The organism is Okeania sp. SIO3I5, from assembly GCF_010672085.1.
GTDB lineage: Bacteria > Cyanobacteriota > Cyanobacteriia > Cyanobacteriales > Microcoleaceae > Trichodesmium.
On sequence record NZ_JAAHHT010000035.1, the window covers coordinates 1 to 57,671 of the forward strand.

42 protein-coding genes and 1 pseudogene (1 of these 43 running past the window's edge) are annotated in these 57,671 nt (G+C 37.7%); 7 read left to right on the top strand and 36 right to left on the bottom strand.

The window, feature by feature from the left end; genetic code table 11:
* Positions 1-3,237 (top strand): Ig-like domain-containing protein (locus F6K40_RS10825; protein ID WP_293135340.1); only part of this gene is annotated, 3,237 nt, incomplete at its 5' end.
* A 523-nt stretch (positions 3,238-3,760) separates the two neighbouring features.
* On the opposite strand, the gene F6K40_RS10830 is transcribed toward F6K40_RS10825, so the two are convergent.
* From F6K40_RS10830 to F6K40_RS10950, 25 genes are all read right to left on the bottom strand, one after another.
* Positions 3,761-4,282 carry a hypothetical protein gene (locus tag F6K40_RS10830; protein WP_293135343.1) on the bottom strand — a complete coding sequence of 174 codons (522 nt, stop codon included), beginning with the start codon at positions 4,280-4,282 and terminating at the stop codon, positions 3,761-3,763.
* A 623-nt stretch (positions 4,283-4,905) separates the two neighbouring features.
* A complete protein-coding gene (locus F6K40_RS10835) occupies positions 4,906-5,484 on the bottom strand; it encodes a PEP-CTERM sorting domain-containing protein (protein ID WP_293135346.1) in 579 nt (192 codons plus the stop codon).
* Positions 5,485-5,629: 145 nt separating this feature from the next.
* Positions 5,630-7,999 (bottom strand): putative Ig domain-containing protein, encoded by a 2,370-nt coding sequence (locus F6K40_RS10840; RefSeq protein ID WP_293135349.1) that lies wholly within the window; start codon positions 7,997-7,999, stop codon positions 5,630-5,632.
* Entirely contained in the window at positions 7,963-8,331 is a 369-nt protein-coding gene (locus tag F6K40_RS10845; RefSeq protein WP_293135352.1) for a DUF4347 domain-containing protein, read from the bottom strand. The genes F6K40_RS10840 and F6K40_RS10845 overlap by 37 nt, the downstream gene beginning before the upstream one ends.
* A gap of 908 nt (positions 8,332-9,239) precedes the next feature.
* Complete coding sequence (locus F6K40_RS10850) at positions 9,240-11,975, bottom strand: valine--tRNA ligase (protein ID WP_293135354.1); 2,736 nt, start codon at positions 11,973-11,975, stop codon at positions 9,240-9,242.
* Positions 11,976-12,145: 170 nt separating this feature from the next.
* Positions 12,146-15,676: an O-linked N-acetylglucosamine transferase, SPINDLY family protein gene (locus F6K40_RS10855; protein WP_293135357.1), complete on the bottom strand. Its 3,531-nt coding sequence runs from the start codon at positions 15,674-15,676 to the stop codon at positions 12,146-12,148.
* Positions 15,677-15,751: 75 nt separating this feature from the next.
* Positions 15,752-16,702, bottom strand: coding sequence for a class I SAM-dependent methyltransferase (locus F6K40_RS10860; RefSeq protein WP_293135360.1), 951 nt, complete (start codon positions 16,700-16,702; stop codon positions 15,752-15,754).
* Positions 16,703-16,738: 36 nt separating this feature from the next.
* Positions 16,739-17,800, bottom strand: a complete 1,062-nt coding sequence (locus F6K40_RS10865) for a PseG/SpsG family protein (RefSeq protein WP_293135363.1) — start codon at positions 17,798-17,800, stop codon at positions 16,739-16,741.
* Between the two features lie 8 nt (positions 17,801-17,808).
* Positions 17,809-18,543, bottom strand: a complete 735-nt coding sequence (locus F6K40_RS10870; RefSeq protein WP_293135366.1) for a cytidylyltransferase domain-containing protein — start codon at positions 18,541-18,543, stop codon at positions 17,809-17,811.
* Positions 18,525-19,577: an N-acetylneuraminate synthase family protein gene (locus F6K40_RS10875; RefSeq protein ID WP_293135369.1), complete on the bottom strand. Its 1,053-nt coding sequence runs from the start codon at positions 19,575-19,577 to the stop codon at positions 18,525-18,527. Before F6K40_RS10875 ends, F6K40_RS10870 begins: the two co-directional genes overlap by 19 nt.
* Positions 19,578-19,604: 27 nt before the next feature.
* A complete protein-coding gene (locus tag F6K40_RS10880) occupies positions 19,605-20,507 on the bottom strand; it encodes a class I SAM-dependent methyltransferase (RefSeq protein WP_293135372.1) in 903 nt (300 codons plus the stop codon).
* 24 nt (positions 20,508-20,531) lie between these two features.
* Complete coding sequence (locus F6K40_RS10885) at positions 20,532-21,935, bottom strand: MBL fold metallo-hydrolase (RefSeq protein WP_293135375.1); 1,404 nt, start codon at positions 21,933-21,935, stop codon at positions 20,532-20,534.
* Positions 21,936-22,061: 126 nt separating this feature from the next.
* The gene (locus tag F6K40_RS10890; protein ID WP_293135378.1) at positions 22,062-22,748 is read right to left on the bottom strand and encodes a PIG-L deacetylase family protein; all 687 of its coding nucleotides are present in this window, start codon (positions 22,746-22,748) and stop codon (positions 22,062-22,064) included.
* A complete protein-coding gene (locus F6K40_RS10895) occupies positions 22,745-23,455 on the bottom strand; it encodes a formyl transferase (RefSeq protein ID WP_293135381.1) in 711 nt (236 codons plus the stop codon). The genes F6K40_RS10890 and F6K40_RS10895 overlap by 4 nt, the downstream gene beginning before the upstream one ends.
* Before the next feature lie 144 nt (positions 23,456-23,599).
* Positions 23,600-24,304, bottom strand: coding sequence for a class I SAM-dependent methyltransferase (locus F6K40_RS10900; RefSeq protein WP_293135384.1), 705 nt, complete (start codon positions 24,302-24,304; stop codon positions 23,600-23,602).
* A gap of 38 nt (positions 24,305-24,342) precedes the next feature.
* A complete protein-coding gene (locus F6K40_RS10905) occupies positions 24,343-25,560 on the bottom strand; it encodes an ATP-grasp domain-containing protein (RefSeq protein WP_293135387.1) in 1,218 nt (405 codons plus the stop codon).
* Positions 25,561-25,577: 17 nt separating this feature from the next.
* Positions 25,578-26,744, bottom strand: coding sequence for a UDP-4-amino-4,6-dideoxy-N-acetyl-beta-L-altrosamine transaminase (gene pseC / locus F6K40_RS10910; RefSeq protein ID WP_293135389.1), 1,167 nt, complete (start codon positions 26,742-26,744; stop codon positions 25,578-25,580).
* Positions 26,744-27,730, bottom strand: a complete 987-nt coding sequence (pseB, locus tag F6K40_RS10915; RefSeq protein WP_293135392.1) for a UDP-N-acetylglucosamine 4,6-dehydratase (inverting) — start codon at positions 27,728-27,730, stop codon at positions 26,744-26,746. The genes pseC and pseB overlap by 1 nt, the downstream gene beginning before the upstream one ends.
* A gap of 261 nt (positions 27,731-27,991) precedes the next feature.
* A complete protein-coding gene (locus F6K40_RS10920) occupies positions 27,992-28,297 on the bottom strand; it encodes a type II toxin-antitoxin system VapC family toxin (protein WP_293135395.1) in 306 nt (101 codons plus the stop codon).
* A complete protein-coding gene (locus F6K40_RS10925) occupies positions 28,291-28,446 on the bottom strand; it encodes a hypothetical protein (protein WP_293135398.1) in 156 nt (51 codons plus the stop codon). Before F6K40_RS10925 ends, F6K40_RS10920 begins: the two co-directional genes overlap by 7 nt.
* A gap of 71 nt (positions 28,447-28,517) precedes the next feature.
* On the bottom strand, positions 28,518-28,706 hold the full coding sequence (locus F6K40_RS10930) for a hypothetical protein (RefSeq protein ID WP_293135401.1): 189 nt from the start codon (positions 28,704-28,706) through the stop codon (positions 28,518-28,520).
* 152 nt (positions 28,707-28,858) lie between these two features.
* Positions 28,859-29,257 carry a tetratricopeptide repeat protein gene (locus F6K40_RS10935; protein ID WP_293135404.1) on the bottom strand — a complete coding sequence of 133 codons (399 nt, stop codon included), beginning with the start codon at positions 29,255-29,257 and terminating at the stop codon, positions 28,859-28,861.
* Positions 29,258-30,228: 971 nt separating this feature from the next.
* Entirely contained in the window at positions 30,229-30,606 is a 378-nt protein-coding gene (locus F6K40_RS10940) for a hypothetical protein (RefSeq protein ID WP_293135407.1), read from the bottom strand.
* A gap of 436 nt (positions 30,607-31,042) precedes the next feature.
* On the bottom strand, positions 31,043-32,473 hold the full coding sequence (locus F6K40_RS10945) for an MlaD family protein (RefSeq protein ID WP_293135410.1): 1,431 nt from the start codon (positions 32,471-32,473) through the stop codon (positions 31,043-31,045).
* A 695-nt stretch (positions 32,474-33,168) separates the two neighbouring features.
* Complete coding sequence (locus tag F6K40_RS10950; protein WP_293135413.1) at positions 33,169-33,954, bottom strand: ABC transporter ATP-binding protein; 786 nt, start codon at positions 33,952-33,954, stop codon at positions 33,169-33,171.
* Positions 33,955-34,764: 810 nt separating this feature from the next.
* On the opposite strand from F6K40_RS10950, the gene F6K40_RS10955 reads away from it, so the two are divergent.
* The 3 genes from F6K40_RS10955 to F6K40_RS10965 all read left to right on the top strand — a co-directional run bounded on the left by F6K40_RS10955 (position 34,765) and on the right by F6K40_RS10965 (position 37,633).
* Positions 34,765-36,141: a gluconeogenesis factor YvcK family protein gene (locus F6K40_RS10955; RefSeq protein ID WP_293135463.1), complete on the top strand. Its 1,377-nt coding sequence runs from the start codon at positions 34,765-34,767 to the stop codon at positions 36,139-36,141.
* A 24-nt stretch (positions 36,142-36,165) separates the two neighbouring features.
* Positions 36,166-36,366, top strand: a complete 201-nt coding sequence (locus F6K40_RS10960; RefSeq protein WP_293135416.1) for a hypothetical protein — start codon at positions 36,166-36,168, stop codon at positions 36,364-36,366.
* 184 nt (positions 36,367-36,550) lie between these two features.
* A complete protein-coding gene (locus F6K40_RS10965; RefSeq protein ID WP_293135419.1) occupies positions 36,551-37,633 on the top strand; it encodes an RNA-guided endonuclease InsQ/TnpB family protein in 1,083 nt (360 codons plus the stop codon).
* Positions 37,634-37,695: 62 nt separating this feature from the next.
* On the opposite strand, the gene F6K40_RS10970 is transcribed toward F6K40_RS10965, so the two are convergent.
* Positions 37,696-38,754 (bottom strand): choice-of-anchor K domain-containing protein, encoded by a 1,059-nt coding sequence (locus F6K40_RS10970; protein ID WP_293135422.1) that lies wholly within the window; start codon positions 38,752-38,754, stop codon positions 37,696-37,698.
* Between the two features lie 1,269 nt (positions 38,755-40,023).
* On the opposite strand from F6K40_RS10970, the gene tsaE reads away from it, so the two are divergent.
* Complete coding sequence (tsaE, locus tag F6K40_RS10975; protein WP_293135425.1) at positions 40,024-40,524, top strand: tRNA (adenosine(37)-N6)-threonylcarbamoyltransferase complex ATPase subunit type 1 TsaE; 501 nt, start codon at positions 40,024-40,026, stop codon at positions 40,522-40,524.
* 603 nt (positions 40,525-41,127) lie between these two features.
* Here the strand turns inward: tsaE and F6K40_RS10980 are convergent.
* From F6K40_RS10980 to F6K40_RS10995, 4 genes are all read right to left on the bottom strand, one after another.
* Complete coding sequence (locus F6K40_RS10980; RefSeq protein WP_293135428.1) at positions 41,128-42,348, bottom strand: DUF790 family protein; 1,221 nt, start codon at positions 42,346-42,348, stop codon at positions 41,128-41,130.
* A gap of 136 nt (positions 42,349-42,484) precedes the next feature.
* Positions 42,485-42,943 (bottom strand): hypothetical protein, encoded by a 459-nt coding sequence (locus tag F6K40_RS10985; protein WP_293135431.1) that lies wholly within the window; start codon positions 42,941-42,943, stop codon positions 42,485-42,487.
* A 1,450-nt stretch (positions 42,944-44,393) separates the two neighbouring features.
* Positions 44,394-46,121, bottom strand: coding sequence for a succinate dehydrogenase/fumarate reductase flavoprotein subunit (locus F6K40_RS10990; RefSeq protein ID WP_293135434.1), 1,728 nt, complete (start codon positions 46,119-46,121; stop codon positions 44,394-44,396).
* Between the two features lie 558 nt (positions 46,122-46,679).
* Positions 46,680-46,988 (bottom strand): hypothetical protein, encoded by a 309-nt coding sequence (locus F6K40_RS10995; protein ID WP_293135466.1) that lies wholly within the window; start codon positions 46,986-46,988, stop codon positions 46,680-46,682.
* A gap of 533 nt (positions 46,989-47,521) precedes the next feature.
* Between F6K40_RS10995 and F6K40_RS11000 the strand changes: the two genes are divergently transcribed.
* The gene (locus F6K40_RS11000) at positions 47,522-49,426 is read left to right on the top strand and encodes a globin domain-containing protein (RefSeq protein WP_293135437.1); all 1,905 of its coding nucleotides are present in this window, start codon (positions 47,522-47,524) and stop codon (positions 49,424-49,426) included.
* A 615-nt stretch (positions 49,427-50,041) separates the two neighbouring features.
* Positions 50,042-50,359: a hypothetical protein gene (locus tag F6K40_RS11005; RefSeq protein ID WP_293135440.1), complete on the top strand. Its 318-nt coding sequence runs from the start codon at positions 50,042-50,044 to the stop codon at positions 50,357-50,359.
* A 59-nt stretch (positions 50,360-50,418) separates the two neighbouring features.
* On the opposite strand, the gene F6K40_RS40775 is transcribed toward F6K40_RS11005, so the two are convergent.
* The 6 genes and pseudogenes from F6K40_RS40775 to F6K40_RS11035 all read right to left on the bottom strand — a co-directional run.
* Complete coding sequence (locus F6K40_RS40775; protein WP_483143766.1) at positions 50,419-50,859, bottom strand: pentapeptide repeat-containing protein; 441 nt, start codon at positions 50,857-50,859, stop codon at positions 50,419-50,421.
* 3 nt (positions 50,860-50,862) lie between these two features.
* Positions 50,863-50,955 (bottom strand): annotated as a pseudogene (locus F6K40_RS41580) (pentapeptide repeat-containing protein); the annotation flags it as partial.
* 95 nt (positions 50,956-51,050) lie between these two features.
* Positions 51,051-52,895 carry a group II intron reverse transcriptase/maturase gene (gene ltrA, locus F6K40_RS11020; protein ID WP_293135443.1) on the bottom strand — a complete coding sequence of 615 codons (1,845 nt, stop codon included), beginning with the start codon at positions 52,893-52,895 and terminating at the stop codon, positions 51,051-51,053.
* Positions 52,896-53,467: 572 nt separating this feature from the next.
* A complete protein-coding gene (locus F6K40_RS11025; RefSeq protein WP_293135445.1) occupies positions 53,468-53,656 on the bottom strand; it encodes a pentapeptide repeat-containing protein in 189 nt (62 codons plus the stop codon).
* 351 nt (positions 53,657-54,007) lie between these two features.
* Complete coding sequence (locus F6K40_RS11030; protein ID WP_293135448.1) at positions 54,008-56,599, bottom strand: adenylate/guanylate cyclase domain-containing protein; 2,592 nt, start codon at positions 56,597-56,599, stop codon at positions 54,008-54,010.
* 927 nt (positions 56,600-57,526) lie between these two features.
* Positions 57,527-57,671, bottom strand: partial view of a glycosyltransferase family 4 protein gene (locus tag F6K40_RS11035; RefSeq protein ID WP_293135451.1) — the 3' portion only. It continues 989 nt past the right edge of the window; 145 of the gene's 1,134 nt are visible here — the last part of the coding sequence; its start codon lies off the right edge, out of view — the gene reads right to left on this strand; it ends in the stop codon at positions 57,527-57,529.

The following is a 57,671-nucleotide window of genomic DNA, read 5'->3' on the forward strand; positions in this document are numbered from 1 at the left end:
ACTGTCGCACCGACACCAGAATTAACAGATGACACAGAAACAACCCCACCCAACACCCCAGTTACATTTAGCATCATAGACAACGATGAAAACATCGACCCGGCAACTATCGACCTAGACCCAGAAACCGAAGGAATACAGACAACAATCACAGTCCCAGGAGAAGGAACATTTACCGTAGATGATGAAGGGAACGTCACCTTCACCCCAGAAGAAGGGTTTGAAGGAGAAGCAACCATTCCTTATGCTGCCGATGACAACGATGGCAACCCCTTAGAACCAGCTGATATTTCTGTGACTGTCGCACCGACACCAGAATTAATAGATGACACAGAAACCACCCCAATCAACACCCCAGTCACATTCAGCATTGTTGAGAACGATGAAAGTATCGACCCCACGACTATTGACCTAGACCCAGAAATAGACGGGATACAGAATACCATAGTCCGCCGTCAAGGTACATTTAGCGTAGATGATGAAGGCAATGTCACCTTTACCCCAGTGGACGGTTTTGATGGCACAGTTTCCATTCCTTATGTTGCTAATGACACGGACGGCAACCTTTTGGAAGCTGCTGACATTTCTGTCAGTATAACAGGTTCTTCAACCGATGACACAGAAACCACCCCCTTCAATACCCCAGTCACATTCAATATCACCGAAAATGATGCTCTCATCGACCCTACTACCATTGACCTTGATCCAGAAACACAAGGAATACAGAATACCATCACCGTACCAGACCAAGGTACATTTAGCGTAGATGATGAAGGCAATGTCACCTTTACACCAGTGGACGGTTTTGTGGGTGAGGCATCTATTCCTTATGTTGGTAATGATACCAACGGCAACCCCTTGTCAGCAGCCAACATTTCTGTAAATGTGGCTCCCACACCTGTATTAACAGATGACACAGTAACCACCACCCCCAACACCCCAGTTACATTCAGCATTATTGGCAACGATGTAGGTATTGATGCTACTAGCATCGACCTGAACACCAGCACACCAGAAATACAGAACAACATCACAGTCCCTGGTGAAGGCGCGTTTACTGTAGACAATGAAGGCAACGTCACCTTTACCCCAGTGGACGGTTTTGAGGGCACAGTTTCAATTCCTTATGTTGCTAATGACACCGACGGCAACCCCTTAGAACCAGCTGAGATTTCTGTAGAAGTAGCTCCCACACCTGTATTAACAGATGACACAGCAACTACCACCCCTAACACCCCAGTTACATTCAGCATCATCGGCAACGATGTAGGTATTGATGCTACTACCATCGACCTGAACACCAGCACACCAGAAATACAGAACAACATTACAGTCCCTGGTGAAGGCGCGTTTAGCGTAGACGACGAAGGCAATGTCACCTTTACCCCAGTGGACGGTTTTGAGGGCACAGTTTCCATTCCTTATGTTGCTAATGACACCGACGGCAATGCCTTAGAACCAGCTGAGATTTCTGTAGAAGTAGCTTCTAACCAAACTCCAGCACCAAATCCAGCACCAAATCCAGCACCAAATCCAGCGCCAGATCCAGCGCCAGATCCAGCGCCAACTCCAGCTCCAACTCCAGATTCAGGAATTATAGAAGACTCTCAAATAGATGATCACCTTTCTTGTCCTCCACCTCCAACCATAGAACTTGTAGATTTACCTGTTGTACCTTCTATAGTTCTTAATACTCGGTTTGACGAGCTTTTATTTGGTACACAAGAGAGCGAAATTATTCAAAGTAGTAGCTTCATTCGACAAGCATCTCAAATAGCTGAAGTAGCGGTAGGTGAAGTAGCAATTGATGGATTGGGAGGTAACGATTTTATAGAAGGTTCTCAAAATACTGACATCATGTTTGGTGGTCTGGGTGAAGACACAATAGAGGGTAATGGTAATAATGACTTTATTAATGGTAAAGAACAAAATGACAATATCAGAGCTGGATCAGGTCGCGATATAGCTCGTGGAGGTAAGGATGACGATGAAATGTATGGTGACCTCGGCAGCGATATTCTATTAGGCGATCAAGGTAACGATATCTTATTTGGTGGTACTGAGGGCAATGACCTAGATATCACAGGCAGTGATACGATAAACGGTAGCAGGGGTAACGACACCCTATATGGGAACCGCCACCATGACATGCTTCTGGGCGGTAAGGATGAGGATATAATCTATGCAGGTAAAGGTGATGATATTGTCTTCGGACAACAAGGCGACGATATGATCTTCGGAGAAGATGGGGATGACGAAATTGTTGGCGACCCTAATTCAAGTGCATCAGAAGAGGAAATTGGAGCAGATACTGTTCATGGTGGTCTCGGTAACGATATTATAGAAGGTAGTCGTGGAGACGATATACTGAACGGAGGTGAAGAAAACGATTTCATCTTAGGTGGTAAGGATAATGATTTAATCCTTGGTGACGAAGGAGACGATACTCTTTTAGGTCAAGAGGGAGATGACAGTATTTTTGGTGGCAACAATAGTGTTATTGATCCTGATGTATTCGGAGAAGACTTCATTGAAGGTGGTGCCGGAAATGACTTCCTCAGTGGTAATCATGCTAATGACACTATTATTGGTGGTGAAGGCGATGATACTGAACGAGGTGGTAAAGATGATGACTTAATGTATGGTCGGTTAGGAGACGACCTGATGTTTGGGGATCAAGGCAATGATACCCTATGTGGTTGTGAAGGTAATGATACAATGTATGGTGACAACCCCGAACTTGTGGCACCATTGGGAACAGAAGAGCACCGAGACGTGTTATATGGTGGTATAGGAGACGACCTAATGTTTGGTAACCAAGGTCAGGATACATTGTATGGAGAGGAAGGTAATGATACTTTGTCTGGAGGTGAGGATAATGATACCTTGTTTGGTTTCTTAGGAAATGACTCTCTCATTGGAGACGGAGGTGACGACTTCTTGTATGGAGGGGAAGGTGATGATACTTTGTCTGGAGGTAGTGGTAGCGATCGCTTCTTCCTTGAACTTGAGGAAGGAGACGAAGGAGCGGATATTATTACTGACTTCGATATTAATGAAGACTTCCTGGTATCGGGTAATGGACTACCTATCAATCCACAAAGTTTGACTATTGAGACTGTTGATAGCAATATTTCAATCTTCTGGAATGACCAACTTTTAGTCACTTTAGAAAATATATCTGCAACCTCAGAGCAAATAGCAAGTCGGTTCACTACTCTTAGTGATTCCATCTAATTAGGGAATAGGGAATAGGGAATAGGGAATAGGTTTTTTCATCCTATTCCCTAAAGTGTTATGAGAAACCGGGTTTGTGGGAGATAGATGTTAGTATGATGGGGAATTAAAACAAACCCGGTTTCTACGCTTTTTTATGAGGAAATATCTACTATATTTAAGGTTTTTCCTTCTCCCTTTTTCCTTCTCCCTTTTTCCTTCCCCCTTCTTCTTTCTGCCTGTAATTTGACTTTAGCTGAAGAATCCCTATTTTTCCCGTAAGGGCAACGTCGGGAGTATGTCAAAACAGTCTGCTTTTGCTAACTTGGGCAGTAATATCATGTTCGGATAATCACTTATAAAAAAATCTTTTCCCTTTCAACCTTTCTTTTCCTTCTGCCTTCTGCCTTCTGCCTTCTGCCTTCCTTCCTCCTAAGTGTAAGTATTCAACCGAACATGATATAATTGGAGTTTTTTAGCAATTACTAAAAACTAAAATTTGTAAGGTGCGCAACGCGCACCTTACTTCATTATTGATTTGCCCCTACATTGATTGTTTCTTTTTCACGATCCATCCCCAGAAAGGAAGAGAAAACAAACCAATTAACATTCCCGGTTCTGGCACTTTTTTCTTAACTTCGTTCTCTGAAATTTCCCGAAACTCGCGACTGAGAATTTCCCCAGACCAACCAACATTTTTAGCCTCAGCTCCGGGAAGGACTGCCTGCAAGACTTCCTCGCTTTCCCAATAGGAATTAGAAAAGGCGATCGCTTCTCCAGCTAAAACTCCATTAACTCCGTCTTCGTTGGCTGCCCAAAACCAGAAGTCTTCTCCCAAAATATCCCAGTCTAAAAAGGAACCGTCGGTCACTTCATAGCGCGTCCAATCTTCATCGACTATCCCAGAAGTATCGTCGTAACTAAAAAAACCGGTGCTGGTTTCACCGCTTTCCAATCGATAGTCCAAATCGTATCTCATCGTAGCGGCATTGGCAGCATTTGTTATGCAAAAAAGTAGGGCGTAACTGGTAGTAAAAGCTCCTATTTTTGCGATGGTTGTTTTCATGTTTTTTGTCCTTAATAAAATTATTGGATTTGAGAAACCCGGTTTTTCCAAAAAACCGGATTTCTTGTTTTTCCAAAATCTTTCCGTTGTCCGCAGCGAGGCGGTTGGATTTTGCAGTTAAGTTTTTGGGAAAAGCGTTGAACCAGCCGAAGCAATCTCATAGCTCTTAATGCTTACAGCGCTTTTCAAATCAATGACCTCACGTCACAAGTATAACCCTACGCGCTAGGGAACACTTAACACCAGGACTTACGCAAATTCTTAAACAATACGCTATCTGTAGAGGGCGAATGCCATTCGCCCCTACTAGATATGGTGGTTCTGCGTAAGTCCTGACACTTAACACTTAACAGCAGACTTTTAAAGGCTTTTCCTAGGTCATGCGGAGCAAACAGGATTTAGAAATGTCCGCGCCCTTATAGCAGTTTTCATGCAGGATAGACCACAGTTGTAATCATCGGGGGGCAGTCCGGGAAGATTTGTATTCATTATTAACTAGCCTTTGACTCCTTACTCCTAACTCATTACTCCTTACTCCTAACTCATTACTCCTTGGGGGGGCATAATGACTCAACCAATAATTTAACTCTTACCCACCCCCCCTCGCAATGACAAGATTAGATTTACTTCTTGGATTTAACTTTTTTCAACAACAAACTGCCGCCCAAAATTCCCAATCCAATAATAGTATTAGGTTCTGGAGTTGACTTGTGATTATCATCGTCGCCACCAGCAACGGGATCGCGCCGAGAATAATTAAATTCTCCGGTACCTTCTACATCGCCGATATTGTAGGAGAAAAAGGATTCTTCTACCTCAAAGAAACCGGGGTTAAAAGAAAAGGTATCGTTTGCCAAACTCAACCCTAAAAATTCGCCGTCGAATAACAGGACTTCTGGGAATAAATCGTCATGGGTTTCGGAGGTGTATTTGGTTCCCAAAAAGTCAAATTCAAAGTCATCGAGTTCGATATATTCTTCGCCGACTCCGGTGACTTTCGAGTCTTTATAACTGAAGGAACCGTCAAAGGTTTGATCCAATAAAGGACCGGCGTCGATAGTTAAATCGAAATCGTAATTTGTGGTAGTAGGTTCTTGAACGTCTAACCGGAATTGGGCTTGGGCTTTATTAACATTAATTACACCGCAAGCAAGGGCAAAAGTAGCAGCGCAAATTCCGAGTTTTTGCAATTTGTTAGTCATGTTTTTTTTGTTGTGCTGAATGAATTGTGTCGATCCCCCCCGGCCCCCCTTGAAAAGGGGGGAGGAAGAGGGGGAATGGATCTCCGTACTGTGGAACAGGCATCTTGCCTGTTACCTGTTCCACAGTTATACAGTTAGTTATTGCTTAAAATCCGAAATTGCTGGGGTCGTTCAATGCTTCTTCGGAAACGCCTTCCACGGCGATAAAGGTGCGGGCACGACCGCTGCCATCGGGACCGTCGGGGTCGATGGAAATGGTGGTGGTTCCACCCCGGGAGGCGAATTTGATGTACTCGTCGGCGAGCGCGTTGTCTCCTTCGTAACCGATGGCATCCAGCAGTTCGGTAAGGATAATTTGATCGCTGCCGGGATCGAAGTCGGTTATCCGATCGCCCGCATCTAACAAACTGTTGTAAACGAAGCGATCGCTACCTTCGCCCCCAGTCAAAATATCCCGACCTTGCAAACCGGTAATCGTATCGTCCCCATCGGTGCCGGTCAAAGTATCCCGACGGCGAGTGCCTTCTATCTCTTCCCCGGGGGTGACTTCGATATCCTCACCGATACCGGATTCGATCTGGTCGTCTAAAGCAGAACCGGTGTTTTCGGCGACGACTTGTTCTATCTCTTTTGTGCCTGCGGTAAGTTCCTCCAGGTCGTCGCTGGTTTCGCCCATGGTGATAGTTTGGACTTTGGCAACTTCTTTGCTGATGTCGGCACCGACGTTGCTGGATGCGGCATTGTCGATGCGGTCGTTGCTTTCGGCTACGACATCGGCTACTTCAGCGGCTACGTCGGATACTAAGTTAACCTTAATTTCCGGGTCGATCGCTTTCGCTGCATTGGTTGCATCGTTAATTAACCCTTCTATGGGTTCGGGTGCGGATAAATTCAGGTTGCCCCCTTCTTTGACTTGGTTGGCAATGGCTTTTATTGCTGCCCCAGAGAGTTCGTCGATATCCGCAGAAGATGCTCCATCAAGCAAGTGAGCGATTTGGGTGACGGTGTTTTGCACCTGAATCATGCTGCTGAAGACTTCGGTAGCCCCTGGTTCGTTGGCCTCGGTGGCAGCAACGGGGTCGAGGGTGGCGAGGTCAACTTCCGATGGCAGGGAAAAGGCGTTTTTGACTCGGTTTTGCGCCTGTTGCACCGTGAGTCCTTGTTCCACCAAGTCCGCTGCCACGCTAGTTAACATGGTGACGACCGTGGAATCTGGGGTGGAATAGATGGGGGTTTCCAGGGGCAAACCGGTGGCAGTGTCGGTACCACCGATGATGACGATGCGACCTTCTTCGGGGTCGAATTGGCCATTTTCGTTGGTGTCGAAGATTTCGTAGTCGATATCAAGCTCGAACTCGCCTTTTTCGTTGGTGGTGTCCGATGGCTCGCCGTCGTCGAGTATGCCGTTTTTATTGGCGTCGAAGAATGCGGTGCCGCCTTCGATGTAGTTGTCGATGCCGATGCCGTGACGGTTCTTGTAGATGTGGAACTTGCCACTAACACTCGCCCCAAACCTGTCAGTTGCCGTCACTTTAATCCAGTTGTCCCCAGTCAGCGAGGGATCGATAGTAAAAGTACGAGTGTTGGGGTTGAACTTAATTGTGTTCACTAAAGCTGTGGGTACACCGCGAGAACCACCACGCAACGACTCGGCTTTATAAGTCAGGACGTCGCCCGGATCTGGATCGGTAAAGGTATTCTTATCAAAGGTAAACTTCAAAGTTCGGCGCAACGCAGGGTTTGCAGTCCAGTTACGTCCTTGAGTGTACAGGTGAGTCCCAGTATATTGTGGCGGACGGTTAATACGGTTAATTAAGTTGCCACGCTCTAGCTGGAAAGTGTCTTTAACAGTCTCGCCAAACAGATCCCGTGCTTCTACTTGGAGATTTAATTTGAACCAGTTAGGGTCATTTCCTTTGACATCAAAAGTACGGCTTGCTGGATCGAAAGTAAGCCAGGCTGGTAGTTTTCCGGCTGGAACCGCACGCTTGACATTGTTCCGCTGACTCTCCCCATTCAACACTTTTACCGAGTAAGTCAGGCTATCGCCCGGGTCTGGGTCAGTGAAAGTGTTCTGAGCAAAAGTAAAATCGGAAAAGTTCTTTGCCGAAGTATTACGCTGTCGCCTCAGAGGACTTGTCACCACTGGAGGACGATTCAAGATGCCTCGCTCTAGCTCAAAAGTATCTGTCACTGTTTCGCCAAACTCATCCTCTGCTTTCACTTCGAGATTTAATTTGAACCAGTTCGGCTTATTTCCTTTGACATCAAAAGTACGCTTTTCCGGATCGAAAGTCAGCCAAGCTGGTAGGTTTCCGCGAGGAACCGCACGCTGCGCACCTTCCTGTTGAGTCCGCCCATTCAACACCCTTACCGAGTAAGTCAGCCGATCGCCCGGGTCTGGGTCAGTGAAAGTATTCTTAGCAAAAGTAAAATCGGAAAAATTCCGTGCCGAAGAATCAGGGATGGGATTGCTAACTACTGGAGCTTCGTTAACATCAATCTCTTGAGCCAACGCCAGCATATTAACCCGCTTGAAGTTGTCTCCGGTATTAGTAACATTATCATCCTCACGGTCCCACCTAAAGAGATACTTCCGGGAACGCCGTGACCGACTAGATGCAAGCTAGAAATCTTACTCTTGACTATAGCCTCGGTAATTTGAGCGATGCTATCTCGTTGCGGATTGAGAACTAGCACCTTTGCGCCGGCACGAACTCCCACCTCTAATGTAGATATTGCTTCGACATCGGGAGCGATCGCCACTAACATACCCTCTCCCGTAGCTTTTGGGAGGCGATCGTCGAGTTTTAAGGAACTACTCAATCGGCCATCTTGGTTTTTCATTTTGAAGACTCCGTTGGGATGAATATTGAATAATTTCATAACTAAATTATGTCCGGTTGAATAGTAAATAACCGATCTCGCTCCCTGGAAGGGAAGTCAGGAGTCAACCCACCCCTAACCCCTCCCTGGAGGAGATAATTATCCGGACTTTATATAAGACTTACGCAGAACCACTATATAGCAGAACCACTATATATAGTAAGGGCGAATGCCATTCGCCCCTACAAGTGGTGTATAATTTCGTATTTTGCGTAAGTCCTGTATAAGACTTACGCAAATTCTGAAATAATACCCTATCTCCAGAGGGAAAATGCTACTTTTCCCTGCGAAATAGGATAGTTCTGCGAAAGTTATGTAAATCAAAGAATTGTTCTTTTCTTTGTCATTTTTAATCATAGGGTAGGAATAGAGAAAAATGTTGTCGAAGATCGACAACTTTTATTGACAAGGCTGAAAAGCACTCATAGCAATATATTCAGCTTCAATTTTCCTGGCATCGACAAAACAACTTTTTCACATTGTCGATCTTCGACAAATTTAATTATCGGGATGGTGTAAGATTGAGTGCCATTATATAAATTATGATCGCTATGGGGATCGTTAGGTTTACCTCATCAATATGTAATATTGTCAATAGTAGAATCTTAAAAAAAAAGTATTTTTCCACTTTGTCGATCTTCAACAACTTTACAGCGGTTTTCATTTGGGTAGACCACACTGTAGGGGCGAATCGCGATTCGCCCCTACAGGGTTTTTGTTATGACGATGTGGTTTATTAATAATTATTTAATTGTTTAATTGTTTAATTGTTTCGGTAAGTCTAGACAATTTATTTAGTTCTCTTTTTTAAACCCAGAAACCCGGTTTCTCGTAGAAACCGGGTTTCTTTGCGTAAGTCCTATATGTTTTTAATTAGACTTTAAATTATTCAGGCGATCGCGCAAAATTTCTGCCTGCTTTTCTGCCTCTGCCAAATTATTTCTAGTTTCCTCAACAAATTTAGGGTCTGCCTTCTCCACAAAACCAGGTTTACTTAACCTTTTAGAAGTAGATAAAATTTCTTTTTCCAACTTCCCTAATTTCTTCTCTAGTCGAGCTGATAAAGCTTCAATATCTACTACTCCTGATAATGAAATTAAAACTTGTACAGTCCCAGTAACACCAGCAATAGTTTGACCGATTTTTTCATCAAGTTTAGAAGTAATATCCAACTTTTCAATCTTAACTAAATCCTGAATATAATTCTCTCCTTTTTTCAAAATTTCCCGTTCTTTTTCATTCTCACTCTGCAAAATTGCCGTAATTTTTACCTTTGGTTTAATATCAACCTCTGAACGTAAATTTCTCAGTGTCCGAATTACTCCAATTAATAACTCAAACTCCCCTTCTAAATCGGAATTAATTAAAGACTTATCCAACTTTGGATAAGACTCCAAAGCCAAACATTTTTCTTCTCCAACCTGATTCAAAGTATGCCAAATCTCCTCAGTAATATGAGGCATAAAAGGATGTAATAATCTCAAAATTCCATCCAAAACATAAGCCAAAGTTTGCTGTGCTACTAACTTAGAATTTTCATCCTCACCCTGCAAACGAGACTTAACTAATTCCAGATACCAATCACAAAAATCTCCCCAAATAAATTCATAAATACCCTTTGCAGCTTCTCCCAAACCATAACTATCTAAATAATCGCAAGTTTGCTGCACAGTCCGATAGAAACGAGACAAAATCCAACGGTCAACTAACTCTAATTTATCCGCCTCTGGTTCACCTAATTCTTGAGGAGTTTTACCCTCTAATTTCATCATTACAAATCGGGCAGCATTCCAAATTTTATTAGTAAAATTTCGAGAAGCTTCTACCGATGCCGACTCATCAGTTTCCCGATTATAATCCATCCTCACATCTTGTCCTGCTCCAGCAGTTTCTCGCATCAAAGTATAACGCAAAGCATCAGTTCCATACTTTTCAATTAACAACAAAGGGTTAATACCATTACCAGTAGATTTAGATTGCTTTTTACCATTTTCATCTAACATTAAACCGTGAATATAAACAGTTTCAAACGGCATTTTTCCAGTCAAATGTACTCCCATCATTGTCATTCTAGCAACCCAGAAAAAGATGATATCAAAACCAGTAGAAAGAGTGCTAGTAGGATAATATTTTGCTAAGTCGGGAGTATTTTCCGGCCAACCCAATGTGGAAAACGGCCATAAACCAGATGAAAACCAAGTATCAAGCACATCTGGATCTTGTTGAATTTTCACATCATCGCCAAATTTTGCCTTTGCTTGCTCCAATGCTTCCGCCTCCGAGCGAGCAACAACAAAAGGAGTATTATCGACAATTTCTCCATTAGTTTCGCTGACAGCATACCACGCCGGAATTTGATGACCCCACCACAGTTGCCGAGAAATACACCAGTCTTGAATTTTTACCAACCAGTCGCGATAAACTTTCGTCCAACGTTCCGGAACAAATTTCGGTTCGTTGTGTTGATCCAATAATTCCAATGTTTTCTCTGCCAAAGGTTCAATTTTGACAAACCACTGAGTTGAAAGCAGAGGTTCAACAGGTACTTTGCCGCGATCGCTATAGGGAACACTATGACTATATTCTTCTATTTTGACTAAAACGCCCTCTTCTTTTAACCGTTTGACAACATTTTTCCGTGCCTCAAAACGATCTTGCCCGACAAACTCCCCAGCATTTTCATTCAAACTGCCATCCTTATTCATAATATTAATGAATGGCAAATTGTGACGCTTACCCATTTCAAAATCATTAGGATCGTGAGCAGGAGTCACTTTCACACAACCAGTACCAAACTCAGGATCAACCAACTCATCAGCAACAATAGGTATTTCCCGTTCCATTATTGGTAGAGTCAGAGTTTTGCCAATCAGATTTTTGTAGCGATCGTCATTGGGGTTAACAGCGACACCAGTATCCCCCAACATTGTTTCCGGGCGAGTAGTAGCAACTTCCACATAACCACTACCATCAGTGAGGGGATAACGAAAATGCCAGAGGTTGCCCTGAACTTCTTTTTTTTCTACTTCCACGTCAGAAACAGCAGACTGACTAGCAGGACACCAGTTAACCAAATAATTACCGCGATAGATGAGACCCTGTTCGTAGAGACGCATGAATGCTTCGATGACAGCTTTTGATAAACCTTCATCCAGGGTAAAACGTTCCCGTGTCCAGTCTGTAGAAACTCCCAGGCGACGCAGTTGATTAACAATAGTGCCACCAGACTCCGCTTTCCATTCCCAAGCACGTTCCAAGAATTTTTCCCGCCCAATATCGTAACGAGTTTTCCCCTCTTCTTTAAGTTTTCGTTCCAGAATAGTTTGAACAGCAATACTAGCATGATCAGTACCTGGCAGATACAGAGTGTTGTCGCCACGCATCCGATGGTAACGGATTAGGGTATCAATGAGAGAATTATTGAAAGCGTGGCCTGCATGGAGACTACCTGTAACATTTGGCGGGGGAATGACGATACAGTAGGGGTTGCCTAATTGGTTAGGATCTGCTTTGAAAGTATTATTTTCTTCCCAATACTTTTGCCACTTAGCTTCCGTGGTAAAAGGGTCATATTTCGTTGGTAGTTCTGGTATAGTCGTTGTCATTTCACTTATCAGTTATTACTTATCAGTACCTCTGGCAGAAACCAGAGAAGGGTACTATTATAATACGAAAGGCGCATAAAGTAAAAGAGATTCCAGTGGTATTTGCACTTTTAATATCCCATCGGAATCTATGTGAGCTTTTAATTTATATACTTTGCCCAATTAACCTGCTATTCTTTAGTCTGAGAACTATGGATTTTTTCTAGCAAGCGATCTAGTTCAATTACAGGAATATTTTCTACTTTGAGTTGAGTTATCACTTCCTCATTCTCATTATCCAATTTAATCCTACCCTGCAAGTGAGGCATTAAAGTTGACCACTGTATTTGACTCAACTCAGTAACTAAAACAATTTCTGGTCCCTCATCTACCTCTAATTCTTCCTCCATCATTAAATTCATTACCACGCTAGATATTGCCATATCTGCATCCTCCTCATCTATATTATTAATATCTATCAGCAAAGTCATTTGACTTTTATCGGGGTGATTTCCACTTGCTCTAATAACATTTGCTAAATCTTGGTAAAGTAAATCCTCTGACTGATTCCAATCTGGAAAAATAATCAGATTAATATCTCTCAACCGCAAACTTTTTCTCAGAGTATCTAATAAATGATTTTGAAAGAGTCTTTGAAATAGATGAGATATTTCCTCAGAGAAAGTACGAGAATCAATAAATCTATGTTTACTTCCCATTTTTTGCTGAATTTGAACACATTTTTCTTCTCTAAATTCCCGGTTTTTACCCAGATTAATAGCTAATTGAATATAATCCTCTTCATTATTAGTAATTAGATCGGTTATTTGAAGTTCTCGCAACAGAGAAGCTCCCTTCTGAGAACGAGAATATTCGCCTTCCAGTGCAACTATTGGTAAACCCACTTGCAATGGATCAATCAAAGAAGTCATACCAGAATAAGGATAAGAATCTAGATAAATATCAGCTATTTTTAAACGTTCTTGAACATCAGCTCGATTTGGTGCAGCTTCAAGAATTATTAATCTTTCTTCTCTAATATTATGTTTAGCAAAAGTGCTTGTTATTCGTCTCCTAAAAATATTAACTGGATAAGAGGGAGACCAATTTGGATTAAAAGGATAAAGCACCAATATAGAATTAGGAACATTAGCAATTATTTTCGCCCAAGTTGCTTCTACTTCTGGAATAATTTTGTAATAATTAGCACCTGAAATATAAACTACTGAATTTTCATCAATACCAAAATTTTCACGATTGATTTTAATTGTAGGTAAGATTTTTTCTTCAGTGCCAAAATCAAAACATTGAGGAGGGGAATCTAATTTAATTAGTGTTTCAGTATAATGTTGCTCGGCATTATTTTTTGGTTCCGATAACTTGCTAGATATGTAGTAATCAATATGACGCATTCCTGTTGTTACAGGAGAATTTGCATCTACTATTTGTATTCTGGCAAGTCGATGTAATGCTAGTAAAGTTACTGGATTAGTTGCTGCCGTTACATTAGTAGAAATGAATAAAATGTCTAGTTCAGCTTGCCGAATTTTTTCTACTTGTTCCGACAGATTATCTGGTAATTGAATCATGCCATCTGCATGACCTGCACAATACCGTTCTATGCGATGATTAATTGTTTCTAAACTGAAGAGAATTATCTGAAATTTATCTCTGTTCAGATATTTATATATAGGCAAAGTAGCAAAAGTTTCAGATTTTGGTGTAAAGTACCAAGCCAAAATTCCTACTCGAATTTTACTTTGCTTCGATCCTCCCATAGAAAATTCATAATCAATTTCTTGACCTCGACAATTTTTTAAATAAACTTCTATTATTTCAGCTCTTTTTTGGCAAAGTTCTTTAAGAGTTATACTTTGAAAATATAGAGGTATAAAGACTACCGATTTAGTAAATATTGTGGCAACTTTCTGCCATCTCTTAGCACCTGAATTGCTCGTTACATTACGATGAATATAACTAATCCAGTTTTGGAGATATTGGTAATATTTTTCTACATCTCCTATCTCTAGAAAACACTTAGGAATTTTGAGAATAAACTTGAGATAATCAGTTAGGAACCATTCAGGAATATGAGTAATATTGTATGGTAGAGGTAATTCGTGAGAATAACGGTACAACATTATAGCTAATATACATTTAATCCCCTTTATTCCTTCCCATTCTGTAGTAATTTCCGCGCTCAATTCATCTACAAAAATTTTTTCTGACTCTGTATTAGAGATATCTATAAAATTTGATTTTCGCAAAATTTTATATGCAGTAGCAAAATTACTTAAATATACATCTTCCAGTAATTCATCAGGAATATTCAGCAAAAAATCAACTATCTCTTTTCTCGCTTCACGCAATTTTGTTATAATATATTCCTCTGAATCTTCTCCCTTGTACTGCTCTAAAAAGTTGCATAATTGATTTGTAAACTGAGATTGATTGACAGAGATGTTTTCTAGTTGTTTTTGCAACTCAATCTCTCTACCTGAAAGCAAAACATACCGTTGACTATCATTAACTATTAACCCTGACTTATTATTATTAATAAAATTTGTAATTAGCTGCTCAGAATTTTGATGAAATTGTTGATCTATATCATTGTATTGTAAAGTTTCAAAATCTTTTTTTCTAGCTTTAGTAGCTGTTAGTGCTCTCAAATAATCACCAAAAGGTCTTCTTTTATGCAAAGGATGTCGCGAATATAAATATTTACTTGCTAGATTTTTTCCCAATCCAATAATCAACTCACAATCAGATAAATATGCAAGAGAAATACAGCCAGAAGAAGCAGGACTTATAACTTTATTTAATGATAAAAAAGGTACAAATAGTTCTATCAAAACTCTACTAAAAAAGTCAGGAACAAAAGTAGCATTACGACCTGCATTGTATAACTCCTTAACTAAAATATTTGACTGATTATGTCTTTGTCTAGGATGCCCCTTGATGAGAATATTTTCCTCGGGTTGAGTATGTTGAAGAATTAAGGATAAATAACACTCTATTTCATCATCTACTTTCCTCATAAATCCTGCTTCAGTTTCATAAGATGTTAAAGCAAAAGTTATAGAATTTTGTTCAGCAATTGTTGCACAATATTCACTAAGTCCCTTAATTTGTCTTGCTCCGTCATAAACTACCGAGCGATAAAATTCAGCATCAAACATTTTTACCTGACACTTACTAAAAGCATTTTCCACATTTATAGGTACTAAGAATAAATAAGCATCATCTACTTCTATAAACTGCCCAGAAGGATTAAATGGTCTGACACCATAATTGCTACTAAATTTGGTAGCACTTATATCTAATCTACCTAATTCTCCATAACAAGTTTTACGAGCATTAGGATATGTATAGAAAAATATTTCATTGATAAAATGCCAATTTCTCAGAGTATAGATTACATCAACATCCTGATGATTTACGATTTTTTTTAATAAATTAGCTGCATCATCAAAATCAAAGTTATTATCTAAGCAAAATTTTTCATAACCATGCAATATTATTCTGTTTGCAAAATCCCAAATTTGAGATATTTGCAAACAAACATTAGTCATTTGTTGGTTTTCTGTATATCCTCCCATCAATAAAATATCTTCGCAATTTTCTGGATATTCTCCCGATGCTTTTTGATAGCGAAGAACTGCTAAAACATCTAGTAATTGATTGGTGCCTTGGATAACGATTAATCTAACTGTTTTTGACATAAAAATTGAATTACGTAAATATTGACTTTACTCAATTAAATTTGCTTACTCTATATAATTAAGTATATTACAATTTTAGAGTTGTTCATTATTTTCAGTAATTTCCAGATATCTAGTAACCAGCAAAGCTTGATTTTTGAGCAAACAAGCTATATTTTGAACTACTGGAAATAACACCCCCATTTCTTGACAGTAAAATCCATCTTCCACATTTTTTAGTAAAAAATTGCTTGATGGATAAGCAAATTTAAAATCCGGAAAATCAGCGTCTTGAGTAGCGGTAGTAGTTGATTTTTTAGCTAGGATTAAAGCCGCAATATTTAATGGATTTGGGTTAAGATTTTTATCCCAAGGTTCATGGTTAAGTATTTTAAATCCAGTTCGTTCCAAAGCACCTGGTAAATCTTTAATGTAACCATGATGAACCATTCTTTCTCTTTGTTCATCACTACCAAACTCCCAAGATGGTTCTATCAGTAAAACATATTTTCTAGTTACTCTATAGAGTTCTTGACATATAACATCCTCCATCCCTCCATTGGGTTCAATAGCGTGGCGAGTCATAATTAAATCTACAGAGTTTTCTGCCAGGGATATTTGAGTTAAATCAGAGGTAAATAGATGAGGTATTGACAAGTTTTTACCTTCCAAAAACAATTTAGCATACAAAAGCCTGCTTATAGAAATATCAAAAGCAGCAAATTTTATATTTTTGTCTTTGGTGTTTAAAAGTACATCAGCCAAACTTGTTGCTTCTCCCGTACCAGCATCTAAAACTGTACTGGGCGATATTTCTTCTAAAAGCTTGGCGATTTTTTTTCCTGATTGACTATTTATTTCTCTAATAAACTGGGAATTGTTGTAACCTTTGGTATAAGAACCTGCTTGAATATCATAGGATAAGCAAATTTTATCTTGCCGACTTAAATAATCGCAATCTTTTCGATTATTCAGATATTCAATCAGATTAATATTTTGAGAATAAAGAGTTTTGAGTTTGCCTACCAAATTAGCTAGATTTTTCATTATTAATAGTTCATCTTTATTTCATTTTTCAACTCATCAATAAAACAGTTTTTGGGTTGATCGGGTTAAGCAATTTTTGTTGATAAATCGATTGATTTCAATAGCAATCCGATCGGCACCTCTACCATCTACTTTTTTCCATCCACTATAAGCTATCTTACACAACAAATCTTGACTTTCAGTCAGTTTAATTAGTTGATTTGCTGCATTGTCAATTATTCCTAAATTCGCTATAAGTTCGATTGAATCTAGTTTTTCTACATAATACTTCATTGAATCCCAAGTAATTGCTGCACAAGGTCTTCCCAAACACATCGCCTCGTATGAAGTTATTCCTCCAAGAGTAACGATTAAATCGCATTCTAACATAAACTGTGCCAAACAGCTAGGTGATTGAACTAAGTTGATCCATCCCTTGCGATCGCTGATGAGCCTCAATTCATCAATCTGTAATGGATTAAAAGCTGGTCCAATAACAACAGTCACAGAAAAAGATGGCTCTAGTTTTGCACGAGCCAGATTTTGGAGTAGCTTAATACTGAGATTTCCTGGATCTGACCCTCCAAGAGTAATCAGAACTTGCTCGACTTTATTCTTGCGCCAAGGTTGAGCAGGACGTAATCGCAAGACTGACTGACGAATAATTCGATAATCAGCACCAACTAATCCTACTCCCTCAAAAGACTCTGGCAAATCTTTTTCAGACTTAAAAGCATCTCCATCGACTACCATATCGGCAGCAAAACGACCTTTACCGCTGTCATTCAGATGAACAATAACTCGGTATCCTTGATTTTTTGCCTCCGCTATATCCTCAGATTGTAAATTTAAGAGATCGGTTACCAAAACAGAGATTCCTTGGGAGTCACAGAGACGCGATCGCTCTCTAATTGCAGAAGTCCCATCGGAAACTAAAACCACTTCACACTCAGAAGGGCGAAAATGAGCAGCTAATTCGGGACTTGCTTCCCACAGTAATACGACTCTATCCCAACAACCCGTATCAATCAAAGCACTTGCCAAAGTTGCAGTTCGAGATAAGTGACCCACTCCAATACTACCACCACCTGCTGCTTGAATTACTACTGAAAACTTCATTTTAGCCTCTAGTTAAAATTTTGCCATTCGGAATGTGCGTCAAGAACTGCCACAATATCCTTGACACTAGCATATTCTGCCATTTCACCAAGAGCTTCCGCAATTAAGCGAACTCGTTGCAATTCTTCAGCAGTATCTACACTCAGTTTCCAATGTTTGCGCGATAATTCTATCGGGGGAGCAAGGCGAGAAATTTTAAATTTTTCAGGAAATTTATCCACTGTTGGAGTAACGTGTTCTCGATCTTCATCGGTATTTCCCAATAAAAACATTCTTTTAAAAGCTTCGATGCTAAATACCTCTGCATTAAACCCGTTTGGATAGGCAGTTTCATAATACGGTTGACCTTGAATATTACTGTATTCTGCACCATCTTGACGGTTTAGCTCTACCACTGCATCTAGTAAAGCACCATCTACCAAAGGACAATCTCCAGTAACTCGTACAACTAGAAACGCTCCTGTTTTTTCTATCAACTGGTTGTAGCGGGAACGAACATCCTGAGAATATCCACGCACAACCCCAACTTTGCTCTCCACAGATGCTACCAGTGCATCATCTTCCGAATTAGTTGTAGTTAAAATCCAAACTTCATCTATTTTACTTGCTTTTTTGACCCGATCTATTACCCAGTGAATCAAAGGTTTGCTACAAATAGGCATCAAAGACTTGCCAGGAAGACGAGTGGAACCCATACGAGCTTGAATTCCCGCGACAACTTTCTTCATTTGAACATCTCCCATTGCAGCACTGTGTTTTCTGCCAGATCACTAGAGACTTTCATTCCTACAACTACATCCAAAAATTCTGGAGTAATTCCGCCACCAGGGCGGACAATTTTCAGGTCTTCAGGTTGCAACTGATGACCTGCTGTAACTGGATGGCGTAACACTAAAGAACGTACAGAGGTTTTCCGTTCGTGATTTTCGCAAGCAACTACCCGCTTGCGGGGATGTCCTAAAGCTACATAAGCTTCATTGACTCCATTAACTAAACCTTGCAGTTGTTCCATATTCAAACTAAACCAATGATCTGGTCCGAAATCGTCCTGATTTAAGGTAACGTGCTTTTCTATGACTCTCGCACCTAAAGCAACAGCAGCTATGGGTGCTGTAATTCCTAAACTATGATCGGAAAACCCGATTACACATTCAGGATAAAGTGTTGCTAAAGTTGGAATCACCCGCAAATTCATTTCTTCCATTGGCGAGGGATACTGGGAAATGCAGTGCATGATGCACAATTCTTGGCAGCCATTTTCAAATAAGGTGGTGATAGCAGTGTCTGCTTCTGAGAGTGTGCATTTCCCCAGGGATAGTAAAACTGGTTTTCCCGTTCGAGCAATATGACGTAGCATGGGTAAGTGATTGACATCAGAAGCAGCTACTTTGAAACAAGGAACGTCTAACGTCATCAAAAAATCTACCCCATCTTCGCTGAAAGGAGTTGAGAATACTTCTAAACCTAGTTCGCGAGCTAATTGAAATATATCAGCATGAGCTTCGCGGGGTAGAGTTAGACGTTTAAATACCTCTCCAATTCGCTCTTTTTGTTCTTTACCAGGCGGCCCCCAATTAATAAATCGTTGGGAATCGGCGACTAACTCTTCTGCTGTATAAGTTTGGAACTTAACAGCTTTTGCTCCAGTTGCTGCCACTTGACGGAGCATTAATTCTGCTTTTTTAACATCTCCATCGTGATTAGCACCAATTTCTGCAACTACTAAAGGTGCAGCATTATTGCCTACTGGAATTTTCCCAATTACAAAATCAGCCAATTTATCCTCCTTATTTAATAGTTAAACTCATGTACCAATAATCAGACCGAAGTTACGACCCATACCCACCCCTGCTAGAGATTTGCAGAAAGCATAATATTTATCCATACCTGCTTCTGCCATCATTAGTTCTAAGCGGATGCGGGCGCGATGAGCATCTTTTCCTCGTTCTCGGTTTTTATAGTAATTTGATTCTGGATGAAACAGAAATATATCTACTGGAAATGTAGAAAAAACATCTATAACTTTGAAACCCAAAGATTTGACAAATTCCTGACAATTTTCAATATTAAAATAGCTCAAATGAGCTGGCGGACTCCACCAAGTTTCCTCTTCTATTAAACCTAATTCTAAAGCTTTCATTTGTAGAGGACTGTAGTCATTGGGAACGATAAATAATATTGCGCCACCAGGTTTAATAATTTTTTTGATATTTTGCAAAAGTTGTTCCGGATCGATGACGTGTTCAAGTACATTCTGCATTACACAAAAATCGAATGATTTACCAGAACTGAATAGCTCTTCTAGGATTTTGTAAGCATCTCCAAAAGTAACGCGCTCGGCCATGTCTGGGTTAAACCTTGCGATCGCATAACTACTAAAATCAATGCCTTGGACATTCCAACCTCTTTCAGCAGCGCGTGAGAGTAAAAATCCTTCACCACAACCAACCTCTAGAAAGCTAACTTGGGATGGTATTAGATTAGGACAATAATTTTGAAGAGCATAGATAATCAAATCAGAATGTAAATTACGATAGGCAATTTCTTCTCTATCGTAGCTTTGTTCGTAACCCGTTTGCCTAAGAGACTCTTCGTCTTGATAGTATTGTTGCGAATAAAATAGTTGCAACTCTTCCTTAGTTGGCATAGGTTGTACTCGGATGTAACCTAAAGGAGTTTTTACCTTTTTAAAGACAAATTTGTGCATACTTATTTCCCTTGTGTTTATTAATTATTGCCTCTCTTGAACATTAGATGCAATTTTTTTCTTAAAAGATTTTTCATAACCATCAATACCTAAGTAACTTGGGAGAAAACTGTTAGAGAATACAGAAAGAAAATACCATAATGCTGCTTCTTGCTTTGTGTACCCACCTTGACGTTTAATTCTTAAGTAACCCGCCTTCAGATCGTCAAAAGTTAACCCCCCTTCTATCACTGCACCCAGATGTCTTGCTGCTACATCAAAAACTAGAGGTAAATTTACTATTTGTTCTTCTGTAAAAGTTTTTGATTCTATCTTGCAGGAAGAGTTGGGAAAATCAAGTTCTATCTCATACTGCCAACATTTGCTATCTTGTTTTGCTTGTATAACAACCTTGATTTCTCTTCCTTTTTTCAGATCGGGATCTGGAAAGATACTTCCAAAGCATTCTTTAACATATTTACAATAGGAGTCAAACAAATTCAAGAAATGTTCTGGTTGGAAGTAAAACTGATTTTCCCATTCTTGAATTTGTGCAATAATATTTTTAACATCTTCCCTTTGACGCAATTTATTTAATTTTTCTATCCATTCTTGACGTGAACTAACACTTGGCACAAATTCTTGAGAGACAACATCTAGGTCAATTACATCCCCAGGATTAGGAGTTAACACATCAAAATTGTCAGCTTTTCTAGTGGCAAACTCTTTAAACTCTATAGGAAGACAACCCGCAAATTTATCAGTTTCCGGCCATCGAAAATACACACAATCTCCCGCACAAGGAACGATCCGAGATACTTTCAAAAAACTTGCATAACGAGCAGTTCTTTCAAAAACAGATTGATTTCTTCTGACTGTCTCCTTTTGCTTAAGTTCTTCAGGTATATCAAAAAAAGTTGGATACATACTTGCGCTGGAAAAAAATAAAAGTCCCAAATCTATGTCAAAATTATTGCCTATCCATTTAGCATCTTGTTCGGAGAGCATACAATCATTTTGATGAAAAACTGTAGCTCGCTCATCAGAAATCACTAAAGCGCTGTCTGTAGTTGAGCGATTGCAAAACAAGGTAGCAGAAAAATCTTTTCCGAGGATAAAAGTTTGACCATGTTCTAATTCTATAATATGGGAATATCCAGACTTGATCAATAAAGGCTTAATAGGATTATTTTGTCCATATTTTCTGATGATGATAGGGATATTTCGAGCAAAATGGGACAAAGTTTTTAAACAGAAGTGGTCTGGATGTTCGTGAGAAATGTAAATAAAATCCTGGTTAATATACTCATTTAAGGGAATTGAACATTCGGGAAACTGCCATATGGCATTTGCGTAAATTGGATTGTACAACCAAGGATCTAGCAATAGGCGTTTACCGGAAGCACTAATAATTTGAAAAGATGCGTGGCTATAGTAACGTATTTTCATTAAAAGTTATTTATTTGATATAATATTGTTTTTAGTATAACTAACAGTTCTTCAGTTATCAAGGAAGTTAGTAAAGAGACTCTTTAAATCTCTTTCCTTCGCTGTGGCAGCCACGTTTGCTCGATCTTAATGCGTAATATTCCTGCCTAACATAAATGCTTCTGCCGCTTCTACTCCAATAGTTGCGCCCCGCCAATGAGCTAAATGTTCTAGAGCAATAATAGAACGAGCATGAGGCCATGGCCGCATTTCAGACTGGTAAGCTTCTAATGCTTTTAACTTCAGACTTATAGTATCTGAAACATCAACAAACCAGTTTGGTGCAAATATTGGTGCAGAATATGGTGTTTGCCATTCGGTGCTGGATGCAATCTCAAAAAACAATAAAGTTTTGACACTTCTGTTAGGTAAAGGTCTTGTGGCAGTAACTACTGCTTGATGAACGTAGCAATGATCGATATTAAGATCGCCTCTGTGATGAGTATAAATAATTTCTGGTTGATGTTTGTCAATAGCCTGCTCTACTACTTTAACAATATCTAACAAATTGCAACTATCAAGACGGTTATCTGGGAAATTATGCAGTTCCACAGATGCTGCGCCTAAAATTTTAGCTGCCTCACGAGGAACTTCTGCTAATGCTGATAACTCGTAGTTTCTCTTTTCCCGATCAGGTTGCAAGTCTCGGCTAGTTATGCCTTCTGCTAAAATTAGCACATGAACCACATCTCCACGAAGTGCGTGTTTAGCTATTGTCGCTCCACAACCTAACACTTCATCATCTGGATGAGCTGCAATAACTAAAACCTTCATAGCTCCTTATCCTCTTTAAGTGTAATTTTGACATCAGCAATAATTTGCCCCTCGTACAAAGCGGCTCTACTGAATTCAAAATGAAAGTCTTTGTAATTAATAAATGCTTTGGGATATCCTTGTGCATCTAGCATCCGAATAAAATCATGTAAATTTGAGAGCGATGCTAATTCTCTAATTTCACTTTCTTCTGGTTTGCGTCGCTTAAATATTACAACTTCTCCTTCTTGAGGCAAAGGCTGTGGTTCTTCTTCAACCATACGCTTAATCATCTTAGATGATAAGTTGGTACTGCGAATATAAATTTCTTCAGCATTACCCTCTAAAGAGAGAGGTTCCTTCAAATACACCGGACCTGCATCAAATTCTTCACTCATCCGTAAAGCAGTAAGCTTTGTTTCTCTATGACCGCGAACAATTAAGTTTTGCAGTGGAGTTCCTCCACGTCCATAAGGAACATCCGTCATGTGAAAGCAGACACATTCATGGTTTTCGATTAAGTCATTAGGCACTTTCCACGACCAATGAAGAAAGAAAATATAACGAGGATTAACTTCTTTTATTTCTTCTATGATTAATTGTGTTGGTGAATCAATAAACAACCAATTGCCCGGATATTTGACAAGTTTTGTATTGAAAATATGACGGTTCCAAGGTTTGCTACCACAGACAATGTAACTTTTTTGATTTTCTTCAACGTTAGTCATTTGTTTTTTAACTCCTATCATCAATGCTAGAAAAAACTTTTGACGAATTTATGATAATGGTTCCTTTTTAACATCTAAAAAATTGCCACAAGTCCCATACCTCCTTAGCATTGCAAACAACCATAATTTAACTTTTTGAATTATTTAATTAGGACGCTTGCACCCAACTATTAGCCAACTATGTTTTTCTTTCATATTATTTTTCCACCAATTATAAAGCTCTATATTTTCTAACTCAAAACCTGCCTTAGTAATAAGGTTCCGAACGACTGATTCATCTACAAATGTGTAGTGGCAACCAGCATAAACATCAGCTCTTTCATCTAACAAAAAATAGTCCTCATCTAACTGGGTTCCTAAACCATAAAACCAATTTTCTTTAGTGCGAAAGTTGACACAAAGCTGTCCACCTGGACGTAAAAGCTCAAATATATACTTTAAATCAGTCTGCATTTCTTCTAGAGAGCGCAAAAAAACAACCCCCCAGCAGATAACAACATCAAACTTGTTCGCTGGCAAATTTGTATTCCGAAAGTCGCCTATAAAAATATCGCCAAAAAGCTGACTATCTCCGTAAAACTGACGCACGCGATCGCACGCTTCTGGAACAAACTCTACCCCACTTGCTCTATAGCCAAAATCCATTAATAGCTTTAAGTGCTGTCCCGAACCAAACCCTATATCTAATCCCTCCAAATTCACTTTTTCTTCAGTCTTAATCTTTGACAAAAAACGAACTATATGCTCGTCAGGATATCGTAAAATATTCTTAGATAACTGCTTTGTAGCAAAATCTTTATTTTTTTCATTAATTGCTGTTAGTTTGCCCTGCTCTAAAGAACCACTCATTAATTTATTTCCTCAATCAATTATTTTCTACATTGAATTTAATCTACATTGAATTTAAGTTGACTAGCAGCATTATTCCATAGTTGTTCTGCTTCACTTCTAGTTTTTCCAGTAGTTAGTAAGTAACCTACACTATAACCAGTGCTGCTAGTTCGACGTTTTTCAACTATGTCTCCTGATTTTAAGAAACTTTCAACTGCAACAACTCCTGGCATTTGACTAACTTTTTTTAGCCCTTCTAGTTTCACAAAACTTCCTATAGGAGAAGAAAGCATTCGTAAAACTGCCCCTTGATTTTGGAGAATTTGAAAATTTGCCTTGCCACCTAAGTTCATTATTATTGTCTGCTCAAGCGCAGATATTCCAATTGCAGCAGGAAGCATCTTTGCACTTATATTAAAGCCAGAAGGTCGCCCAGAAATTTCTATAATAACTAATTTATCTGAGTTGATAATAATATCTGCGTGTACTAAGCAATTTTCTAAACCAATCGCTTTACAGGCAATTTCCATAATAGTATTAATCTTATTATGAAGTTCTTGAGAAAGCAAGCTAGGAGTAAGATAACCATAAGGTAATCGAAAAGGAAGTTCTGTTACTTCTTTATCGCGAATCAAGAGAGTGCTGTGCATCTCTTCGACTATGGCGCTATCCACCCCAATTTCATGTCCCGATACAAAGCTCTCAACTAAGGACTTTGTTGACTCTTTGCACTTTTGTCGTTGCTCTAAATGCCACGGTATCCAGGACTCAAATTCAGCTTTGTCTCTGGCGACAAATACTCCCTGACTACCACTACCATAACGAGGTTTGACAACTACTGGCCACCCAATTTGTTCTGCTGCTTTTAGAAGGGAGTTGCGATCGCTTCCTTCGGCAATTTCCGGTGTTGGAAGTCCTGCTTTTGCCAGAATTTGACGTGTCAGCAGTTTATCCGTACAAATTTGCGCAGCTTCCTCCGAAATTCCCCGCAATCCCAAAGCATCATTAACTGCTCCCACAGTTGTTAAAATAGCTCCTAAAGGAACCGGTAAAACACAGCGGACATCTGCTTCTTTTGCAAGTTGCACGACTTTAGCTGCATCTCGTATATCCATTGCAATGCCTCTATCTGCTGCTTCTAATCCCACTGCTGTTGGATTTCCATCTAAAGCAGTAACGTTCAATCCCATTTTCTGAGCTATTTTAATGACTGGCAACTGCTCAATTCCTGCGCCTACGCACAAAACATTAATATTTTTTGATAGTTTAGCCATAGCTTTTATAGAGAGGTTTATTTGAGCAAAGTTGCGATTTTATTCGCTACAAAATCTTGATTATTTTCAGTTAAACCATAGTACAAAGGAATACTAATTGCTTCTTGATAATACTGTTCTGCTTCATAAAAATCACCCCACTTAAAACCCAACTCCTGATAATAAGGTTGCGTATGCACGGGAATATAATGCAAATTCACCCCAATTTTTGCTTGACGTAATTCCTCAAAAACTTGCCGATGAGTTTTCTTAATTTTATCCAGTTTCAGCCTGATTACATAAAGATGCCAACTGGACTCCGTATCTGGATGTTGCCAAGGTAGCATCAATGGTAAACCTTGCAACAACTGATGATAACGCTCTGCCAAAAATCGACGTTGCTTGACAAATTCATCCAAACGTTGTATCTGACTTGCACCCAAAGCAGCTTGAATATCGGTCATCCGATAATGAAAGCCTAATTCCAATTGTTGATAATACCAAGGTCCGTGAGACTCTTCTTTCATTAACTCCACTTTGCGAGTAATGCCATGAGTCCTTAATCTAATCAACTTTTCATACAACTCCTCCTTATTAGTTAATATCATTCCACCTTCACCAGTAGTAATAATCTTGACTGGATGAAAGCTAAAAACTGCCATGTCTGAAAATTGACAGGAACCCACAGGTTTTCTTTGGTAGTAACCACCGATTCCGTGAGCAGCATCTTCTATTATTCTAAACCCATAACGTTCAGACAAAGCAGCAATTTTTGCCATTTCGCAAGATTGTCCGGCAAAATGTACTGGAATGACTACCTTTGGCAAACAACCTTGCTTTTCTGCTTCTATCAGTTTACCCTCTAATTGATCAACACTCAAATTATATGTATTGGGGTCAATATCCACAAAATCTACAGTAGCTCCACAATACAATCCACAATTTGCTGAAGCTACAAAAGTATTAGGGGAAGTCCAAAGAATATCTCCTTGACTCAAACCTGCTGCTAAACAAGCAATATGTAAACCTGCTGTTGCACTGGAGACTGCTACTGCATACTTAGCACCACAATAATCTGATACAATTTTCTCAAATCTTTCTATTGCCGGACCTTGAGTAATCCAGTCTGAGCGCAGCACCTCAACCACTGCATCAATATCCTCTTGACTAATATTTTGTCTTCCATAAGGGATAAATGAATTCATTATTTTAACATTTCTAATAGTTGAGTAGCAGTCAACCAGTCCGTGTTATTATCAGAACTGTATTGAAATCCATCGGGAACACTCACACCTTTTTCACCCAACTTATTATGAGTGTAATCTAAATTTTTTGAATATTCAATTGTTGGTCGAATTACATAGTGGTCAGGAAATTCTATGGTTAAATGGGCAGCTTCAACCGGACACATAACTTCATGGAGTTTTTCTCCTGGTCTAATTCCAATAATTTTATGAGAAACTCCTGGTGCTAGTGCTTCAGCTAAATCGATAATTGTCATGGAGGGAATTTTTGGCACAAATACTTCTCCACCTTGCATCCGCGCAAAACTTTTAAGCACTAATTCTATACCTTGTGGAAGAGTTATCCAGAACCTGGTCATCCGTGGATCTGTTATTGGTAATTCATTAGCTCCTTCCCGCATTAGTCTTTGAAAAAACGGAACTACTGAACCTCTAGAACCGACAACATTTCCATAGCGAACTACAGAAAAACTTGTCCTTAAACCTCCTGCAAGATTATTAGCAGCCATAAATAGTTTATCAGCAGCTAGTTTAGTTGCACCATAGAGATTAATTGGATTAACTGCTTTATCTGTTGAGAGGGCAATTACTTTTTCTACTTGTGATTCTAGAGCTACATCAATAACATTATTTGCACCATATATATTTGTTTTTATACATTCCATTGGGTTATATTCTGCTGCTGGAATTTGTTTGAGTGCTGCTGCATGAATCACGTAATCTACATCTCTCATTGCTAATTTCAAACGAGCAGCATCTCGCACATCTCCAATAAAATATCGCATAGCGGGTGAACTAAATTCTAGAGACATTTCATATTGTTTTAGTTCATCCCGGGAGTATACAATAATCTTTTGAGGTTCATGTTGACTCAGGAGAGTTTTCACGCATTGCTTACCAAATGAACCTGTGCCTCCTGTTATTAAAATAGATTTACCATTAAACATTTATTTTTTACTCTCAATAATTTATCATCGTTTCTTCATACAAGCTAATAGCTTTAGAATATTTTTTTTCCTTAAAATACTTTTTAGCTAACCCTTGTAATTTGACTACTTCACTTTTAGAAGGTATCAAATTCATAATTTAGCTTATTCTTTCCATCTATTACTTAATTTCCAACCTCACCTGTTCCAAACTTTATAATCCTCCTTCTGAGGATACAAACTCAACAACTTTTCCAGAGGAGCGATCGCCCCTTTTGTGAGCTAATTTTTTTCAGATATGAAAATATTAACTACATTAAATTTAGTAAATCCAGCTTGCTGAAAATGTCTATCATATGTCAAAGCTTCAGTAATACCTTCAAGCCTGATTACAACAAAACTAATACAATTTGTTAATCCCCAATCTTGATCAGAATACTGATGGTAAATTCCCCAACCCTCCTCTAATAAACTTTGTTCTAAAGGGATAATTTTAATAATATCTGGAACTTGTTTAATTCCATTAATATAGGCATAAATTTTTTGACGTAGATGAGTTTTGCATAAAGCATCAGCTACTTCTAACAATGTAGAAATTCTGTTGTTACTAAAATAACTTGTTGTTGGTTTAGTCTAACCAGAATTTGTTTAGCTTTAGCTGCTAAGTTATTACTACTATTAATCAAGGCTATCCAAGCTGATGTATCGACAAAAACTTTTTGGGAATTAATCATCATGCTTCAGTTTACCATACAAATAATAATCGTGTTAGTTTGCTAAATCGGTTATTCCTGTTTCCATCTGACAATTAATTTTCTATAACAGAGGATAATCTATCCCACTCAGTTTTATTTTTTTCTTCTGACAAACCTACAGTTTTAGAACTCGTAGGTACATCTAGGAAAGTAATAATAACTGGGCTATCTTCTGGATAAGAAACAGGTTCACTGAGATGAACCATACCGTCTTTAAAAATACCTTTTATTGACTGCATCATAAAACTACCTAACAATAAATACTAATTATTCCATAATCAGTAGCTTTTTCTAAACATGATGCAAAACATAACAAATCAGATTAGTCTTTTTTATAAATAATGAAATTATCCTAAAAATAACTGCCTAAATCTCAGAAAATTGAGATAATTAATTACTCTTCAACTTCCAACCTCACCTGCTCCAATACAACTTTATAATCCTCTCTCTCAGGATACAACCCCACCAACTTTTCCAGAGTAGCGATCGCCCCATGCTTATCCCCCATCTCCAACCTGACTTTAACCAACCCCTCTAAAGCAGTCATATTTTCAGGTTCCCGCTCCAACACACTTTCATATCCCCGCGCTGTTTTCTGCAACTGCTCCTCTACCGACACAACTGCTGCCGTTTCTACCTGTGGAGACTCCTGAACAGCACTTTTCAACATATTCCCTATCCCAAACAAGGCAGTACCTCCAAAAGATACACACCCAACTAAGGACATTATCTTTTTCAATGTCTTACTTCTCTGCTCTCGAGCTTGTATATATTCTTTCTCTGTTCCTTGCATTAGCTACTTTTCTCTTAATACCTACTTTTTCCAGTCTTCCCAGTTTAAGCCAAAAAGCGATCGCTAACCGCAAGTCAAAATTCAAAATTCAAAATTCAAAAATTAAAAGTAATCCCTGACTGAGTTTGAGCATTTATAAATGTCCTAACCTAAGCCCTACATTTAAGTCAAAAGTTCAAATAACAAAGTCGAAAGTCAAAAGTAACCCCTGATTGATTAGGACAATAAATTTTGGTTGTCAGGGAATAGGGAATAGAGAAATGTCCTAACGTATTTGTGTAGCACCATAATTAGTTAAGTCGTCGTGCAAAATTAATTTCCTAAGAATATTTCAATAATGGATAATGGATAATGGATAATTACCTCTTCCTAAAAGGGAGAGGATTGACCAATAAGGACAAAATTTATTTTTTTCCCCTTTACCCAGGAGGCTTTAAACCTGAATTATCTAATTGTTTAATTGTTTAATTGTTTCGGTAATTAATTTTGTTTATGCACTTACAAAACTTGACATATCCAACAAAAGAAAACCGATGATTCTTGTTATTCCCGAAGATATTTTGCAGGCTGCCCAAACTACGGAAGAGGAATTAAAAATAGAACTAGCTTTTCTGCTCTATAAATAGAACAAAATTAGTAGCGGCAAAGTTCGAGCTTGGTTGGGATTAAGCGTGTTAGAATTTCAAAACGAACTTGCTAAAAGAGATTTATATCTTAACTAGGATCTATTAGACATCTCCAAAAATCAAAAATAAAATCAATTCTTATCCATAACTCTTAATTACTTTTTCTATTGCTTATTGCCTATTCCCTCTTTTCTAAAACTCATAGTTTTGTACCTCATAAGTATGAGAATTTATATACACAGGAATAAGAATTAAATCAAGTCCAAAATTTTTTTTAAACTCAGATAATATGGAGTTTAGGCAATTTAACTTGTTTTGATAATAAAATCCTCGTTCCTTAGTTAATTAATCCATTTGGCCTTGATAACTACAGACAAAACGAACCATTTTTAAGGTTGCTTCCGACTGTGCTTCATATTCTCCATATCCTTTAGCTCTCCATTTATTACCGCCTCCAGCACAGATAGCAGTTGCTTCTATTTGTTCCTCACCAATTTTATAAGTAAAGTTTCTGTACTCACTAAAATTGCCATAAAAAGAACCAGAAATACTGGTAACTATTACAGATTCTCCGGTAGAAGCATAGCCCATAAATTCATCATTTTCAGGATTTGCTAGAGCAATACCCACATATAATAAAGGTTTTTTTGCCTCGAAATAAAAAGGTATGAAAGTTAAAAATGTTCCGGCAATAATAGTAACTACAAGCTTTCTGAAATTCATAAGTTTATATTTTATATATTTAAGGTATATGATTCTATAATCATAGTCAAGAAGGACAATTTTTTCAACAATCAACGCGGTTTAATTTCAAAAAAGCTCTTATCTAAAACTAAAAGCAAGAGCTGATAGCTGAATTTTTACTTCACCGAAAAATTAAGTCAGAAACCTCCTCTTTTAAGGCGATAAAAAAAAGAATATTCTGCATTTAAAGCCTCCTTATTCTATAGGTGTACTGATAACTAATAACTGATATAGCGTTTCTCAGCCTAATGAGGTACACCTATTTTTTTTTATTTGTTCCTATTCCCTATTCCCTATTCCCTATTTCCTATTCCCTATTCCCTGTTCCCTGTTCCCTGTTCCCTGTTCCCTGTTCCCTAAAACTAAGGAATTTTGTACCTCACCAGCATGGGAATTGCTATAACTTAAATGACACTTACTTATTACTTTCTGTCAATTTACTAATTTCTGAACTACTGCTCTCTTTCAACAAAATTTCAATATTTTTTGCCATCCGAGTTTGCTGTTCTAACTGCTTTGTTGAAGAGAATAAATCGCCTAATCCATTAATAATTTGTTTGAGACTTCTTCTAAATCTTTCATCCCCTGTTAGATCGTCTAAATCTGATGTCATTTTCTGTACATTTTCAAATGTTGCCCTCGCTGAATCTAATGTTTGTTGCAACATAATTATGTTTGTCTGACTGTTTAGATCGCTAGAAATATCTCGTAAATTTGCAGAAGTTTCTACTGCATTTGCCGATAATATTTCTAAATTACTAATAAATTCTCCTCTTTCTACTTCACTAATAATCGGACTTAAACTTTCCACTAGCACTGCTAATTTATCTGTTGTTTTTTCAATATTATTTAAAGTGGCAACTAGAGTCGAACGATTTGTATTAACAATTGCATTAATCTGATCTACTGTTAAACTAAATTTATTTGCTACTTCTTCTACAGAATTTGCTGAAGCAACCGTGGCAGAAGAAACTTTTTGTGTAGATTCTTTCATGGTTTGAGTAACAGTAGTTATTTGATTGGAAATATCATTAACTTCTTGATTTATCGTTTTAGTCAAAGTATCTAAATCTCTCTCTACTGTATTGGTTAAACCTCCAACTTCTGTTTCTAATGTTTGAGTCAAACCTCCAACTTCTGTTTCTAATGTTTGAGTCAAACCTCCAATTTCTGTTTCAATAATTCCGGTTATATTATCGACATCTTCTCTTAAATTTTCACCTAAACCTCCCATTTCTTTTTTGATAGTTTCTGATAGCTCGGAGAGTTCTTTTGCTAACTTAGAAGCTTCAGCAGAGGCACTAGCTGTATTTTCAGCAATTATCTTTACATTATTAAATAATTCTGGGTCACTATAAAGGTCAATTAAACGTATTCCTGCTCTTAATAATTGCTGCATTTCTATTCCTGCTTCTCCCTGTAAACGATCATTATTACAGATAATTATTTGAGGACAATTAGCTGATAAGGCATTAGCAGAAATTTCTGATTCTGGTATTCTACCTCTAGGAATAATATCTATTTGTGCAGTACCAATAAATGAGGATATATTGCCTTGAATAAATACATCACGAGGAATAATTAAGTCTTCTGGCTTAATTTCTAGGGTAATATCTACCCCATTTGGCCCTGGTTTTATTTCTACTACTTGTCCAACATCAATTCCTCTATACCTAACTGATGTGCCTAACTCAATACCAGATGCACTTTCAAATTCAACTATGAATTTATAACTACGTTTGCCTAATTCTACTCCCCTCAACCAAAGTATTAAGGCACCAAACAAACCTATTCCTAATAAAGTTAATAAACCTACTGAACCTTCTCTAGTTGTTCGCGATCGCATAGTTTCCCCTAACAGCTTTTATGATATTGAAACGTAAAAATTTTACTTTATAATCAATAAATATATGGTATAATCGCTACATTTATTTTCTATTCATACTAATGTAGCAATTTTGATCATTTTTTGAATTCAAAATTCAAAATTCAAAATTCAAAAATTTTAGTTCTAAGTGAATTTCAATAATTGTTTAATTAAGGATTCTTTTTCTCGTTCTTCAAAGATCGAAAAAATCAAAAATATTTTCCTTATTTCAAGCATCTGACTTTAGGCAGAGGTTATAATGAGCGAATTAATAATGCAAGAACTTTGAATTGATTTGACATTAGAGATTTTTTTCCTTATTAAAAAAATAATTGAGTATAAAATCCCACCTTATTAAGCCGAAATATTTTTGGAGGGTTGCTCAATAAAGATTGGCGTGACAGAAACAGGACTGACACAGCTAAAACTGTGTATTAGGGAGTAGGGGAGTAGGGGATTAGGGGGAGGGACGTTGCATAAGGGCGTCCATACGGGAGAAAGATTGTTGTTGGGTTTCGTCGTGAAATCCAACAACCGCTTACTTAATTAATCTGTGTATCCGTGTCATAATCTGTGTGAGTACCTCAAGCTAACCTACATCTATTGCATTATTTAAGGTGTGTCAGTCTACTACCCACCCGGGATGAAATTCTAAATTCTAAATTCTAAATTCATTAAGTCACTACCTGAATTGGCCCATCTATACTACCCGTAAAAAATTGTTCTACCAGAGGATTATCCACAGTATCAATTTCATCAACAGTACCTTCCCACTGCACCTTACCCTGGTAAAGAAAAACAACTCTGTCCGCTGTGCGACGAATGGTACTATGTTGGTGAGTCACCATAACATAAGTGCTACAACCACCATCCGCAGATTGTATGTGACGGACTAGATCCTCAATTACAGTAGAAGCGATCGGGTCTAGGCCAGCCGTAGGTTCATCATATAATAATACATCTGGATCGTCGTGGGGATTTTCTGGATTAGTAATAATTGCTCTAGCAAAACTCACCCTTTTACGCATCCCACCAGATAATTCTGCCGGATAGCGATCGCCAATTTTACCCAAACCCACCATTTCCAACTTCTGGTTTACCAACTCCTGAATCTGGGGACGTAATAACTTAGAATGTTGATACAAAAGAAAACCGACATTTTCTTCAACTGTCAAAGAGTCAAACAGAGCTGCATTCTGAAACACCATACCGATAGTAATTGGATCTTTTAAATCATCCATCCATCTAACCCGTCGTTGTCCCTGCACATAAACTTCCCCAGCATCAGGAGTCAATAAACCAGCAATAATTCTGAGAACTGTAGATTTACCAGTGCCCGACGGACCGATAATAGCCAATGCTTCTCCACGATAAATTGTTAAGTCTGCTTCATCTAAGACAATATTTTGTCCGAATGACTTACTAACTCCTTTGAGTTCAATTAAAGGTTCATGCTTCATAAATTATTGATGTTAGGTTCAGATTTTTCAGGAACTTGTAGGTGGTAAGAATAGAGAGGTTTAATAGAAGTTTCCTAGAAGGTAATGGTTAAATCTCTGTTCTACTAATTATTTTTTACTTAAATGTCAAACAATTTCCTGAAGTTACTTTAGTATCAAACTTTTGAGTTGATCAAATCTAACTTTTAAATTTTAACTTTTGACTTGAAAGGTAATGGTTTAACCTCCATTCTACTAATTATTTTTTACTTAAATGTCAAACAATTTCCTGAAATTACTTTAGTATCAAACTTTTGAGTTGATCAAATCTAACTTTTAAATTTTAACTTTTGACTTGAAAGGTAATGGTTTAACCTCCATTCTACTAAGTTATTTTTTACTTAAATGTCAAACAATTTCCTGAAGTTACTTTAGTATCAAACTTTTGAGTTGATCAAATCTAACTTTTAAATTTTAACTTTTGACTTGAAAGGTAATGGTTTAACCTCCGTTCTACTAAGTTATTTTTTACTTAAATGTCAAACAATTTCCTGACATTACTTTAGTATCAAACTTTTGAGTTGATCAAATCTAACTTTTAAATTTTAACTTTTGACTTGAAAGGTAATGGTTTAACCTCCGTTCTACTAAGTTATTTTTTACTTAAATGTCAAACAATTTCCTGAAATTACTTTAGTATCAAACTTTTGAATTTATCAAATCTGAATTTTGAATTTTGAATTTAATTTTGAATTTATTTGCTCCTGAAGGGTCATAATAATGCCAGAATTTTCTTTATGTTATGTAGATAATATTTTTAGAAAAATTCTTATGTCAACTGGTTTACTCAAGAAAACTCTACGCATCTTTCTAAAAAGCAACTTCTCTATTGCAAAACCTCAAAAGAGTAAGTCTCGGATACTTAGCCAATGGTTTAAATGGTTGGCCCCAGGACTATTTGTCAAACGGTGGTTACTTTTAAGTGCTGCTGGCGTACTACTAAGTAGTTTAGGACTAGCAATATGGACCGGAATGACTCCTATTTTTTATATCCTACGAACACTTAAGGAATTTTTGGGGTGGGTAACAACAATACTTCCTAATTATATTTCTGGTCCTCTAGTTATCCTTGCTGGCTTACTATTTATCTTTTTAGGCCAAAACCGCAGCTTAAATACCATTACCCAAGTTTTAATGCCAGAGGGTGATGAAAAACTTGTAGATCGCTTACTTACCCATCGAAGATTAAATAAAGGTCCGAAAATTCTAGCCATTGGTGGTGGTACTGGTCTTTCCAACTTATTACGGGGTCTCAAGAGTTATAGTGCTAATATTACTGCTGTTGTTACCGTGGCTGATGATGGTGGGTCTTCTGGTAGGTTGCGCCGAGAAATAGGTGTACTACCTCCAGGGGATATTCGGAATTGTTTGGCTGCTTTAGCTAATGAGGAAAAGTTATTAACCGAGTTGTTTCAATATCGGTTCCGCGCTGGTGATGGTTTGACTGGCCATAGTTTTGGCAACCTCTTTCTTACAGCAATGAGTGAGGTGACAGGAGATTTAGAAAGAGCTGTAACTGCTAGTTCACAGGTTTTAGCTGTGCAAGGTCAAGTTTTGCCTGCTACTTTAACGGATGTGAATCTTTGGGCAGAATTAGCAGATGGGCGACGTATTGAAGGAGAGTCTAATATTAGTGAAGCAGGAGGCAAAATTATCAAAATAGGTTGTACTCCTGAAAATCCTCCTGCTTTGCCTAAAGTTTTGCAAGCTATAGAAGAAGCTGACTATATTATTATTGGTCCTGGGAGTTTATATACCAGCGTGATTCCTAATTTATTGGTACCTGAAATTGCTGAGAAAATTGCTTCTAGAAATATTCCTAGTATTTATGTTTGTAATATTATGACTCAGCCTGGAGAAACTACTGGATATAGTGTGGCTGACCATATTCGTGCTATTGATGTTGCCTGTGGTAAACGATTATTTGATACTGTTTTAGTTCAGAAAAAAAGTCCTTCGGAACAAGCATTAATTAAGTATGCTCAAGGAGATTCTCATCCGGTTTTTCTTGACAGAGAAGCAGTTAAAAATTTGGGACGGAAAATTCTTTTAACTAATGTGATGTATGAGGATGAACAAACTGGTTTGGTTCGCCATGATTCTATAATGTTGGCACAGGTTTTATTACAATGGTATAGTCAGATTTGACATACTCCCGACGCTCCCCTACGAATGAACCCATTCTCAGATGAGTTGCCGAATCCCAGTATCTCAATACCTAGTCCTGATATGGCAGGGAAATCCAGTAGCGACGCAAAGGATTTGCCAGAATTACTTGGCCCTACCGAAGGCGTTGCTGTGACGGATACAAATCTAGCAAAGATATCTGCCGAAGCTGATTCTCCTTCTAAGACATTGAATGTAGAGTTTTGACTTAGTTGACAATTTACGTCATAACGCGGCACAATACGATGGTTATCTCATCTCGAAAAATAACTTAGTGAAATTTATCAAACCAAGAGCATTGACTTAATCAAAGAATAACGATATAATACCTTATCAACCGTAGTATTAGACAGATTGTGTTTGCGGAGCATACAAAACACAAATAAATGAAATGAAATCCATTAGAACCAAGCTCAAACTGAATAACCAGCAAAAAACTCTGATGGCTCAACACGCGGGGTATAGCAGATGGTGCTATAACTGGGGTTTAAGTTTGTGGAATGCTGCATATATTCATGGTTACAAGCCTAATGCTCGAAAGCTAAGAGAGGTTTTTACCAATCACACAAAACCACTTTATCCTTGGATGAAAAACTTGTCCTCTAGGGTCTATCAATATGCTTTCATCAATTTAGGCGAAGCGTTCAAGAGGTTTTTTCAAGGGTTGGGTAAACACCCAAGGTTCAAGAAGAAAGGTAAACATGATTCCTTCACAATTGATAATTGTGGAAAACCAATAGAATTAAATGGATGGAATCATAAATTACCTTTTGTTGGTATTGTTAAAACTTATGAACCAGTTGAAGCTACAACTAAAAAAATCACCATTAGTAGACAGGGAGGAGATTGGTACTTAAGTTGTAGCTATGAATTCACTCATTCTCCAACTCCAAAGACGACTGAAGTTGTAGGTGTTGATTTAGGTGTAAAAACCTTAGCAACTTTAAGCACGGGAGTTGTTTTCCCTGGTGCTAAATCTTACAAGAAATTTGAAAGCAAGCTCTCTAAGTTACAATACCTTAACCGCAATAAAAAGATTGGTTCAGCCAACTGGAAAAAGGCGCAACTGAAAATTGCCAAGCTACACACAAAGGTAGCTAATATCCGTAAAGACGTGCTTCATAAATTGACAACATATCTAGCTAAAAACCACAGCATTGTTTCAATTGAAGATTTGAATGTTCGCGGTATGTTGGCTAACCATAAGCTAGCTAAGTCTATAGCCGATCAAGGATTTTATGAATTCAGGCGACAACTTGAGTACAAGTGTGAGTGGTACGGCTCTGAATTAGTAGTCGTTGATAGATTCTTTCCATCATCAAAAACTTGCTCAAACTGTGGTCATGTCCAAGATATGCCATTAAATGTAAGGACTTATGACTGCCCTGAGTGTGGCTTGTCAATAGACAGAGATTTAAACGCTAGTATTAATTTGAGAGATGCGGTCGGCTTGACCGTGAATGCCTGTGGATGAGTAGCCGCCGACGGCCTCAGTTGAAGCAGGAAGTAAACAGTAAAATGTCATGTTATGACGTTTTATATCGGTTTTATGAAGCAGTTAAAACCACCGGAATTAAATGAGACAACATCCGCACTTGCAAATGGGTCGGATGTGTTCGGTCTGTTTATTAAGGATAAGCCAGCAGTTATCTGCCGGTTATTCTCTGTCACATTGTCAAACGCAAGGTCTAAAAGTAGATCAACAGAGCTTGCTCCTGTCCCTGACGCAATACTACCATTGAAAAAATCAAGCGTTCCGATAGCAAACACCTCATTAGGCTTCGGATTAAATGGCTTTGGTGTGAACGATAGTTGTGATGATTGCCCAAGTCCCCAATCAAAAGTGCTTGTACCAACACCAGAGAACTCAGCACTCGATGGTCCAGGGTTAATAAAAGATGCTGTAGAATTACCCTTCGTTGCAGATTTGGTTTCCCAGCCCCAGTTTATTCCGCCTTCCACAGTAATCTCGGTTCCGCCATCCCACTGAACATAGAAAAGGTCAGCTTCCCAAGTTATAGAATTAAGTGCTGGCGATGTACCAAAGAGAGCATCAGTCGTCCTCCTTGAGAAGTCCACAAAAGTCAAATTATTGCCTAACTCGAACCTGGGGCGCTCCCCCTCCGTATAATAGAAAGGCAGATTGTCATCGTTTGGTACTGGGTCAAGATATGGTGGGGTTGCACCACCAAGTGGTCGGTTTGTGTCGATAAACTGCACAAAATTTGGCGTTCCGATTGGTAGAACATTGTTTTGATAGGTAGCAATAATTTGGCCACCAATAACTGACAAACCGTTCGCAGCAGTACCTAGACTTCCAGCATTGTAGGTACTAATCGCTATTTGATCGTCGTTACTGTCTGTGGTGTTGACGGTGTACCCACTAAACTGCCCGCCATAGGAGTTATTGAATGATGATGTATTAAATGATGACGAAGAAAGCCCGCTAATTGGCTTTAGTTCTGTCACTGTGGCTCCATCTGGAGAAATAAACCTAGTTACAGGATTGCTATCTGTAATAGTGAAAGTGGCAGCGTTAGCCGCACCCATAAAACCAATTAATAGGGTGGGAGCAATCACTGTAGATTTTGACATACTCCCGACGTTGCCCTTACGGGAAAAATAGGGATTCTTCAGCCTGGGAAACCCTGACCGCTGTTTTGACAGAGGTGATGTCCTCCCCCTGTGTTCGTTGAAGTTACTATCAATCATAAGTATTGTAATAAAAGACCTCTTATTTTTCAAGGGGAGCAGAACGTTTTATTTATGGAGGTATCTGATCGTTGACCCTGGCTTTCCCATCCCTGAGTTCCCCTCCCCCCTTTCCAAGCTATGCTTTATAAACATCTTTCTTAACATAAAACTTGACAACATAGACAAGTTATGTTTAAGTCTTGAATCTGCTTTTTCAGGAGAAAAATGTATTGAATTAGACACGCTTGAGTGAAGACTGTAGAAAGAATTCTTCCTCCCCCTCCTCCCCATCCTCCCCATCCTCCCCATCCTCCCCACCCTCCCACAAGGGTTTCAAGAGTTCCTTATAAGGGATAGCTTTCCAAGGGGGTTTAGGGGGGATGGAGAGCGCGGGACTTCCCGCCAGGGAAGTTAAAATTTGTTTCATTTAAAACTTCAAGAAATTATCGCACCATTTTAGAGGGTGCTTGTCAAGCAAATCTGAAGCACTCTAGATTTCTTAATATTTGGTATCTTTGTTGGATTATGGCGAACAGTTTACCTACCTCATCCACGCTAGATAAATGTTTAAGTTTCTTTTAACAAACAGTCTCTAAGTATGCCTTACAACTAAGCTTGAAAATTAGTAAAAAATAAAGCATTAGTAAATGAATATCTTTACCTAATCTTCATATCATCAGGACTTACGCAGAACCACTATATATAGTAAGGGCGAATGCCATTCGCCCCTACAGGTGGTGTATAACTTCGTATTTTGCGTAAGTCCTGATCATTTGCCTCTGATCAAGAGAGTTTGGCCTATATTTGGGCTTAAAAGTTGTCTGGATCTCACTAATTAGGGTTTGCTGAAAAAGTCTTATGGGTGAGGGTAGGAGTCAGGAGACAGGAGACTCGAGACAGGAGGAGTAAGGAATTTAGAGGAGACAGAAGGAAGAATTTAATTCGTAATTTTTCGGTTCTTGTCAACCCTTTCATCCTAACTTTTTGCAGCTCTAAGGAGCAAAAACCTTGTACTTTTTCCAGACCTAAAACGGCTAAAACCTTTATCTGTAAAATCCTTTAAAATTTAATCAGCAAACCCTAATTAAATATCTATAAATAATGTATTAGTTATAAATTATGGCGGCTTGCCTGATAACTAAAATAGCCAGTTTAACAATTAACAATTAAATGAATAGTCAAGAATTTTTTTTGTCACTAGAAAATGCAGGAGCTACTTACAATCTTGGTAAAAGTTTGGGGGAAATTTTACCTGCTGGTAGTGTAATTTTATTGGAGGGAAATTTAGGTACTGGTAAGACTACTTTGGTTCAAGGTATCGGAGCAGGTTTGAGAATAATAGAAACAATTGATAGTCCGACATTTACTTTAATTAATGAATATTTTTCTGGCAAAATTCCTCTTTATCATTTCGATCTATATCGCTTAGAAAGTTCAGAAATTGAAGCTTTAAATTTAGAGATTTATTGGGAGGGTTTAGAAGTACCTTTGGGTATTGTCGCTATAGAATGGTCTGAGAAGTTGGTTTATTATCCTCCAGATTTTTTACGAATTTGTTTGAGTTTTTCTAATGTAGAGAATACTGTTGAGAAAACCCTCCACGGACGGCACGCTAGATTAATTTCTGTTGGTAAGCTTGATTTGGATTTGGATTTAATTAGGGTTTGCTGAAAAAGTATTTTTGCTCTTTGTAGTAGTCAGTAGTCAATAGAAATGGGAATTTTAGAGGAGGTAGAAGTTAGAATTGTTCCTCAATTTCTCTGTCCAACTATGCGTCTAAAATAGTAACATTTTGAGGCTTTTTAACTCAAAATCTCGCACTTTTTTAATACTTAAAAAGGCTAAAAGCTTTATCTGTAAACACTTTCAGATTTAATCAGCAAGCCCTAATTAGGGTTTGCTGAAAAAGTATTTTTGCTCTTTGTAGTAGTCAGTAGTCAATAGAAATGGGAATTTTAGAGGAGGTAGAAGTTAGAATTGTTCCTCAATTTCTCTGTCCAACTATGCGTCTAAAATACTAACATTTTGAGGCTTTTTAACTCAAAATCTCGCACTTTTTTAATACTTAAAAAGGCTAAAAGTTTTATCTGTAAACACTTTCAGATTTAATCAGTAAGCCCTAATTAGGGTTTGCTGAAAAAGTATTTTTTGGGAAGGAATTATTCAATTTTGAAATATGAAGTGTTATATCTACGAACAGCAACTACTACATCAATTGAAGGCAAATTTTGAGTTTCAATCAGTTAAAATTCTGCTCTAAGTCTATAATTTGGTCTAAAATGAATTTAAAATTTCTAAAACTGACTTAGGTAATAACTTATCCTTAAACCACACAATCGGAACTGGTACATCTTTAATTTTTACACCTGCTTTTTCTAAATTTAATCGTTCAGAAACAGCCAATATTAAATTATCACATTCAGCACTGCGCACCTGAGCAAATTTCTTTTTTAAATATTCCGGTCGCCAATATCCAACTATTTCCAATAAATATGATTCTCCATTGGGATGTACCAGTCGAAAATCAGGAATCATCACACTACCAGGAATTGGAATTAAATCAACTTCTCTTTCTAATTTCCACTCAGTTTTTAACTTACCCCAACGTTCTGCAAATGATGCTTCTAACATACTATCATAAGGCTTTCCTGGTGGATAATGACTAACTAAACCACAATCAGAATTAAGAGTAAATTTACCCGTTTTCCAAGCTCCACTAAAAGAGTCGCGATTTTGTAAAGTTGCGTGTAAACTCCATTTAGTAACGTGTAATAATGCAGGTAACATTTTTGCTAATGCTAAACCATAACGAGTGCTAGGTTTAAATAAACTATAAGGACCATCTATTGTGAGGGTAAAACCTTGGTCAGCATCTCCTTCAATATAAGTCATTAATTGAAATAATTTTACATACCTAAATAACAGTTTATATTCTCCCGGATCGTTGCGATGAGCATTTAATTCAATATGACTAGCTTTATAAAAAATACCTTGAACTTGAGAAAGATTATATCTATGTAATAATGCTTCTGGTGTGGGGGCATCAAATTGAGTTAAAATTCGATTTTCTTGCAAGTCTGCATAGAGACCTTTTTTAATTTCATCAGGTACAACTTCTCGGTTTAATTCTTGACTCAATTTAGTTGCTAAATTTTCTAAAGTTAATTCTGTCGATTTGATACTAGGAACAACTTCTGCAGCAATAGAAAAAACCCGATTTCTTAATTCTATCGGTTCAAGAGGACTGATAATTTCAAAAGTAGAAAAACTGCCTCTGAGGATATGTGCTAATCCTCGTTTAAAGCGATAGTTAGGGTCATCTCCTTCAATTGATTGTAAACGTTTATCTAGTTCTCCTTGAGTTTTTCCCAATGTTTCTTGGAAACAATTAATCATTTCTGTGGCAATGCTTAAATTTTTGGCATCTATTTTCAGCTTTTGAGGAATAATTGTTTCTCCGGTTTGACGATGAGAAAGTAAGTCGCTAGGCAACATAATTTATGATGTTTAATACAATCCTTTCATTGTTGCACAAGGCGTTGCTGAATCAAGGTATGAAAAGAAAAATTGAACAATCTCAAATATTTGTTATTGAATAGTTTAGCAATTACCAAAAAATACAAATCATACCCTAATTTACCAACGCCTTATCATCAGTTACTTTTCTCAAAGAGAAGGTCAAATTTCCTGCCCCAAAACAAGAGTTAATATTATAAGCAAAAGATGCCTCAGACAACTCAAAAAATCCACAGATAAAAGAGAAATCTGCGCCACTAGCAGTTAATCCCAGAAAATTACCGTCCCTAAATACAACTTCTGCAAACAATAAATCAGTTTTGCTGTATTCAACACCTAAAAATATACAGTCAAAGCTATCTACTTTGATGAACTCTATAGTTTTTCCAGTTAATTCCGAAGAATTGAAACTGAAAGAACCGTAATAGCTTTTTTCTTTTAATTCTCCTAGATTAGGAGATACCTCAAAATCGTATTTAATAATGTTTGTTTTGGCATTACTTGTATTAGTATTTATAGTAGGAAAAGCTGTAGGTGCAGGCATGAGTTTCTGGTTTGTATACATCTTAGTCATTGTTTTTTTCTTGTAGAAATGTTTTAGATAGTTCAGAAAAGTTTTAGGAAATATTGTCTTGCAAACTTTATATTTATGAAATTAGAAATAAACCATATTTATACCAAGCTTGATAAATACTTGCTACAAACATTTGGACTGTTTCTAATAGTTAATAGTGGATAGTCGGCTAGAAATAACTCTGATGTCATTCTTTACTTTGAACATTCTATACATCTGACTTTAACTAAAATAGTTGACCAAATTATTCGTGACATTCTTTTTTCAGGCATAGTATTAGGCGATCGCTTCTTTAAAAAGCCTTATCAATATCTACTTCCTTATTGTAAACAATAACTCTTCATCTCAGGTAAAGTTTTGATCAAGATTAAGCTCAATAAAGTAAAGTTTTGATGAAGATTATCAATTAAGTTGTGGAGTTTTTTCTGTATTTTTACTTAAAAACTGTGTTTCATATCAAGTCCGTTTAATTGCACATACAATAATCCCATCTACTTTCTTTTGAGGATACTCTAGGCAGTTGAGTTTCTTTCTTCTTGAGACCCCCTAGAAGCTAGAAATAAGTGGTTGAGTATTTTCTACTGTACGGGTGATTCGCTTGCTCACCCCTACTGACTACTGACTACTGACTACTGACTACTGACTACTGATTTGTTATTACTCAGATTGAAGGGAGTATTCAATAATTTTGAGTATATTTATAGTCAAACTAAAAAGTAGGAATGATTAACTTATTATCCCTACTATATACAGCAATTTCGGAGGCGCGTGAGGTACTAAATTTTACTGCTTTTTGCAGTTAGTTCAGGCTTCCAACCTGTAACAAGCAGGATGCTTATGTTACAAAAACTGTACCTCACCATTCTCATCCATTGCTGTAATTGCTCTGAGAATTTTTACTTTTTCTTGAGGCTTTGTTGTAATAACCACAGAACATCCGTTCCGCTTTTCGGTTGTCCCCGACATGAAAGGTGAACCTAGTGACAGCTATATCACCCTATTTCTATACATTGATGCTTTATTCATTTGTTGGCCAATAGTTAAATTGCTGAAAGCCTTTCCAGGTATAAGTTTCAGCCTTTTTTTTATCAATCTTTGATGCTTTATTCATTTGTTGGCCAATAGTTAAATCGCTCAAAGCCTTTGCAGGTATAAGTTTCAGCCTTTTTTTATCAATCTTTGATGTTTGATTTATTTATTGGCCAATAGTTAAATCGCTCAAAGCCTTTACAGGTATAAGTTTCAGCCTTTTTTTTATTAATCTTTGATGTTTGATTTATTTATTGGAGAATAGTTGTAGAAGTATGAAATACATGGATCTTAAGCTTGTGCGGTAGCTATATGTTTTCATACAACAAAACCTTTTCTTGAAGCTATGTACTTTCCTGTCTTCCCACCCTCCCCACCCTCCCCACACTTCCCACACTTTGCTTTTTTCAGTAAGCCCTAGTTAATACTTCCGTTCCTGTGGTTCAAACATAGTTATTGCCACAGGTCGATATCTAATATCAATTCCTGCCAACGAATAATACGCCAAAGTATGCCGTAAAAACTTCTCATCATTTCGTTGCGGAAAATCTTCTCGACTATGAGCGCCTCGACTTTCCTGACGATTCAACGCCGAACTTAAAATTGTCTCCCCCACAACAATAATACTCCGCAACTCCAACGCCTCAATAATTTCTGTATTCCAAGACTTACCCTTATCATCCAAATAAACCTGCTGATATTGCTCCTGCAACTTCTCCAATTTTTCCAACCCTTGCTGCATGACATCCTGGGAACGAAATACACCACAATGCTCGCTCATCGCATCCTGAAACTGCTGCCGTAAAAAATCAATTCGGTATTCTCCAGAACGTTCTAACAACCCCTGAATTTGTGACCGCGCCTCCTCCAAATAACCTTGCTCCTCAACATCAGGTAACTTCCTACCCTCAACATACTCAGCGATCGCTGCTCCAGTGCGTCGCCCATAAACCACACATTCCAACAAAGAATTACTTCCCAAACGGTTCGCCCCATGTACCGAAACACAAGCACATTCCCCAGCAGCAAATAACCCATCTACCAAACCATCCGCACTTGCCCAAACCCTACCATCAGTATTAGTCGGAATGCCACCCATAGAATAATGAGCAGTCGGACGGACTGGCATCGGTTCATGCACCGCATCAATACCTACAAGACGATAAGCTTCTTCCCAAGCAAACGGCACCTTACTCATAATTTTCTCCCGCCCCATGTGTCGCAGATCCAGACAAACAAACGGACCGCCTGCAGTACCATCCATATTAATTCCGCGACCAGCACGAAGTTCCAAAGTAATAGCACGGGAAGTAATATCCCGAGGCGCCAACTCCATCCGACTCGGAGCATAATTCGCCATAAAGCGATCGCCCTCACTATTAATTAGATAAGCACCCTCACCACGGACTGCCTCTGAAATTAAAACTCCTGCTGGATATAAACCAGTGGGATGAAACTGCACAAATTCCATATCTTGAAGAGGCAACCCTGCCATTGCTGCCATTGCCAAACCGTCACCAGTGGAAGCATAATCATTGGAAGTAGTATTAAATACCCGACCATAACCACCAGTGGCAAGCATTACCACTTTTGCTCGAAGTACAACTATTTCTCCATCCAAAATATGATACATAACCACACCTTTTGCCTGACCGTCTTCCAATATCAGACGCATTACATACCATTCCTCATAAATTTTTATCCCATAACGGCGGAGGTTATTTACTAATTCATGCAAAATAGCGTGACCAGTTTTATCGGCAGCATAACAAGTGCGGTTGTGGGAATGACCGCCGAAAGCACGTTGAGCAATACGACCATCTGGCAACCGGGAAAATAATACTCCCAGATGTTCCAGGTCAATAATTACATCTGGTGCTTCCTTAGCTAAAATTTCTACTGCGTCTTGATCTGCCAAATAGTCGGAACCTTTAACAGTATCAAAAGCATGAGCTTTCCAACTATCTTCAGGGTCTACATTTTGTAGGGATGCTGCTATTCCCCCTTGAGCAGCGACGGAGTGAGAACGAATGGGGTGAGTTTTGGCAACAACCGCCACATTTAAACTAGGATTTTTGCGAGCTATTTCTACAGCAGCGCGACTGCCAGCGAGACCGCCGCCTACTATAATTATGTCGTGTTCTAACATTTAGGTAAGTACAAAGTAATTTTCTACAAAAGAGGGAATAGGGAATAGGGAATAGGGAATAGGGAAAAAGAATTGATTATTTCTGTACGATAATTTATTTTATTTTTGATTATCGGAGATGTCTAGTAGATAAGGTAATATCAAATCTGCTTACTTTGGAGAATAAGTTTAGAAGGGGTTTGTTCACTAAATCCTTACTGAATAATTAATAATTAATAATTAATAATTAAATAATTCACCTTTAAAGTCTCCCCAATACAGGGGAAAAAATTTATTTTTTTCCTTTTAGTTAATCCTCTCCCTAAAAGGGAAAAGTAATTATCCATTATAAATTATCCATTAATTGAAGATATAGCAGTCGAAGTAAAGGTTAGGACATTTCTAAATCCTGAGACCCTTTGACAGTTTACTATTCCCTATTCCCTATTCCCTATTCCCTATTCCCTAGCGCTATAAAACCTACCTGTCATTAGGCAGGTAAGTTTTTAATAGTTTTAGATTCTTGATTAATTGAATAATTGAGTAATTTTCAGGTTAGGAAATAAAGACTCAAAATATTTAGCTTAGAGATGTTGCTGTTTCCTGACCGGGTGTTGACACTTGAAACTCTTCTTCCTCATTAGGATCTACTGAAGAAACTTCAATATGATTTAACAGGGTAGTTACAAAAGAAAATAGTAAGAAGGGTAGAGACAAGACCACAACTAAAACAATAGCTCCTAGAGCATAAACTTGGTTACTGCTAGTCCACAGGGCAACTCCTCCAGCAATACTCAAAAATACTACTATTAACCAGACAATAATCTGGCCATAAATATCGCCAAAGGTGAGGGTACAACTAAGCCGATATTTTTCGATATTATTCATCATTTTTGCTTCATTATATTACTTCAAATTTATAGGTTAGACCCCTCGTAAAACTAAAGTTAGATTTCTCAAGATTTTGATCTGAATTGTTACGATACTTTACATTAAGATATTCATCAAAATTATAGTTTTTGTTGAATTTTATACTGAATAGGACTTGCTGAATAAATATGGAATCCTGATGTATCATTAGTTTAAATGGTGCTAAACCTGGAAAAAAAATGTAGTGCGTCAAGGAAGTGTAGGAAGTATGGGAAGTTTGGGTAGGGAGACGCTCGAAAGTAGGAGGAATAATTGTACCTGTATCTTTCTGGGAAGATTTTTTGAGCAAACTCTAGTTAGGTTTGCTCAAAAAAGCAGAATGTAGGGAGGGTGAGAAGGGTTTGGATATCAAATTTTGTCTGCTCAAAATCCTCAATTTTTGAGCTTTTTGGACTCAAAAGCTGACATTTTTTTGACCGAAAAAGGCTAAAACTTTTACCTGTAAATGCTTTGATAATTTATCATTAAACCCTAATTATTGAACATAAAAAATGCGGTCAAAAATTCAAACTATAGAACAAAGTTTTGAGCAAATTAAACCCCATGGGAAGGAATTTGCAGCAAGTTTCTATGAAAATCTATTTGCAGCATATCCAGAACTCAAACCACTGTTTGCTAATACTGATATAGAGAAGCAAGAGAAAAAGTTGCTTAATGCTCTAATTTTAGTAGTGGAAAATCTCCGACATCCAGAAGCATTAAAAGAAGTTGTGCAAGCATTGGGAGCGCGACATGTCAATTATGGAGTTCTAAAGCAACATTATCCTATGATAGGTATAGCACTACTGGAGACCTTAAAGCAGTATCTTCAAGAAAATTGGAATCCTGAAGTAAAAGTAGCTTGGGTATCTGCTTATCGTGGAATTGCAAAACTGATGTTGAAAGGTGCAAATTCTCTATCTCAGGTGGAGACAGATGTAGAAATAGAGATACAAGAAAATATGGAGATGACACTTCCTAATATTGAGTCATCTATTGAAGGAATAACGGAAACAAAAACAGAAACTCCAACTCCTTCACTTTCAACATCTAAAATTAATCTAGAGAAAGCACCAGTTCCAAAACCAAGTTCTCAATTACAGGTAGAAGTGATTGAAAATAGTTTTGAAAAAATTAAACCTCATGGGGAAGAATTTGCAGCAAGTTTCTATGAAAATCTATTTGCAGCATATCCAGAAGCAAAACCATTATTTGCTAATACTGATATAGAAAATCAACAGAAAAAATTGCTCAATTCCTTAGTGTTGGTAGTGGAAAGTTTACGCAACCCAGAAGCATTAGCGGAAGTATTACGAAACCTTGGTGCCCGTCATGTTAATTATGGTACTTTGAAACAACATTATCCTTTAGTAGGAAAAACATTACTGAAAACTTTAAAGCAATATCTTCAGGAAGATTGGACTCTAGAAGTTAGTAACGCTTGGGTATATGCAATTGGTCAGATTACAAGATTTATGTTTGAAGGTGCAGGTTATATAGATACAAATAAACCTTCAATTCAACAGACAGAAACAACAGCTACAAAACCTACTTCTGAACCACAAGAAAAATCTCTATCAAACCAGACTACTCAACAAAAAGTTAGACCAAAAGTTAACCAAACAAAAAAACAGTCTGATCGGCAATATTCTCCTGAAGCAGCAACACTAAAAACACAAAAATTGATAGAGCAAATTATTAATGTTTTCTGGGAATTACCAAAATTGTCAGTAGTAATTATCGCAGTCATTATTACAGTTATACTGGTTAATATCGTAGGTGAAGATTCTTTTTTGGCTAAGACATTGGATTCTGCTGACGTTATTAGTGTTATTGTAGCTGTAGTTTTATTTGTTAAAGAAGCTCCTGACCGAAAAAAAGAATTTCATTACCAAGCTTGGAGTATAATAGATGCAGCTAAAGGTGTCAAAGATAGTCAGGCTAGATTTATGGCAATTCAAGACTTAAATAAAGACGGTATTTCTTTGAGAAGTTTACAAGTATCAGGAGCATATTTAGCAAATATTGATTTAAAAAATGCCAATCTCAATGAGGCAAATTTAAGCGAAGTAAACCTAGAAAATGCTAATCTCAAAAAAGCCAATTTAAGCTATGCAAATTTAAGTTCCGCTAAACTATCTACCAGTAATTTAACTGAAGCAAATCTGAGTTTTACTAATTTGAAAAATGCCAATATTAGTAATAGTAAATTAAACTACTCTAATCTAGTTTGTGCCGACTTGAGCAATACAAATTTAAGTGGTGCTAATTTGACTGGAGCAAGTTTAAGTGGTGCTAATCTAACAGAAACTTATTTAGTTGGTGCTAATCTTAAAGATGCTAAAGTAAGTATTTATGAACTTTCTAATGCTTATTTAAAAGATGCAATTATGCCAGATGGTTCTAAACATAAGTAGGGTTTGCTGAAAAAGTATGCATGGGTGAGGGTAGGAGTCAGGAGACAGGAGACTCGAGACTGGAGGAGTAAGGAATTTAGAGGAGACAGAAGGAAGAATTTACAGCAGTTTTCATTTCAGTAAACCACAGCAGGGACGTTCCATGGAACGTCCCTACGGGGTTTTGGTTCTGACGATGTGGTTCATCAATCTGAAAAGCGCTGTAATTCGTAATTTTTCGGTTCTTGTCAACCCAAAATCCTAACTTTATGCAGCTCTAAGGAGCAAAAACCTTGTACTTTTTCAAGACCATTACCGACTAAAACCTTTAGGAGTTAATGCTTTAAAATTTAATCAGCAAACCCTAAGTAAATTTAAGGTAAGCATTCAGCTATTAGGCGTCAAATCTCAGCAAAAGGAGAGAGTTTAAATGGAATATAGACTTTAAAGACAGCTTTTGTAGTTAAGATTTAATTCTAATTCAATTAGTAAAACTTTTATCTAAAACTAAAAGCAATAGCTGATAACTGATGGCTGAATCCTTACAATTTAAGACTAGAGAAATTTGTACAATGCCACAAAAATGCTAAAATTCTACCATCCTAAAATCAATTAATAACAAAAGGTAGAGAATTTATGGAATCACACAAATACTTATTAGCAAAAAATATGGCATTTCTCATGTTAGTTTCTCCAGATACTAACTTAGCAAAATTATTAAAATTTTGTTTGGCAACAAAAGTTACTGGAGAAAATCCTGGTCAAATAGCAGAAGAAATGGCTCGAAAACTCATGGAAAAACCATCTAATTTTGCTTATTGGACACAAGATGTTATGAGAATTGACGATGAATATACCACTGAAGAATGGGAAGTTGTAGGTCATATGGAATTAACAAATATTGAGGAATTTATGAATCAGTTGTGGCAAGAGCTAGAAAGTTTGAATTTGTAGATCAAACTTTCAAAAGAGGGAGTAGAGAGTAGGGAGTAGGGAGCAGGGGGAAACTTGTTTTAAGGAATGACTTTTTCTGGCGCACAACCTATCAAATTAGTAATTAAACATACAGTTGGACCTATGCTTGTACCACGCAGGTTAACTCCTTCTAAATTCGCTCCACTGAGATTAGCTAGAGTGATATTTGTTTCCATTAATTTAGCTTTAGTAAGGTTAGCATTAGAAAAATCTGCATCCTTCAAATTTGCTTGATGCATATTAGCATTGAAAAGATCGGACTCACTAAAATCAGCATTTTCTAAGTTAGCTCTAAACCAATATGATTGACGTAAATTTGCATTAGATAAATTAGCTCCACTAGCAAGAGATTCAATCAAATTTGCTTCAAATAGATTAGCATTTTCTAAATTTGCTTCTGTAAGATAAGCTCTAGATAAATTGGCATGAGCTAAGTAAGCATCTGTTAAATTTGCACCTCGAAGAACTGCATCATTCATTTTTGCTCTATAAAGATTAGCATTAGAAAGATTAGCATTAGAAAGAATAGTTACTGCTAGGTTAGCGCCAGACAAATTTGCTCCTTCAAGGTTAGCACCTTCTAAATCGTTAAACTAAGCCAGGTAAGTTACCCTACCCGACTCGTCTTCAGAACCGGACGTGAGACTTTCACCTCATCACGGCTCCTCTCCTAGACGTCCTTTGTCATAGGTACATCCTGCTTTAGAGTTAGCATATCGTCAATCCATATATAATTTTCAGGTAAATCCTGGGGTTTAAATTTTGGATATGTTTTTTTGTCTGAAGCGGTTTTACTGTCGTGGCAATGTCGGTGCAACAGTTGTTTATTCTTATAAGTGTTGTCACCACCTTTAGACCTTGGTTTTATATGGTCAACTTCCATAAGGTCAGTCGGCCTGAAGTAATGTCCGCAATACGCGCATTTACCTTCTTGCTGCTTTAACAACGTTGTGACTTCTTTCCTTACGCCTGGATATTTGCCGATTCTGTTACTCCAATAAGTCCAGTTGCCGTCATAAGGTGATGCAGTACCTTTTACTTTGATGTGTCTTATAATTGATACATCTGAGTGTTGGTTTAGTATGTATTCGCCATCGTTTAATACCCAATTTCGGGTTCCTTTTACGTTGGGGAAATACTTTTTCTTTACCCATTGAGCTGACTTATTTGGATGCCTTCTGCTTGCCCACCTCCATAGTCTTTTCCATAGGAGGTGATCCAATTCATTGAATACTTCCTTGCTGACTACAGTGGAAAAGTAATTAGCCCATCCTCTAATTATCGGATTTAACTTAGCTATTAAAGCATTAGCAGGAGCGTTTTTGTGAGAATCACATATATCCGCCAATTTCCGATAGTGAGTTTTTATACTATTAGAGGACGGTTTAATCAGCGTCTTAAATCCTTGTTTGGTTGTCTTGACTTTCCATTGCCTAATCGTAAAACCTAAGAAATCAAGTCCGGGTTTGTTTCCTTCATATTCTTCCAAAGTATGGGCAATTTTGGTTTTTTCTGGTTTTAGTTCTAATCCTACCTGATTTAACCATTCCTGTATTACGGTTTTTGCTTGTAATACTACTTTGATGTCTTTATGTAGGATTAAAAAGTCATCAGCATAGCGTATTAATGATAATGCCTTTTTGTTTGCGCTTTTAGTACCTGGTAGGCTTTCAGCGAATTTGTTAAGACATTCTTCCATTCCGTGTAAGGCGATGTTTGCTAGTAGAGGTGATATTACCCCGGACTGTGGTGTACCTTCCACAGTTTTTGAGAATTGTTTATTGTCAAATACCCCAGACTTTAGCCATTTCTTAATTAATCGTCTATAGGGAGTTTGACCTACTTTTCTCAACAGTGCATCATGGTTAATTCGGTCAAAACATTTGGATATGTCAGCATCTAACACATATTTAGGTTTATGGTTGATGCTGCTAAAGATGGCACTAATAGCATCATGCGTTGACCGTCCTGGTCTAAAACCATAACTATTAGGTTCAAAACGTGCCTCCCACTCTGGTTCCATACCCAACTTAACCAAGGCTTGTAACGCTCTATCGTACATTGTGGGGATTCCAAGAGGTCTCTTTTCATCCCTCCCTGGTTTAGGTATCCAGACTCTACGGGTAGGGCTTGCTTTGAGGTATCGCGTGTTTAATAAATCAACCAAGTTAAGTCTCTGCATTGGAGGTAGGTTTTTAACACCATCTATCCCGGCAGTTTTCTTACCCTGGTTATCCTGAGTTACGCGCCTAACAGCTAGCAACCTAGCGTAATAACTTTTGGTCAGAAGTCTTTGGTATTTACGCATCTTGCGGATTTCGCCACGGCTGGATGCTCTGTAAATTAATTTTTGCAACTTAAATACATTCTTCTCAACCCGTCTCCAATTCATATCTCTCCATTTGAGGTTAGGATTGATACTAACTTGATTCGGTATATCGTCTGTATCCCATGCCACGCTTAAAAATGGTTTAGGATTTCCTAAACGTCTTTTTAGTGTTTTAGCCTTATTCATCGCTAATTATTACCTTACATTACGTCTAACAGTGGGTACGTCTGCATAATTATGCTTCTTACCCAATCCTACTCTCTCTAAGACCTACGTCCAAAGCGTAGATTGGCCTTGAATGGCTTCCTAAGATTTCGACCTATATTCTTAGGTGTCCTAGAGAGGTTTCCTCGTTCCCTTATTCCTTTATTACGGCTGATTTAGTGAGGTAAAGTCTCCCGGAGGGTTCGGTATGGTTGCTGATAATTTCAGAGCTAGCAATTATCCAAAGACCCCCTGACTTTTGTCCTACATTCCATAGCTACCTTTGGAATGGTTCTTGATAACGAGAGTTTTATTACCTTCCTGTTCGTCCACTTGTCAGCCTTTGCTCGCGGTATCGTTCCTCGGTAACTGGTCCGCATCCCGCTTTTAAGCCAGCTTCGGAGATTGATGTTCAGTCTCTACTCCGTGGCCTATGCTTTCTACCTAACAACAAGGCGGAGGAATTTCACCTCGAAGGATATAAGAGTTATTCACAAGTCGAGGTTGTCCTCATGTATTGACTTGGAACGGCCATTTATGTCTAGTTTCCTAGTTTAGTGGCCAACGAGTCGCACAGCTCCAATCAAGTTAGCATTAGATAGGTTAGCTTTTCTCAAGTCACATCCTGAACACTCATTAGTTTCTAATAGTCTTCTAATATCTCGTGGATTAGCTGCTTTGGCTGAATTAATGGAGCTAAGTTGAGATAAAATAATGATAATTGCCAATATTGTTAGTTTCATCTTTTTTGGTATTTGAGATAATTTAGTTATTAGTTATCAGTCAATAGACATCTCCTTGAAAATAGGGAATAGGGAATAGGCAATGGGCAATAGGGAGAAGTAATTCATACATTTATGGATAAGAATTGATTTTATTTTTTATTTTTAGAGATGTCTAATGTAAAAATAATACTGAACCTTAATTATTACTTAATAAATGAAGTCTTGAGTAAGGTTCAGAGCTGTTTTATTCTAGTAAGTAGTTTCTCCCCACACCTCCCACACCTCCCACACTCCCCACACTTCCCACACTCCCCCCACTCCCCACACTCCCCACACCTCCCACTCCCCCACTCCCCTACTCCCTACTTTTTATTTAGTTGTCATAGTATGAATACCATCCCAATCATTAGGTGGTGGAGTTTTTATATAGTTAAGCGATCGCTCAATGTGTATAGCAACAGCTCCATCTTTAGGTTTAATTTTTTGTGCCTGCTCAAAATAACTTATTGCCTGAGAAAATTTCTTTTTCATGTAAGCTTCTCTAGCTTTAATATAAAGTTCTACAAACTCTTCTGTTTCCTTGTCAAGAGGTTGAGAATTAGCACTAATTAATTCATATATACTCACCGCCTTTTGTTTTCCTTTAACCCTAACTTTATCTAACTCCCTAACCAAAATATGATCTCTACAAAGTTGATAAGTAAACTCACTTAAAATAATATCACAGCCATATTGTTTAGTAATTGCTTCTAAACGGGAACTCAAATTTACACCATCACCAATCACTGTATAATCCATTCGTTTTTGGGAACCAATATTACCAGAAACTACTTCTCCTGAACTAATACCTATACCAATTTTAAATTGTGTTTCATCAGGACGAGATAAATTAAATTCCCGGAGACGACGACGCATATCCAAAGCAGTTTTAACTGCCATTAAAGCATGATTTTCTAAAGATAATGGTGCGCCAAAAACTGCCATTAAAGCATCCCCAATAAATTTATCCAGAGTTCCTTCATGGTTAAATACTGCCTCTACCATTGTCTCAAAATATTGATTTAGAAGCTTAACTACTTCAGACGCTTCTAGATTTTCTGTAATAGTTGTATAACCTCGAATATCAGAAAATAAAATAGTAACTTCTTTACGTTCTCCTTCAAGTAAAGCATCTTCTCCTAAAGCCATTACTTGTTCTGCTACCTCTGGAGTCATGTAGCGATACATAGTATTTTTCATCCGTTTTTCTTGACTAATATCTTCTAAAACTACCAACCCACCTCGCACGCCACCTTCAGGATTATTTAGGGGATTAACTGTTAAATTCAGACTCTTTTCAAAGACTTGATCTATTTCTGATGAATCTATGGATTTACTAATATTTTTGTGATTATTTTGGATGAGATTTTCCTGGGTATTTGTCGATATTTTTTCTCCCCAAGCAACATAAATATTGGGATTTTTTGGGTCTGGAACTGCTAAAATATGAACTTCTTCTTCCTCTTCTTTTTCTATCAATAACCCTACTCGTAAATTTTGTTCTGGAACATATTGTCTAGTACCATGCTTAAGACTATCTTCTAAACGGAACTTTAAGTTTTCAATTGGTATAACTTCCCATATATATCTACCAATGAGTTTTTCCTCCCAAACTTGTCTAGTTACTTGACTTTTTACCTCTTGATTAATCGGACATCCTAACATTTGTAAAGCTGCTTCATTAATAGTCACAATTCTGCCTTGCAAATCTGTCGAAATTACAACATCAGACAAACTTTGTAGAATATCTTTCTGATATTGTTTTTCGACTAAAACATTTTCAAATAATTGAGAATTTTGGAGAGCAATACCTGCTTGAGCATTAAAAGCTAATAAAAATTGTTCATCTGAAGCAGTAAAATTACCTTGATTTTTATTAATTAACTGAGTTACACCAATCAATTCACCTTTAGCATTGTATACAGGCATACAAAGAATATTTCTTGTTTGATAACCTGTTTTTTGGTCTGTACTAGGGTCAAAACGAGGATCTATATAAGCATCAGGAATATTCAGAGTTTGTCCAGTAGAAGCAACATAACCCGCTATACCACGATTTGCTGGTATTCTAATTTCCACTATTTTTTTTCTATCTACTGTCGCTACCTTAGTCCAAAGTTCATTTGTTTCTTTACTTAGTAAAAATAATGTGCTACGGTCTGCTTGCATCAGATTCCGAGCTTGGTCCATTACAGCTCTTAAAGTTGTTTCCAAGTCTAGACTTTGGCCTAAAGTTGTGGTAGCCTTTAAAAGTGCTGATACTCCTCGCTGATTCCGAGCTGCACCATAGAAAGATTGACAACTTTCAAGAATAATCCCCATTGAGTCAGCGAAAGAGCGGAATAGTTTTTCATCTTCTTGATCGAAGGGGACATCACTTGCTTTATTCAGTAGTCGTACCACTGCAACTGGTTGCTGGAAGTTTGTGGTACTAAAAATTGGCATACAGAGTATAGTACGAGTATCATAGCCTCTAGGTTGGTCTACCTCTTCGTTAAAGAGTGGATGACTCTTGGCATCGGCAATATTTAGTGCTTCTCCCGCGATGGCCACATGGCCTAAAATACCAACATTAATTGGTAAGTGGTACTCTTGAGATTTACCTGTATTTTCTACAATTGTCTTGTACCAAAGTTGTTTTTTTTCTTGGTTAACTAGAAAAATAGTTGTTCGATCTGCTTTCAGGACTTGACCAATTTTTAATGTAAAAGCATCTAATAGTTGTTCTAATAAAGTTTCTATACCTTCATTATTAATTAAGTCTATGGCCCGCAGATACTGATGAAATTCTGCAGTTATAAAGTCCAGTAGACAAACAAACTCTCCTACTGGCAAATCCTTGACACGAGTTGCCAGTAGACCCATACGATCAACTTGAGTCAATGTTGCCAGAATACTACCAGCAGCGTTCGAGAATGTCATTTGGACTGGTTTTTCTTAAAGTTAAATGGCTCCAACTTAAGTTTATTTTGCCCTGGTTAAATTGTCCAAAGTGGGAAAGTTTGTTTATTGACATCCTCCCCGGCCTAAAGACGCTGAGATTCCTACTAAACCTAAGCTCCTCGGTGGGTTACCTTTCTTATGGTACTGCACCTAACCGCTCAACTAAACTTACTTAAACTGAACGAGAAGGTCGGAAAGTCTACTCAAACACAAGTGGATCTAACACTACAGGGTTAAACGGCAAACCCTTTATTCCTTGGTCAAAGACCAAAGCGAATTACTTTTTTAATATAGACAAAATCAAAACTTACTCCTAGATAGTTTGATAGCTATAGTTATGAGTAAGTTTAATGAACTTTAGATAAGTTTTCCCTTTCTGTATTTACCCCTCTTGCTGGGGGTGGGTGATGATCCCCTCCTGGGAGGGGATGGGGGGGGGTTACACTCCGCGTCCTAATTTTTCTTGTATTGCCCACCCGCAACAATAATACAATAGCTTATTCTTCCCACTTAACCAATCAAAAAGTTGCCGACTCGCTCGGCGACGCATTTACCTCCATTTTCTGCTAAAAATCTAAGTTTAAAGCTTTTCTATAGAAATTCTGTGGTGATACACAGAAGTCCAGAGGTAATCAATTCTTAAAACCTAGCGATCGCTTTTAATATACACCAAACAAAAGAGAAACCAAGTTGATTTGGCGCGTCAAACATATATTAAGGATATAGGGGAAAAACCTTTGATGAATGGACAGTTTCATTGGACTGCTATATCTTTTTTGGCAAATCAAGTAGATCAGGTCAAATTACTTCGACTACTTTCTTCAGAGACTTGAAAATTTTGATGGCTAGAGGCTAATTTTACTGAATATCCTAGACAAAAATCTATAAAATGTCTAGGTCATATTATTATGCTGCTGATGGTATGGAATGGGCAGAAACAATTTTTTGATAATAGTTTCTTAATTGCTGAGTTGCTGCTGACCATCCCCAACGTTCTGCTTCAGATCTAGCATTTTTTCTTAAGGTTTCTCGTTCTTCTGAGTGGGCTAAA

Excerpts from the sequence above, each read along its gene's own strand:
- F6K40_RS11005 (WP_293135440.1), top strand. The coding sequence starts at position 50,042 with ATGGAATCACACAAATACTTATTAGCAAAAAATATGGCATTTCTCATG.
- tsaE (WP_293135425.1), top strand. The coding sequence starts at position 40,024 with ATGAATAGTCAAGAATTTTTTTTGTCACTAGAAAATGCAGGAGCTACT.
- F6K40_RS10890 (WP_293135378.1), bottom strand. The coding sequence starts at position 22,748 with ATGAAGGTTTTAGTTATTGCAGCTCATCCAGATGATGAAGTGTTAGGT.
- F6K40_RS10845 (WP_293135352.1), bottom strand. The coding sequence starts at position 8,331 with ATGAAAAACCAAGATGGCCGATTGAGTAGTTCCTTAAAACTCGACGAT.
- F6K40_RS10965 (WP_293135419.1), top strand. The coding sequence starts at position 36,551 with ATGAAATCCATTAGAACCAAGCTCAAACTGAATAACCAGCAAAAAACT.
- pseC (WP_293135389.1), bottom strand. The coding sequence starts at position 26,744 with ATGAATTCATTTATCCCTTATGGAAGACAAAATATTAGTCAAGAGGAT.
- F6K40_RS10940 (WP_293135407.1), bottom strand. The coding sequence starts at position 30,606 with ATGAATTTCAGAAAGCTTGTAGTTACTATTATTGCCGGAACATTTTTA.
- F6K40_RS10985 (WP_293135431.1), bottom strand. The coding sequence starts at position 42,943 with ATGACTAAGATGTATACAAACCAGAAACTCATGCCTGCACCTACAGCT.
- F6K40_RS10995 (WP_293135466.1), bottom strand. The coding sequence starts at position 46,988 with ATGAATAATATCGAAAAATATCGGCTTAGTTGTACCCTCACCTTTGGC.
- F6K40_RS11000 (WP_293135437.1), top strand. The coding sequence starts at position 47,522 with ATGCGGTCAAAAATTCAAACTATAGAACAAAGTTTTGAGCAAATTAAA.
- F6K40_RS10885 (WP_293135375.1), bottom strand. The coding sequence starts at position 21,935 with ATGAAAATACGTTACTATAGCCACGCATCTTTTCAAATTATTAGTGCT.
- F6K40_RS10970 (WP_293135422.1), bottom strand. The coding sequence starts at position 38,754 with ATGTCAAAATCTACAGTGATTGCTCCCACCCTATTAATTGGTTTTATG.
- F6K40_RS10830 (WP_293135343.1), bottom strand. The coding sequence starts at position 4,282 with ATGAAAACAACCATCGCAAAAATAGGAGCTTTTACTACCAGTTACGCC.
- F6K40_RS10980 (WP_293135428.1), bottom strand. The coding sequence starts at position 42,348 with ATGTTGCCTAGCGACTTACTTTCTCATCGTCAAACCGGAGAAACAATT.
- F6K40_RS10935 (WP_293135404.1), bottom strand. The coding sequence starts at position 29,257 with ATGCAAGGAACAGAGAAAGAATATATACAAGCTCGAGAGCAGAGAAGT.
- F6K40_RS10835 (WP_293135346.1), bottom strand. The coding sequence starts at position 5,484 with ATGACTAACAAATTGCAAAAACTCGGAATTTGCGCTGCTACTTTTGCC.
- F6K40_RS10865 (WP_293135363.1), bottom strand. The coding sequence starts at position 17,800 with ATGAAGTTTTCAGTAGTAATTCAAGCAGCAGGTGGTGGTAGTATTGGA.
- F6K40_RS10950 (WP_293135413.1), bottom strand. The coding sequence starts at position 33,954 with ATGAAGCATGAACCTTTAATTGAACTCAAAGGAGTTAGTAAGTCATTC.
- F6K40_RS10880 (WP_293135372.1), bottom strand. The coding sequence starts at position 20,507 with ATGCACAAATTTGTCTTTAAAAAGGTAAAAACTCCTTTAGGTTACATC.
- F6K40_RS10990 (WP_293135434.1), bottom strand. The coding sequence starts at position 46,121 with ATGTTAGAACACGACATAATTATAGTAGGCGGCGGTCTCGCTGGCAGT.
- F6K40_RS10955 (WP_293135463.1), top strand. The coding sequence starts at position 34,765 with ATGTCAACTGGTTTACTCAAGAAAACTCTACGCATCTTTCTAAAAAGC.
- F6K40_RS10905 (WP_293135387.1), bottom strand. The coding sequence starts at position 25,560 with ATGGCTAAACTATCAAAAAATATTAATGTTTTGTGCGTAGGCGCAGGA.
- F6K40_RS10855 (WP_293135357.1), bottom strand. The coding sequence starts at position 15,676 with ATGTCAAAAACAGTTAGATTAATCGTTATCCAAGGCACCAATCAATTA.
- F6K40_RS10930 (WP_293135401.1), bottom strand. The coding sequence starts at position 28,706 with ATGATGCAGTCAATAAAAGGTATTTTTAAAGACGGTATGGTTCATCTC.
- pseB (WP_293135392.1), bottom strand. The coding sequence starts at position 27,730 with ATGTTTAATGGTAAATCTATTTTAATAACAGGAGGCACAGGTTCATTT.
- F6K40_RS10895 (WP_293135381.1), bottom strand. The coding sequence starts at position 23,455 with ATGACTAACGTTGAAGAAAATCAAAAAAGTTACATTGTCTGTGGTAGC.
- F6K40_RS10945 (WP_293135410.1), bottom strand. The coding sequence starts at position 32,473 with ATGCGATCGCGAACAACTAGAGAAGGTTCAGTAGGTTTATTAACTTTA.
- F6K40_RS10850 (WP_293135354.1), bottom strand. The coding sequence starts at position 11,975 with ATGACAACGACTATACCAGAACTACCAACGAAATATGACCCTTTTACC.
- F6K40_RS10860 (WP_293135360.1), bottom strand. The coding sequence starts at position 16,702 with ATGAAAAATCTAGCTAATTTGGTAGGCAAACTCAAAACTCTTTATTCT.
- F6K40_RS10870 (WP_293135366.1), bottom strand. The coding sequence starts at position 18,543 with ATGGGAGATGTTCAAATGAAGAAAGTTGTCGCGGGAATTCAAGCTCGT.
- F6K40_RS10925 (WP_293135398.1), bottom strand. The coding sequence starts at position 28,446 with ATGATGATTAATTCCCAAAAAGTTTTTGTCGATACATCAGCTTGGATA.
- F6K40_RS10960 (WP_293135416.1), top strand. The coding sequence starts at position 36,166 with ATGAACCCATTCTCAGATGAGTTGCCGAATCCCAGTATCTCAATACCT.
- ltrA (WP_293135443.1), bottom strand. The coding sequence starts at position 52,895 with ATGAATAAGGCTAAAACACTAAAAAGACGTTTAGGAAATCCTAAACCA.
- F6K40_RS11030 (WP_293135448.1), bottom strand. The coding sequence starts at position 56,599 with ATGACATTCTCGAACGCTGCTGGTAGTATTCTGGCAACATTGACTCAA.
- F6K40_RS11025 (WP_293135445.1), bottom strand. The coding sequence starts at position 53,656 with ATGAAACTAACAATATTGGCAATTATCATTATTTTATCTCAACTTAGC.
- F6K40_RS40775 (WP_483143766.1), bottom strand. The coding sequence starts at position 50,859 with ATGAATGATGCAGTTCTTCGAGGTGCAAATTTAACAGATGCTTACTTA.
- F6K40_RS10900 (WP_293135384.1), bottom strand. The coding sequence starts at position 24,304 with ATGAGTGGTTCTTTAGAGCAGGGCAAACTAACAGCAATTAATGAAAAA.